57 protein-coding genes and 4 tRNA genes (1 of these 61 running past the window's edge) are annotated in these 56,330 nt (G+C 40.7%); 37 read left to right on the top strand and 24 right to left on the bottom strand.

The window, feature by feature from the left end; all coding sequences use genetic code 11:
* From smc to ACVCDT_RS13345, 5 genes are all read left to right on the top strand, one after another.
* A protein-coding gene (gene smc / locus ACVCDT_RS13365; protein WP_447133286.1) for a chromosome segregation protein SMC crosses the window boundary here: on the top strand, positions 1-1,846 show its 3' portion. The gene continues 1,643 nt to the left of window position 1, outside the view; the window shows 1,846 of its 3,489 coding nt (coding positions 1,644-3,489); the start codon falls outside the window, past its left edge; its stop codon occupies positions 1,844-1,846.
* Between the two features lie 49 nt (positions 1,847-1,895).
* Positions 1,896-3,458 (top strand): cell division protein ZipA, encoded by a 1,563-nt coding sequence (zipA, locus tag ACVCDT_RS13360; RefSeq protein WP_447133285.1) that lies wholly within the window; start codon positions 1,896-1,898, stop codon positions 3,456-3,458.
* Between the two features lie 73 nt (positions 3,459-3,531).
* Complete coding sequence (gene ligA / locus ACVCDT_RS13355; RefSeq protein ID WP_447133284.1) at positions 3,532-5,568, top strand: NAD-dependent DNA ligase LigA; 2,037 nt, start codon at positions 3,532-3,534, stop codon at positions 5,566-5,568.
* A 9-nt stretch (positions 5,569-5,577) separates the two neighbouring features.
* On the top strand, positions 5,578-5,904 hold the full coding sequence (locus tag ACVCDT_RS13350) for a DUF3392 domain-containing protein (RefSeq protein ID WP_447133283.1): 327 nt from the start codon (positions 5,578-5,580) through the stop codon (positions 5,902-5,904).
* Positions 5,905-5,939: 35 nt separating this feature from the next.
* A complete protein-coding gene (locus tag ACVCDT_RS13345; protein WP_447133282.1) occupies positions 5,940-6,131 on the top strand; it encodes a hypothetical protein in 192 nt (63 codons plus the stop codon).
* A gap of 5 nt (positions 6,132-6,136) precedes the next feature.
* Here ACVCDT_RS13345 and ACVCDT_RS13340 read toward each other — a convergent pair whose 3' ends face one another.
* A complete protein-coding gene (locus ACVCDT_RS13340; protein ID WP_447133281.1) occupies positions 6,137-6,886 on the bottom strand; it encodes an RES family NAD+ phosphorylase in 750 nt (249 codons plus the stop codon).
* On the bottom strand, positions 6,883-7,248 hold the full coding sequence (locus ACVCDT_RS13335; protein ID WP_447133280.1) for an MbcA/ParS/Xre antitoxin family protein: 366 nt from the start codon (positions 7,246-7,248) through the stop codon (positions 6,883-6,885). Before ACVCDT_RS13335 ends, ACVCDT_RS13340 begins: the two co-directional genes overlap by 4 nt.
* Before the next feature lie 318 nt (positions 7,249-7,566).
* Here ACVCDT_RS13335 and ACVCDT_RS13330 point away from each other — a divergent pair, with 318 nt between their 5' ends.
* From ACVCDT_RS13330 to ACVCDT_RS13315, 4 genes are all read left to right on the top strand, one after another.
* Positions 7,567-7,998: a GntR family transcriptional regulator gene (locus ACVCDT_RS13330; RefSeq protein WP_447133279.1), complete on the top strand. Its 432-nt coding sequence runs from the start codon at positions 7,567-7,569 to the stop codon at positions 7,996-7,998.
* Positions 7,988-8,890: an ABC transporter ATP-binding protein gene (locus tag ACVCDT_RS13325; protein ID WP_447133278.1), complete on the top strand. Its 903-nt coding sequence runs from the start codon at positions 7,988-7,990 to the stop codon at positions 8,888-8,890. Before ACVCDT_RS13330 ends, ACVCDT_RS13325 begins: the two co-directional genes overlap by 11 nt.
* A 30-nt stretch (positions 8,891-8,920) precedes the next feature.
* Positions 8,921-10,792, top strand: a complete 1,872-nt coding sequence (locus ACVCDT_RS13320; protein WP_447133277.1) for a hypothetical protein — start codon at positions 8,921-8,923, stop codon at positions 10,790-10,792.
* A gap of 120 nt (positions 10,793-10,912) precedes the next feature.
* On the top strand, positions 10,913-12,931 hold the full coding sequence (locus ACVCDT_RS13315) for an alpha/beta hydrolase family protein (RefSeq protein WP_447133276.1): 2,019 nt from the start codon (positions 10,913-10,915) through the stop codon (positions 12,929-12,931).
* 8 nt (positions 12,932-12,939) lie between these two features.
* Here the strand turns inward: ACVCDT_RS13315 and glpT are convergent, their stop codons facing one another.
* Together glpT and ACVCDT_RS13305 are read right to left on the bottom strand one after the other, a co-directional pair.
* Positions 12,940-14,289: a glycerol-3-phosphate transporter gene (gene glpT, locus ACVCDT_RS13310; protein WP_447133275.1), complete on the bottom strand. Its 1,350-nt coding sequence runs from the start codon at positions 14,287-14,289 to the stop codon at positions 12,940-12,942.
* Positions 14,290-14,416: 127 nt separating this feature from the next.
* The gene (locus tag ACVCDT_RS13305; RefSeq protein WP_447133274.1) at positions 14,417-15,988 is read right to left on the bottom strand and encodes a sugar porter family MFS transporter; all 1,572 of its coding nucleotides are present in this window, start codon (positions 15,986-15,988) and stop codon (positions 14,417-14,419) included.
* Positions 15,989-16,228: 240 nt separating this feature from the next.
* Here ACVCDT_RS13305 and ACVCDT_RS13300 point away from each other — a divergent pair, with 240 nt between their 5' ends.
* Both ACVCDT_RS13300 and ACVCDT_RS13295 read left to right on the top strand, forming a co-directional pair.
* On the top strand, positions 16,229-17,407 hold the full coding sequence (locus ACVCDT_RS13300) for a sensor histidine kinase (protein WP_447133273.1): 1,179 nt from the start codon (positions 16,229-16,231) through the stop codon (positions 17,405-17,407).
* Positions 17,408-17,417: 10 nt separating this feature from the next.
* Positions 17,418-18,218, top strand: a complete 801-nt coding sequence (locus tag ACVCDT_RS13295) for a LytR/AlgR family response regulator transcription factor (protein WP_447133272.1) — start codon at positions 17,418-17,420, stop codon at positions 18,216-18,218.
* A gap of 27 nt (positions 18,219-18,245) precedes the next feature.
* On the opposite strand, the gene ACVCDT_RS13290 is transcribed toward ACVCDT_RS13295, so the two are convergent.
* Positions 18,246-19,064 (bottom strand): HAD family hydrolase, encoded by an 819-nt coding sequence (locus ACVCDT_RS13290; RefSeq protein WP_447133271.1) that lies wholly within the window; start codon positions 19,062-19,064, stop codon positions 18,246-18,248.
* Positions 19,065-19,182: 118 nt separating this feature from the next.
* On the bottom strand, positions 19,183-20,469 hold the full coding sequence (locus ACVCDT_RS13285) for a DEAD/DEAH box helicase (RefSeq protein ID WP_447133270.1): 1,287 nt from the start codon (positions 20,467-20,469) through the stop codon (positions 19,183-19,185).
* A 278-nt stretch (positions 20,470-20,747) separates the two neighbouring features.
* Between ACVCDT_RS13285 and ACVCDT_RS13280 the strand changes: the two genes are divergently transcribed.
* The 5 genes from ACVCDT_RS13280 to modC all read left to right on the top strand — a co-directional run bounded on the left by ACVCDT_RS13280 (position 20,748) and on the right by modC (position 24,378).
* On the top strand, positions 20,748-21,218 hold the full coding sequence (locus ACVCDT_RS13280) for a CreA family protein (protein ID WP_447133269.1): 471 nt from the start codon (positions 20,748-20,750) through the stop codon (positions 21,216-21,218).
* Between the two features lie 57 nt (positions 21,219-21,275).
* On the top strand, positions 21,276-21,650 hold the full coding sequence (locus tag ACVCDT_RS13275) for a DUF6768 family protein (RefSeq protein WP_447133268.1): 375 nt from the start codon (positions 21,276-21,278) through the stop codon (positions 21,648-21,650).
* 163 nt (positions 21,651-21,813) lie between these two features.
* Entirely contained in the window at positions 21,814-22,578 is a 765-nt protein-coding gene (gene modA, locus ACVCDT_RS13270; protein WP_447133267.1) for a molybdate ABC transporter substrate-binding protein, read from the top strand.
* Entirely contained in the window at positions 22,575-23,270 is a 696-nt protein-coding gene (gene modB, locus ACVCDT_RS13265) for a molybdate ABC transporter permease subunit (protein ID WP_447133266.1), read from the top strand. The genes modA and modB overlap by 4 nt, the downstream gene beginning before the upstream one ends.
* Positions 23,260-24,378: a molybdenum ABC transporter ATP-binding protein gene (modC, locus tag ACVCDT_RS13260; protein WP_447133265.1), complete on the top strand. Its 1,119-nt coding sequence runs from the start codon at positions 23,260-23,262 to the stop codon at positions 24,376-24,378. The genes modB and modC overlap by 11 nt, the downstream gene beginning before the upstream one ends.
* A gap of 16 nt (positions 24,379-24,394) precedes the next feature.
* Here the strand turns inward: modC and ACVCDT_RS13255 are convergent, their stop codons facing one another.
* From ACVCDT_RS13255 to ACVCDT_RS13235, 5 genes are all read right to left on the bottom strand, one after another.
* Positions 24,395-24,550, bottom strand: a complete 156-nt coding sequence (locus tag ACVCDT_RS13255; protein WP_447133264.1) for a DUF2897 family protein — start codon at positions 24,548-24,550, stop codon at positions 24,395-24,397.
* Entirely contained in the window at positions 24,547-25,242 is a 696-nt protein-coding gene (locus ACVCDT_RS13250) for a M15 family metallopeptidase (protein ID WP_447133263.1), read from the bottom strand. Before ACVCDT_RS13250 ends, ACVCDT_RS13255 begins: the two co-directional genes overlap by 4 nt.
* Positions 25,239-26,369: a succinyl-diaminopimelate desuccinylase gene (dapE, locus tag ACVCDT_RS13245; RefSeq protein WP_447133262.1), complete on the bottom strand. Its 1,131-nt coding sequence runs from the start codon at positions 26,367-26,369 to the stop codon at positions 25,239-25,241. Before dapE ends, ACVCDT_RS13250 begins: the two co-directional genes overlap by 4 nt.
* Complete coding sequence (locus tag ACVCDT_RS13240) at positions 26,366-26,710, bottom strand: ArsC family reductase (protein ID WP_447133261.1); 345 nt, start codon at positions 26,708-26,710, stop codon at positions 26,366-26,368. Before ACVCDT_RS13240 ends, dapE begins: the two co-directional genes overlap by 4 nt.
* Positions 26,711-26,805: 95 nt before the next feature.
* Complete coding sequence (locus ACVCDT_RS13235; RefSeq protein WP_447133260.1) at positions 26,806-27,306, bottom strand: PTS sugar transporter subunit IIA; 501 nt, start codon at positions 27,304-27,306, stop codon at positions 26,806-26,808.
* 300 nt (positions 27,307-27,606) lie between these two features.
* Between ACVCDT_RS13235 and ACVCDT_RS13230 the strand changes: the two genes are divergently transcribed.
* Both ACVCDT_RS13230 and ACVCDT_RS13225 read left to right on the top strand, forming a co-directional pair.
* Complete coding sequence (locus tag ACVCDT_RS13230; RefSeq protein WP_447133259.1) at positions 27,607-27,990, top strand: VOC family protein; 384 nt, start codon at positions 27,607-27,609, stop codon at positions 27,988-27,990.
* Between the two features lie 39 nt (positions 27,991-28,029).
* A complete protein-coding gene (locus ACVCDT_RS13225; RefSeq protein ID WP_447133258.1) occupies positions 28,030-29,094 on the top strand; it encodes a patatin-like phospholipase family protein in 1,065 nt (354 codons plus the stop codon).
* 32 nt (positions 29,095-29,126) lie between these two features.
* On the opposite strand, the gene ACVCDT_RS13220 is transcribed toward ACVCDT_RS13225, so the two are convergent.
* Together ACVCDT_RS13220 and ACVCDT_RS13215 are read right to left on the bottom strand one after the other, a co-directional pair.
* Complete coding sequence (locus ACVCDT_RS13220; RefSeq protein WP_447133257.1) at positions 29,127-30,215, bottom strand: hypothetical protein; 1,089 nt, start codon at positions 30,213-30,215, stop codon at positions 29,127-29,129.
* Position 30,216: 1 nt separating this feature from the next.
* Positions 30,217-31,086, bottom strand: a complete 870-nt coding sequence (locus tag ACVCDT_RS13215; RefSeq protein ID WP_447133256.1) for a WYL domain-containing protein — start codon at positions 31,084-31,086, stop codon at positions 30,217-30,219.
* 280 nt (positions 31,087-31,366) lie between these two features.
* Between ACVCDT_RS13215 and ACVCDT_RS13210 the strand changes: the two genes are divergently transcribed.
* A complete protein-coding gene (locus ACVCDT_RS13210) occupies positions 31,367-31,528 on the top strand; it encodes a hypothetical protein (protein WP_447133255.1) in 162 nt (53 codons plus the stop codon).
* A gap of 154 nt (positions 31,529-31,682) precedes the next feature.
* Here the strand turns inward: ACVCDT_RS13210 and ACVCDT_RS13205 are convergent.
* Positions 31,683-31,759 (bottom strand) — tRNA-Val (locus ACVCDT_RS13205).
* A 299-nt stretch (positions 31,760-32,058) separates the two neighbouring features.
* Between ACVCDT_RS13205 and ACVCDT_RS13200 the strand changes: the two genes are divergently transcribed.
* From ACVCDT_RS13200 to ACVCDT_RS13185, 4 genes are read left to right on the top strand one after another with little or no spacing between them, the layout of a single operon-like run.
* On the top strand, positions 32,059-33,135 hold the full coding sequence (locus ACVCDT_RS13200; RefSeq protein WP_447133254.1) for an alpha/beta hydrolase family protein: 1,077 nt from the start codon (positions 32,059-32,061) through the stop codon (positions 33,133-33,135).
* Positions 33,132-34,004 (top strand): acetoacetate decarboxylase family protein, encoded by an 873-nt coding sequence (locus tag ACVCDT_RS13195; protein ID WP_447133253.1) that lies wholly within the window; start codon positions 33,132-33,134, stop codon positions 34,002-34,004. Before ACVCDT_RS13200 ends, ACVCDT_RS13195 begins: the two co-directional genes overlap by 4 nt.
* Positions 33,997-35,547, top strand: a complete 1,551-nt coding sequence (locus ACVCDT_RS13190; RefSeq protein WP_447133252.1) for a patatin-like phospholipase family protein — start codon at positions 33,997-33,999, stop codon at positions 35,545-35,547. The genes ACVCDT_RS13195 and ACVCDT_RS13190 overlap by 8 nt, the downstream gene beginning before the upstream one ends.
* 21 nt (positions 35,548-35,568) lie before the next feature.
* A complete protein-coding gene (locus tag ACVCDT_RS13185; RefSeq protein WP_447133251.1) occupies positions 35,569-37,287 on the top strand; it encodes a GMC oxidoreductase in 1,719 nt (572 codons plus the stop codon).
* On the opposite strand, the gene ACVCDT_RS13180 is transcribed toward ACVCDT_RS13185, so the two are convergent.
* The 4 genes from ACVCDT_RS13180 to ACVCDT_RS13165 form a co-directional block, all read right to left on the bottom strand.
* Positions 37,282-38,271 (bottom strand): DUF3080 family protein, encoded by a 990-nt coding sequence (locus ACVCDT_RS13180; protein WP_447133250.1) that lies wholly within the window; start codon positions 38,269-38,271, stop codon positions 37,282-37,284. The two genes, ACVCDT_RS13185 and ACVCDT_RS13180, sit on opposite strands and share 6 nt — an antisense overlap.
* A 14-nt stretch (positions 38,272-38,285) precedes the next feature.
* Complete coding sequence (locus tag ACVCDT_RS13175; protein ID WP_447133249.1) at positions 38,286-39,029, bottom strand: pteridine reductase; 744 nt, start codon at positions 39,027-39,029, stop codon at positions 38,286-38,288.
* A gap of 82 nt (positions 39,030-39,111) precedes the next feature.
* A complete protein-coding gene (locus ACVCDT_RS13170) occupies positions 39,112-39,972 on the bottom strand; it encodes a fructosamine kinase family protein (RefSeq protein WP_447133248.1) in 861 nt (286 codons plus the stop codon).
* A 91-nt stretch (positions 39,973-40,063) separates the two neighbouring features.
* Complete coding sequence (locus ACVCDT_RS13165; RefSeq protein ID WP_447133247.1) at positions 40,064-40,705, bottom strand: START domain-containing protein; 642 nt, start codon at positions 40,703-40,705, stop codon at positions 40,064-40,066.
* Between the two features lie 183 nt (positions 40,706-40,888).
* On the opposite strand from ACVCDT_RS13165, the gene thrS reads away from it, so the two are divergent.
* The 5 genes from thrS to ACVCDT_RS13140 all read left to right on the top strand — a co-directional run bounded on the left by thrS (position 40,889) and on the right by ACVCDT_RS13140 (position 44,641).
* On the top strand, positions 40,889-42,802 hold the full coding sequence (thrS, locus tag ACVCDT_RS13160; RefSeq protein ID WP_447133246.1) for a threonine--tRNA ligase: 1,914 nt from the start codon (positions 40,889-40,891) through the stop codon (positions 42,800-42,802).
* Positions 42,803-42,840: 38 nt separating this feature from the next.
* On the top strand, positions 42,841-43,368 hold the full coding sequence (gene infC, locus ACVCDT_RS13155; protein WP_447133354.1) for a translation initiation factor IF-3: 528 nt from the start codon (positions 42,841-42,843) through the stop codon (positions 43,366-43,368).
* Positions 43,369-43,484: 116 nt separating this feature from the next.
* On the top strand, positions 43,485-43,682 hold the full coding sequence (gene rpmI / locus ACVCDT_RS13150) for a 50S ribosomal protein L35 (RefSeq protein WP_133470421.1): 198 nt from the start codon (positions 43,485-43,487) through the stop codon (positions 43,680-43,682).
* A gap of 16 nt (positions 43,683-43,698) precedes the next feature.
* Positions 43,699-44,055 carry a 50S ribosomal protein L20 gene (gene rplT / locus ACVCDT_RS13145; RefSeq protein WP_447133245.1) on the top strand — a complete coding sequence of 119 codons (357 nt, stop codon included), beginning with the start codon at positions 43,699-43,701 and terminating at the stop codon, positions 44,053-44,055.
* A 232-nt stretch (positions 44,056-44,287) separates the two neighbouring features.
* Positions 44,288-44,641, top strand: a complete 354-nt coding sequence (locus ACVCDT_RS13140) for a VOC family protein (RefSeq protein ID WP_447133244.1) — start codon at positions 44,288-44,290, stop codon at positions 44,639-44,641.
* Between the two features lie 31 nt (positions 44,642-44,672).
* Here ACVCDT_RS13140 and rnhA read toward each other — a convergent pair whose 3' ends face one another.
* Positions 44,673-45,134 carry a ribonuclease HI gene (gene rnhA / locus ACVCDT_RS13135; protein WP_447133243.1) on the bottom strand — a complete coding sequence of 154 codons (462 nt, stop codon included), beginning with the start codon at positions 45,132-45,134 and terminating at the stop codon, positions 44,673-44,675.
* 94 nt (positions 45,135-45,228) lie between these two features.
* On the opposite strand from rnhA, the gene dnaQ reads away from it, so the two are divergent.
* The 8 genes from dnaQ to ACVCDT_RS13095 all read left to right on the top strand — a co-directional run bounded on the left by dnaQ (position 45,229) and on the right by ACVCDT_RS13095 (position 51,079).
* Positions 45,229-45,936, top strand: coding sequence for a DNA polymerase III subunit epsilon (gene dnaQ / locus ACVCDT_RS13130; protein WP_447133242.1), 708 nt, complete (start codon positions 45,229-45,231; stop codon positions 45,934-45,936).
* Between the two features lie 25 nt (positions 45,937-45,961).
* Positions 45,962-47,461, top strand: a complete 1,500-nt coding sequence (locus ACVCDT_RS13125) for a TIGR03503 family protein (protein ID WP_447133241.1) — start codon at positions 45,962-45,964, stop codon at positions 47,459-47,461.
* A gap of 175 nt (positions 47,462-47,636) precedes the next feature.
* Positions 47,637-47,713 (top strand) — tRNA-Asp (locus tag ACVCDT_RS13120).
* Positions 47,714-47,742: 29 nt separating this feature from the next.
* A tRNA-Asp gene (locus ACVCDT_RS13115) sits at positions 47,743-47,819 on the top strand.
* A 29-nt stretch (positions 47,820-47,848) separates the two neighbouring features.
* Positions 47,849-47,925 (top strand) — tRNA-Asp (locus ACVCDT_RS13110).
* A gap of 146 nt (positions 47,926-48,071) precedes the next feature.
* Positions 48,072-49,136 (top strand): CNNM domain-containing protein, encoded by a 1,065-nt coding sequence (locus tag ACVCDT_RS13105; RefSeq protein ID WP_447133240.1) that lies wholly within the window; start codon positions 48,072-48,074, stop codon positions 49,134-49,136.
* Positions 49,137-49,157: 21 nt separating this feature from the next.
* The gene (gene lolD / locus ACVCDT_RS13100; protein ID WP_447133239.1) at positions 49,158-49,844 is read left to right on the top strand and encodes a lipoprotein-releasing ABC transporter ATP-binding protein LolD; all 687 of its coding nucleotides are present in this window, start codon (positions 49,158-49,160) and stop codon (positions 49,842-49,844) included.
* Entirely contained in the window at positions 49,844-51,079 is a 1,236-nt protein-coding gene (locus tag ACVCDT_RS13095) for a lipoprotein-releasing ABC transporter permease subunit (RefSeq protein WP_447133238.1), read from the top strand. Before lolD ends, ACVCDT_RS13095 begins: the two co-directional genes overlap by 1 nt.
* Before the next feature lie 55 nt (positions 51,080-51,134).
* On the opposite strand, the gene ACVCDT_RS13090 is transcribed toward ACVCDT_RS13095, so the two are convergent.
* From ACVCDT_RS13090 to ACVCDT_RS13080, 3 genes are all read right to left on the bottom strand, one after another.
* Complete coding sequence (locus tag ACVCDT_RS13090) at positions 51,135-52,469, bottom strand: DEAD/DEAH box helicase (protein WP_447133237.1); 1,335 nt, start codon at positions 52,467-52,469, stop codon at positions 51,135-51,137.
* A gap of 67 nt (positions 52,470-52,536) precedes the next feature.
* Complete coding sequence (locus ACVCDT_RS13085) at positions 52,537-53,193, bottom strand: 3-oxoacid CoA-transferase subunit B (protein WP_447133236.1); 657 nt, start codon at positions 53,191-53,193, stop codon at positions 52,537-52,539.
* A gap of 9 nt (positions 53,194-53,202) precedes the next feature.
* Complete coding sequence (locus ACVCDT_RS13080) at positions 53,203-53,913, bottom strand: CoA transferase subunit A (protein WP_447133235.1); 711 nt, start codon at positions 53,911-53,913, stop codon at positions 53,203-53,205.
* 124 nt (positions 53,914-54,037) lie between these two features.
* On the opposite strand from ACVCDT_RS13080, the gene ACVCDT_RS13075 reads away from it, so the two are divergent.
* Complete coding sequence (locus tag ACVCDT_RS13075; protein WP_447133234.1) at positions 54,038-54,940, top strand: LysR family transcriptional regulator; 903 nt, start codon at positions 54,038-54,040, stop codon at positions 54,938-54,940.
* 31 nt (positions 54,941-54,971) lie between these two features.
* Here ACVCDT_RS13075 and ACVCDT_RS13070 read toward each other — a convergent pair whose 3' ends face one another.
* Positions 54,972-55,217, bottom strand: coding sequence for a hypothetical protein (locus tag ACVCDT_RS13070; RefSeq protein ID WP_447133233.1), 246 nt, complete (start codon positions 55,215-55,217; stop codon positions 54,972-54,974).
* A gap of 323 nt (positions 55,218-55,540) precedes the next feature.
* Entirely contained in the window at positions 55,541-55,990 is a 450-nt protein-coding gene (locus ACVCDT_RS13065; RefSeq protein ID WP_447133232.1) for an acyltransferase, read from the bottom strand.
* Between the last annotated feature and the right edge of the window lie 340 nt (positions 55,991-56,330).

Below are 56,330 nucleotides of genomic sequence, written 5' to 3'. Positions count from 1 at the left end.
AGTGTTAATTGATGAGCCAAATAGGCCATCAGAATTAGCCTCTATGCCGGGCAATAAATGGTTATTTTTGTCTGATTTTAGCCAAACTGCAGTAGCGGGCAGCATTGCCAGTAAGTTAAATAATCAGCAGGTACCAAGTTGGTTAAACACTATTTTTGTGGCCGACAATCTTAGCCAAGGTTTAGAGTTATTGGGGAAACTAACCGATTCTCAGAGCGTTATTTGTCAAGACGGACTGTGGTTAGGTAAAGACTGGATGGTAGTGGGTAGCGCATCAGATCAAAACAGTCAACAAAGCGGGCGTCTAATCCGCGCCAAACAAATTAACACTTTAACGGAACAAAAAGCTCAAATTGAAGAGCGAGTCTCAGTGTTAACTCAAGAAGTGGCCCAAGCAAAAACTGCGCTAGACATTGCCCAGCAAAATGCCGAACAGTGTCAAAATCAGTTAGACGCTACAAACCAAGCACTACAACAACAGCAGCATCAATTACATTTGTTAAATCAGCAGAAAGAGCAAGGACTGCAGCGCCATCAAAAACTGCTAAACGAACGTGAAAAACAACAAGATACAGCCAGCCAAGAAAATCTACAGCTAGAAGAATTGGCGCTCAAAGTAGAAGAATTAGAGCAAACACTAGAAGAGACACAAAGCCAGCAATTGCAATCAGAAACGCAAAGAGAGCAGCAGCAAAATCAGCTAAGCCATGCCAGAACTCAACTTGATGCTAAAAAGAATGGGCTTCATCAATTAGCCTTAACTTTGCATAGTGTACAAAGCCAATATCAAGTCATTATTGAAAGTCAGACGCGTGATCAAGATTTGTTAACCAATATGCAAGAAAAACATAGCATACTCGAGGCTGAATTTGCCGAATTAGCCTTACCACTAGAAGAACAACAAGAAAACTTACAAGTGTTACTTGAGCAAAAAGCCGAATTGTCCTTGTTACAACAAGATGTGCAAGAGCAACTTACAGTAGTAGAAGAAAAACTTTTAACTGCTGAAAAAGGTCAGCAAGGGGTGACCGATAAAATCCAAAGCATGTTAACTGAATTGCAAAGCATCAAAATTGAATGTGAAGGTGTGCGGGTGAGAGCAAAAGGCTTACTTGAGCAGCTGCAAGAGATGCAACAAAATATCGACAGCTTAGTACAAAGTTTGCCACAAGAGGCCACAGAAGCAGGTTGGCAAACGCTATTAGATAAAACCACAAGTGCAGTATCGCGTTTAGGTGCGGTTAACTTAGCCGCGGTTGAAGAATACGAATCTCAAGCTGAGCGCAAAAAACATTTAGATGAGCAAAATACCGATTTAGTCTCGGCCTTAGAGATTTTAGAACAAGCCATTCGTAAAATTGATAAAGAAACCCGCTCTCGCTTTAAAGAGACCTTTGACCAAGTGAACGATGACTTAAAAACCTTGTTTCCAAAGGTGTTTGGTGGCGGTTCGGCTTATTTAGAATTAACTGACGATGACTTGTTAGAAACTGGAGTAACTATAATGGCAAGACCTCCAGGAAAGAAAAACAGCACAATTCACTTACTTTCGGGTGGTGAAAAGGCGCTGACCGCTTTATCATTAGTGTTTGCTATTTTTAGACTGAATCCAGCGCCATTTTGCTTACTCGATGAAGTTGATGCGCCTTTGGATGATGCTAACGTAGGACGTTTTTGTAAACTAGTTTCAGAAATGTCAAAAACTGTACAGTTTATCTACATTACGCACAATAAAATTGCCATGGAAATGGCGACGCATTTAACCGGTGTGACTATGGCTGAGCCTGGCGTATCACGCATGGTGGCAGTGGATGTAGATGAAGCAGTGGCCATCGCACAGGCCTAGTAAAAAATGATTCAAAAGTATTCACGAATAATAAAAAACGGGTAGTTAAATGGAAGCAGAGGGTTTACGTTGGTCTTTATTAGTTATTGGCAGTGTGGTGATTGCCGGTTTAGCGGTGCATGGTATTTGGGTATCGCGCAAAAATAACGAAAAAAGAGCCAGAGCAGCAAAACCAAGTCAATTATCTGAGCAAGATTACGCTATGGATAATGAGGCAACAGACAGGTTTTCCTCAGAATCTGCATATTCAGACCAAGGGCTTGAGCAAGATTGGTCAATGGATAGCTTTACTGCTAAGCAAGATCCTGTGATCGATGAACAAGATTTATCTTTAGACTCAGCAACAACAAAGTTCGAAAAAGAGAAACCCGCCAACCAAGCCACAGATTTAGACCATAGCCACAATGACTTTGATGACTTAGGGTTAGGCGCGGTAAGAGTTGTGAGCAATTCTTCTAGTGCACAGCCTCAGGATAAGTCGACTGAAGAAAACAACCCAGTCACAGCTAGTTCGAGCCAACCAGCAAGCCAAGCTAAGCCTGATTCAGAGGTTACAGGCCAAAGCCCGGTTAAGCCTTCGTCTGGTAAAGTTTATGCATCTGTTGTTACTCAGCCTAAACCAGAATTTGCTGCCAAATATCAATCCTTAGCCGCAGAAACTGTGGCCATTTCTCAGCAAGAAAGAGGGGCTGCAGCCAACCATAAGATAAAAGCTAAAGTATCTAGCTCAGATGACAATGCTGCGGCACTTGCCGGTGTAAGCAATCTAGACAATCACCAAGCGCCAGAGCCACCGCCATTTTTGTTAAAGAAAGATCCCGAAATAGAAGCGGCGGCGCTTAAGTCACAAGACAAACCCAAATATATAAGCCATGAAACTCCAGTAGAAGAGCCAACAGTTGTTAGCAGTGCGCCTAGTCCAGAGCTAGCTACAGAAGACAGTAATTTAGCTGAAAAGTTAACCTTGGCAGAACAAGCCAGAAATTTAGTTAAACGCAAAAAAGTCGAAACCGTTAAAAAACGCCGTGAGCCTAAACTAGCCGAAGATCAATTGGCCATTAACTTTGATGATATACCAGAGCCAGATACTCAGCTTCAAGCTGAGGCACAGCCAGAAAAAAGTCCTCAAACTAGTCAAACTCAAGCTAGCAGTGAAGCTGCGCAAGAGCAAACTCAAGAACAGCCCCAAGAAGTTTTAGTGCTGAATGTTAAAGTGGCAGAAGGGCAGAGCATAGCTGGTGCGGCCTTGTTACCTATGTTGTTAACTTTAGGGTTTAAATTTGGTGACCAAGATATTTTTCATCGTCATGTAAATTCTAATGGGAAAGGCCCAGTGTTATTTAGTTTGGCCAATATGTTTAAGCCCGGTAATTTTGATATAGATAATTTAGAAAACTTTACTACCCAAGGTATTTCATTATTTATGCTCTTGCCTATCGAAGGTGAGCCGCATCAAGTATTTAACATGATGCATAATGCCGCACGTAAAATTGCTGATGAGTTTAATGGGCAAATTTACGATGCTAAAAGAGTGTTATTGACCAAACAAAGCTTACAACAGTACGTAGAAAAAATTCGCGAGTTTGAACGAAAACGCATGTTAAAACGTTAAGTTTTATTCCTCATTTTAGCCCTCAAATACACTTTGAGGGTTCGCTTAACCTTATTTTATGGAATGCTTTTTTATGGCAGCCCCCGAACAAATTATTAGCCAGTTAGCCCAACTTAAAGCCACTATTGCCGAATACAACTATCAATATTATGTGCTCGACAATCCAAGCGTGCCAGATGCCGAATATGATCGTCAGATGCAAGCTCTGATAGCCATAGAGCAGCAATATCCTGAATTATTAACGCAAGATTCGCCCAGTCAAAAAGTAGGCGACATGCCCCTGCCAGAATTTGAGCAGGTTGAACACGAACAACCTATGTTGTCTTTAGATAATGCCTTTGATGAAGCGTCATTTTTAGCCTTTGAAAAACGTATGCAAGATAGGCTAAAAGACCACTCTGAAATTCGCTACAGTTGTGAGCCAAAATTAGATGGTCTAGCTGTAAGTTTGTTGTACGAAAATGGCAAATTAGTACGAGGCGCGACCCGTGGAGATGGCCGAATTGGCGAAAACATAACCGCAAACGTGCGCACCATTCGTAATATTCCTTTAACCCTAAGAGGCAATGATTACCCAGCACGGTTAGAAGTACGTGGTGAAGTTATTATGACTCGCGATGGCTTTGCTAAATTAAATCAAGAGCAAGCTAAACAGGGTAAAAAGGTTTTTGCTAACCCTAGAAATGCCGCGGCCGGCAGTTTAAGGCAGTTAGACTCACGTATCACCGCAACCCGACCCCTACTATTTTTTAGTTACTCATTAGGTTTAGTGGAACAGTTACAGCAACCTTTGGCCATTAGTCATAGCGCAAGGTTAACTCAACTAAGTGAATGGGGATTGCCATTAAGCAAAGAGTTGCAAGTAGCGCAAGGGGCTAAAGCCTGTTTAGACTATTATCAACACTTAGGCCAGATCCGCGATAGTTTAAATTACGATATAGACGGGGTGGTCTTTAAAGTTGACGACATTGACATTCAACAAAGCTTAGGTTTTGTTGCCCGAGCACCGCGGTGGGCCATAGCCCATAAATTTCCTGCACAAGAAGAAATGACTCAAGTGTTAGACGTTGAGTTTCAGGTGGGACGAACCGGTGCCATTACCCCAGTGGCTAGGTTAGAGCCTGTCTTTGTAGGGGGAGTTACCGTATCTAATGCCACTTTGCATAACCAAGACGAAATCCAACGTTTAGGCTTAAAAGTTAAAGATAGCGTTATTATCAGGCGCGCAGGAGACGTGATCCCGCAAGTGGTGTCTGTGATTTCTGATAAACGTCCTGACGATGCCTACGATATAGAATTTCCTGAGGCTTGTCCTATCTGTCAATCGGCAGTAGAAAAGCTAGAAGACGAAGCCGTTGCTAGGTGTACAGGCGGTTTGTATTGCCCGGCCCAGCGCAAAGAAGCCATGAAACATTTTGCTTCGCGCAAAGCTTTTGACATAGATGGCCTAGGCGACAAAATCATCGAACAGTTAGTAGATGCTGAATTAGTTAAAACCCCAGCCGATTTTTTCAAACTTGAACTAGTACAGTTAGCCAATTTAGAACGTTTAGGTGAAAAGTCTGCGGCAAACCTGCTTAGTGCAATAGAAAAAAGTAAAAGCACTAGCTTAGCCAAGTTTTTGTATGCGCTAGGCATTCGCGAAGTAGGGGAAGCGACAGCAGCGAACCTAGCCTCGCATTTTTGTGAATTAGAAAAGATCCAACAAGCCAGTTTAGAAAGTTTGCAAGAGGTAAGTGATGTAGGAGCAATAGTGGCTCAACATCTAGTCAACTTTTTCGCCGAAGAGCACAATCAGCAAGTGATACAAGACTTATTGGCGGTAGGGATAAACTGGCCTAAAGTCGAAAAAGTGGCGTTAGACAACTTACCTTTAGCAGGTAAAACCTATGTGTTAACCGGTACCTTACAAGAAATGGATAGAGCCCAAGCTAAAACTAAACTGCAGGCCCTCGGGGCCAAAGTCTCGGGAAGTGTATCCGCTAAAACCAGTTGTTTAATTGCAGGTGAAAAAGCGGGCTCAAAATTGACCAAGGCCGAATCTTTGGGCATAGAAATTATGAATGAAAGCCAAATGTTAGCGCTTTTTGCTGAACTAGAGCTTAAATAAAAGATGAGCATGTGGCAAAGTGTACTAAATCAAATAAGCCAATGGATGACACCTTACTTTAGTGAAATTTCATTAACCATTATGGCCACTATTATGGTGGTGTATGGCGATGTGTTAAATAAACACATAAAGTTATGGCTGAAACCTTACCATTTTATCATTCGCACTTTGTTATTTGTGTTGGTATGTGCTTTTGGTTACGGCTTGCTACTGGTGTTGACCACGCCTTTAATTAAACAGCTAATTTTGGCATTTCCTTACCTTTATCGCGGGGTGGCAGTAATAGCTATATTTTTAGTTTTGGGTTATTTGGCAGACCATAGACGTTACATATGATTAGAATAAGAGTTTAAGCAACAAAGGGGTAATTTATGTATACATTATTTGTTCTGCTGCTAGTGCTTTTTCTTTGGTTGTTACCGATTATTTTGGTGGCCAGCTCTGAGCGTACCCAAGGTAAAGAAAAGCTTGCCTGGTTGTTGTTAATTATTTTTGTCTCTTGGCTGGCATGGGTCTTTTATGCCTTACTTGCACCGCTCAAATCTAAGGATGAATTGCACTAAGTACCTTAGCCCATTTGTGGGAAGTGCTCACCTTGCATAAATTGTTGTTTTTCAAAGGTTACAGGAAAGGTTCGGGGTTTGGAAAAGCGTAAAATTCCAGCCTTGGGATCTAACTGACAAATATATTCGGTTTTGTTTTCTGGTACTTGTGAAACAATCACACCCTGATTGTCTATGGCAACGTTAAATGACTTTTCTTGAGATCTTGCAGAGATATAGCGGATCAACTCTACACCTTGTTTTCGAGCCGCTTTACCTACAGCTTGGCTGGTTGCATAACTCTGCGGATCGGCCAATTGTTGTTGCAGTTGTGCATGCTTAATTTTGCCTAAATCTAAGGCTTTGGGAGTGGCAACCTCAACAAAAAACAATGAGTGTTGGGATTGGATCACGCCAGGAAAAGGGGCTTGTGTACCTTCAATAAGATAAAATCGATAAAACGCCGCTTCGCTTAAACAAGTGTGAATATCTTCACTGGCATAAAAATAACTAGGCTCATGCACAGTGCCAAAACGTGAACCATAAGCCAAAGGTGGATAGCGAAAAGGCGTAGCAATTAAATAGTGAAGATCTTCGGTTGCTGGTGCGTAACTGGGTTTATATTCATCAAGTAATTGTTCGAGTATTGCTTGTTCTTCTAAATCATCAACTAAAGAAGTGGTGGCCGCGTATTCTTGAGTTTCTACCATTCTACACACAGATTTAGCGTAAGGGCTATAGCCTCCTGCTGCGCTAAATACTTCTTCTATGTTCAAGCTTTACCTCTAATAGCATCTAAATAAGCATTAATATTGACTAAGCCGGTTACACTAAATGTTAAGTCTTTAGGCACACCTTTTAGATGAGTGTTATGGTTTTCGAACCAATGCATCATGCTAGTTAAATCACCGCCAAATAAAGCAAATAAAGAGCGATACAAACGAATAAACAAAATTTGTAATTCACTTTGTTTAGAGCTTTTTTCAAAGGCTTCTTTACGCAGCAAAGTAGAGCGACCCACACCTATAACTTTTGCACCTAGGCTGTCTGACATACCTAAGGCTTTATAGGCATTGGTATAGGCCTTCATGACTATCTGTTGCTCTGCTTTAGGCCTAGTAATTTGTATGTCTTGCATGAATACCTCTGCAATTTATTAAACACTTTTCCATAGCATAGCACAGCAATCCAATATGAGACAATTTTTGGCTTAATGTCTCAAATGGTTAGTTTGGTGTTTTTTGTGATTTTTCCAAAATTCTTAAATGAAGTGTTAACCAGCCTAATTGCTAAGAATTATATTGGTTTAAAATTTATTAATTATCAATAGCTTACCCTGATAGTTGAAATAGTTTAACGATTTAATCTTGACTGACATTTAAACTGTGCTTACTGTATTACTACAGCTGGTACAGTTATTGATGGTTAACTTATATGTGGATTAAAAAAGGTCATTATGTCTGACGTTAAAGCAGTCAATATTCATATTGCACCCGGGGATACTCGGCCAATTTTTAAACAGATAGTGGATGGTATTCGCATGCAAATTGCCTGTGGAAATTTACCTGTAGGGTGCAAGTTGCCAAGTGTGCGAGGTTTAGCAATGCAACTGACAATTAACGCCAATACAGTGGCCAAAGCCTATAACGAACTCACAACGCAGGGATTAGTGGAAGCCAGACAAGGATTAGGTTTGTTTGTGAGTCAACCTCGACAACAGCTAAGCCAAGCAGAACAACAAAAACGTTTAGACAGCGCTATACAGATCTTTGTTAATGAAGTGGCCTATTTGGACTATCAGCCACAACAAATATTAGACAAGTTATCTGGCGCGCTAAGCAAGTTAGCAACGAGCAGTAAAGATGAGACAGGAAATCATGAGTCATAATTGCATTGAAACTTTTCAGTTAACCAAACAGTTTGGTAACAAAACCGCAGTCAATCATTTGGATCTAACTATCAAAATAGGTGGCATTCACGCTTTTGTTGGTAGTAATGGCGCAGGTAAATCTACCTTGTTTAGATTATTACTTGGGGTGGCCAGTCCTTCCTTTGGTTCGGCAAAAGTGTTGGGCCAAGACTGCCAAAACTTAAGCACTGAACTACGTGGCAAAGTAGGTTATGTGAACGAAGAACATACTTTACCTAATTGGATGACCGCCGAAAAAGTCGTCGCCATGCAAAAACATTTTTACCCAAAATGGAATGACAGAATTTACCAAAGAGTGATTGGCTATTTTGATGTGGATCCCAAGCAAAAAGTTTCAGGTCTTTCCCGTGGTGAAAGAGCAGGGTTTAATCTTTCCATGGCCTTAGCGCAAAGCCCTGAGCTTCTTATTTTAGATGAACCAACCTTAGGCCTTGATGTGGTTGCTAAGCAGTCTTTTCTAGAAGCAATGATGTTCACCGAAACCGAAAATGACGCCACTATTATTTATTGTTCCCACCAAATGGAAGAAATAGAGCGGGTAGCAGATAACTTAATTATTTTAGAAAAAGGCCAATTAAAAAATAACAGTGCGCCGGATGAATTTGTTGAAAGGATCTCAAGCTGGATAGTCGACTTTGATACTAAACCAGTAGATAAACAGGCCATTGATGGTTTGCTTAGTTCAAAATTTATCGACGGCCAACATCACTTGGTGACTGTTGATCAATCAGCGGAGCAATTTAGGCAACACCTAAAAGCCTTAGGTGCTTCACAAGTGCATCAAGTGGGTGTCACCTTAAGTAGCGCTGTGAACGCATTTTTATCTAAAAATCACCATGTGCCAGTGTAAGCATTAAATCAAATTATTTAGGAAGTTATCATGTTTGAATTAGCTAAAAGTGAGTTTGTTCGTTATCAAAAGTGGGCATTATTGATTGTAATCATGTTGCTTGCGCTGCTTGGTTTTATCAGCAAAATTAAACCATTGTTAGAGGCCAACGGCGCCCAGACGGCGTTAGTAAATATGGCATTTTTAACTGGCAGTTTATTCTTCGGAATATTTCAAATGGCCTTATACAAACGCGCCAACCAATGGACTTATTTGATTCATAGGCCAATTAGTCCCGCAAAAATCTTTTGTGCGCTTAGTGGCGCGGGGATCTTACTACTTGTGTGTGCCCTAGGTTTACCCTGGTTAATTAGCATGTCTGGCTTAGATATGTTGACTAATACTGTGGTTGAGAGTCGCCATTACCTGCACCTGGTATTTTTACTACTCACTTGTATTATGTGTTATCTGATAGGGACTCTAATTGTACTCAATGCTAGTTATGGTGTTGCCGGTTTGTTGATCATGTTGGTTATTGTGATGGCGCCTATTGCTAAAAATACCTTAGTACAATTTTTACCTGTGCTGACTATCATTGCGGGCCTATTTTATTTAAATCTAAAAAGCTTTAAACCTGACCTCAGCCAATATTTAACCCAGCCTTTTAGTTTAGTGTTACTGGCAGTGCCCTTGAGTTTTGCCATGTTATTTTGTTTAACCATGGCCGGCACTATGGCCTTTTATCATATCCCCAAATTTATTGCCGGTACCCACCCTGATAGTAATAGGGTAGAGGGCACCTATCGTTATTTGTGGAACTATGATGAGGCAGATACCCCAGAATATATTTTGCAGAATACCGATACTGCTTTAGCGCAAAATATGATCCAACAGGCTAAATTAGCCGAGGTAAATTGGGTTGATATTGAGCCTTGGACCTTTCCGCGCAAAGGTCAATTGTACGTTGATGACTATCAATATGCTTTGAGCCATAAACAAACCAATTCTATTTGGCAATTTTCACATTCTGAAATGGTTTTGCAAGGGATCAGCAGCGCCACAGGTAAACCAGTTGGCATATTGGGGCAAAATGGTTTTGTGGATAATTTATCTTTAGTCACTGATAAGGATAGATTTAGCGAAGTGCCGTTTTTATTGGGTGAAAAGCACCTAATGACTCGCACTGTTATTTATCAGGTTAACTTTAAAGAGAAGTTATTAAGTGAAAAATTTAGGTTAACTGATAATGAAAGGTTTATTGGTATCCCAAGAATAAACAAAAACTTTATTTCTATTGCCACCAATAAACATCTATTACTGTTTGATCCTCGCGCATATCAAGATGAATATCAACAAACTGCACCAGACTACACAGTGCCACATCCTGTGCCAGTTAAAAACCTCACTTCTTTGCGGGTATTTCAATTAGCCGATGGATATTTATTTACATATTTTGGCCCAGACCATTTTGGCTTTGACCGACCTGGTGCCCAAGCGTTTTACGCAAGACTATCCGGTGAAATAGACTATGTTGGTGGCAGAGAGTTTACTGAGTTTGCTCATCCAGCTTGGATTAGAAGTGCTTTGTATGTGGTTTCACCCGTTTTGTGGGGAGCACAAAATGTGATGTTTAATATAATTGAACCATCCAAAATACAAATATATTCATTGTCCGAAATTCGTCAAATGCAGTTTCCTAAACAAGTGATTAGCCTAGCGGTTTTATTGCATGTAATTAGTTTGTTGGGAGCAATAATCATTTGTCGTAGACACAGGTTACCTCCGGCTCAAGTAGCAACTTGGGTATCTTTATGTGGCTTTTTAAGTTTGCCTGCTTTGGCTGCCTGTTTACTGCTTAATCCTTGGCGCCCAGTTGAAAAATTGTCACTTGCTGGCACAAAGATACAAACCAATCCTGCTTAAACCTAACGTGCTGCTTGTTATCAGGCAGCACTTTATCCTTATTACTTAATAGAGTTTTCGCCTATGTCTAATAGATACGAATTGCTTCCTTGCGCGAACTTTTTGGCAGGTTGGTTAACTTTGATAACTAGTCTATTTTTGGCAAGTACTAGCCATGCAGACTTGTTAAGTCAAGCGATAGAAACAAGCCAAGCCAGTAAAGTTGCTCCGCTAATACCGCGCAGTCAGCTTACCCAAACCCAATATGTGACTAATCAAAATCTATCACCAGATGGGCTCTATTTAACGTATATTTTGAATAAGCCTAAACACAGCGAGCTATGGTTGCTGGATATCAATCAAAACCAGCATCGAATGTTGTTTAGTAGTAAAAGCATGGATCAGGCTTTTTGGTCAAAGGATAGTCAGTTTTTATTTGTTGAAAACAAACAAGGTGTGAAAGGAATTAGCATTCAAGCAAATGCCTTTGCCTTGCTAATTACTCAAATAGATGAAAGCAAAGATCAATATTTTTATGGGGTAGATAACAGTCATCCGCAAGCCATAATTATCTCGGAAAAAGACTTTAAAACTAATCAACATCAGCTTATCCGAATATCGTCACAGGGCGTTAAACAGGTTTTACATAACAGTTCAAAGCGGGTTTTAGATTTTATTTTAGATGATGCTGGAAAGGTTACTTTTATTAAACAGCAGGTAACTCAAGCCGCTGCTTTATTTGATATTCGAACTGGTAAAGCAAATTTGATAAAACACTGTGATTGGTTTGATAAATGCGCTTTACAAGCGTTTGATAAGCAAAAAAACACCTTATTAGTCAAAGCCAGATTTGAGCAAGATTTAACGGCCTTGTGGGCCATACATATTCCCAGTTTAACTACCAATCTACTGCATCAAGATCCCAAAGGTAAATTTGATTTAACTAAAGTATATTATGATCAGTTAGGTAATCCGCGACTCGCTCTGTATCAAGATCAGTTTTATTCGCAATATGCCTTAGATACCGCAAGCCAGAGACAATTGTTACTTTTGCAATCTCAGTTGGCTAGTTACTCGCAGCCACACACAGTTTGGTTATTTAAAGCCAGTGCAAACTTTAAAGTTTGGATGGCCTTAGATGTAAGCTCGAATAAGCCAGAACACGCTCTTTACTTGTTTGATATGCAATCTAAAAAACTAACTCAACCTTTAGCGCCTATTTATACAAATGATAAAAATGCACTTCAGCAGATAGCTGCAAAACTTTTATTGCCCAAAGTGGCGATAGAATATCAAGTCAGTGACGGTATGTGGCAGTTTGGCTATGTAACTTTGCCGCTAGGTAAAAAAATCAATCAAGTGCCAATAGTAGTGAAACCCCACGGTGGGCCATGGTCTAGGGTTACGGGGGATTTTGATCAGCTTACTCAATTGTTAGCCAACCGAGGGTACGCCGTATTTGAACCAAATTTTCGAGCCTCAACAGGCATGGGTAAAAACTATGTCTTATCGGCAAATAAAGATTTTGGTAATGGTCGGGTGCAACAAGATATTATCGATGGTCTGGATTACTTGTTATCTAAAGGAGTAGGGGACAGAGATAGCTTAGCCATTTATGGCCATTCATTTGGCGGATTTTCGACTTTGGCGGCTTTAGCCTTTACGCCTGATTTATTTAAAGTCGGTATTGCCGGTGCGCCGCCTGCTGATATTGCTCAATCAGTCAAATTGTTAAGGCAACAAGCCAAAAGTGATGATCAGTTATTTGGTCAATTAACAGTGAATAATTTAGCCCTAGATCCAGATGACGAACTGGCAATGCAGCGGTTTTACGCCAAATCTCCTGATGATCATTGGCAAAATATCAAAAAGCCTATTTATATTCTGGCTGGAGGCAAAGATCACAAAGTTTCCATTGCTAAAGTAAAAGATTTTAGCCTTAGGCTAAATCAAGCGAATAAGCCCATTAGTTTATTGGTGGATGATTTAGAAGGGCATAGCCCAAAACGTGAGATTGCCCGTGAAGGCTATTTTTACGTGCTGGAAAAGGCTTTGGCCACTCACCTTAAAAGCGATTATCAGCAAAGCCTTAGCCCACAACTTAACCTCTATTTAAAACGCCATATTGTGCTAGACAATAATGCCTTGTTGCCAAAGTAGCCAAACACCTAAACCGGTGCTTGGCTGCTCTCATGGGCCACTTCGTGTTTTAAGGTTAGGCCAATCAATATAATTGCCCCTATACAGCCGCCAACCAGTAACACAAATCCACCGTCCCAACCAAAATGATCCACTGTATAGCCTAAGGCAATGTTGGCCACCACAGCGCCACCTAAATAACCAAATAGCCCAGTTAAGCCTGCGGCTGTGCCTGCGGCTTTTTTGGGTACTAATTCTAAGGCAAATAAACCAATTAGCATGACTGGTCCATAAATCAAAAAGCCAATAGCCATTAATGCCGCAATGTCGATATCAGGATTACCAGCAGGATTAAACCAATACACTAAGACCGCCAGCAACACTAATACCATATACAATATGGCCGCAGGGGCACGGCGTCCTTTAAACCAAGCATCACTGATATAGCCACAAAGTAGGGTACCAGGTATGCCCGCCCACTCGTATAAAAAATATGCCCAAGAACTTTTGTTAAATGAAAAGTCTTTAACTTCGTATAAATAAGTGGGTGCCCAATCTAGCACGCCATATCGAATGAGGTAGACAAAAGCGTTGGCAACGGCAATAAACCACAGCAATTTATTGTTTAGTACATAAGTTAAAAAAATCTCTTTAGCACTAAACTCGTTTTCGTGAGTATGTTGATAATCCCTTGGGTAGTCATTGCGATGGGCTTCAATGGGGGGCAACCCGCAAGATTGAGGGGTATCGCGCAAGGTTAAATAAATAAACCCTGCAATAAAGGTTGCTACTATAGCAGGCACATAAAATATGCTGTGCCAATCATTAAACCAGGCCATACCTAAAATGGCTAATGGCCCAATCAAGCCGCCACCTACGTTGTGTGCTATATTCCACACAGATACCACTTTTCCACGTTCGTTACCCGAATACCAATGCACCATAGTTCGCCCACAGGCTGGCCAACCCATGCCTTGTACCCAACCATTCAGGAACAACAAGATAAAAATAGAGGTAACACTGGCTGTGGCCCAAGAGGTAAAGCCAAATAAAAACATTACCCCAGCAGACACTAACAGACCAGTGGTTAAAAAAGTTCGGGGGTTACTGCGATCAGAAACGTTACCCATTAAAAATTTACTTAGTCCGTAGGCAATAGATACCGCAGACAGGGCTAAACCTAATTGACCTTTAGTAAAGCCTTGTTCTTCAATTAAAAAAGGCATGGCCAATGAAAAGTTTTTTCTAACTAAATAATAACCCGCATAGCCAACAAAAATGCCCATAAATACCTGCCATCTTAGGCGTTTGTAATCTTCATCTACTTGTTCTTTAGGCAGGGCAGGAATATGAGCATCGGGTTTAAAAATACCAAACATAAGTGATTGACCTAATTAAGTTTTGTCTATTTAACCAGATTAGGCCTTAGGGTGACAAGGAGGATTTAGCTCAGTTAGTTTGCACCTTATTTGTTCTAAAACTTAGAAAACGGTCGCACATGCTAAGTTATTTGATCAATATACTTTCTAATTCTTCTAATGACTTGCCTTTAGTTTCAGGTAAAAATATCAGAATAATCATCAGGCCAACGCAGGCAAACCCGCCATAAATAGCAAAAGTAACTGACGCCCCTAAATTAGATAACTCCCATGGAAAAACCAATTGCACTAAAAAGCTAATGGCTGAATTAATTAGACCCACAAAAGAAATGGCGATACCCCTGATTCGATTAGGGAATAACTCTGAAAAGAGCACCCACATAACCGGCCCTAAAGACATGGCAAAACAGGCCACAAAACCTAATATGCTAATTAAAATAGCCGTGCCATTCATGTGAATAGCAGCGGCCACTAATTCAGCTTCAAATTGTAGCGCTTGGGCAGCGGGTAAGGCTTCGGCAATGGCGGCTTTAAACGCCAAATCACTGTGGTAAGTGTTTCCAACTAAAGCTTGCAGTGCTTGATTATCTAGTTGTGATGAAAGGCGGGTTAACGAATCAGTGCTTAGCTGATAGGTGGCCGCATGAAACTGATAGGCCAAACTAAACATACAAATAATAATGCCACTCACCCCCATTATTAATAAAGACTTACGCCCAATTTTATCGATTAGGGCTATGGCCAATAGGGTAAAGACTACATTAGTGATACCTACTAAAATAGCCTGCATAAAAGATGCATCTGTACCTAAGCCAGTTTGTTCAAAAATCATAGGGGCATAAAAGAAAACCGCGTTGATGCCTGTGATTTGCTGCAAGATGGCAATGGATATGCCCACTATCATCACTAATCGCATAGAAGGTGTTAATAGGTCTAAAAATGAGCCTTTAGTTTTGCTTTTATCTTGGGCAATACTTTGGTTAATTTGTTGTATTTCTTGGGTTGCGCTGGTGTCTCCTAAAGCGCACTTTAAAATCTCGGTTGCTTCTACAACACGGCCTTTCATCATTAACCAGCGGGGACTTTCTGGCACTATCGCCAAACAGATAAAATACAAGAGCGCGGGGATCGCCTCTATACCTAACATCCAACGCCAGTTCCATTGCTCTAAGCCCAAAGATTGCACCCAAGCACTGTCTGAGTTGGCAGCTTGTAATATGAGGTAGTTAGTAAAAAATGCGACAGAAATGCCTAATACAATATTGAGTTGATTTAGCGATACCATGCGCCCACGGTATTTTGCTGGACCAATTTCGGCAATGTACATAGGCGCAATAATGAGTGCCGCCCCTACACCTAAACCGCCCACCATTCTGGCAATGACTAATATTATAAAGCTTGGGGCTAAGGCTGATGCTATGGCCGAAACAAAAAATAATAGGGCCGCGACTTTTAATATGGTTTTTCGACCAAACTTATCACTTAAGGGCCCTGCAGTAACCATAGCTAAGGTAGCGGTAAGGGATAAAGACGCTACCGCCCAGCCTAATTGAATTTTGCTTAAATTAAATTCTGGCTCAATAAACTTAACCACGCCAGATATCACAGAAGCATCAAAGCCCATAAGAAATCCACCTAATGCAACTATGATAGATACATAGAATACGTAAAAAATATTATGTGGCTGAGGTGTGGTCATTTTGAAGCCTTTATTTTTAGTTAAAATATTGTAAACATGCCAAGTTAGATCAAATCAGGTTGAAATAACCCCAGTTTTCGTTCAAAAGGTCTGGGCTTGCGTTAGAGCGGATTTGTCTGCTAGCCGTGCCCTAGTTGTCTGTGTAAACTGGCTCAAGCAAAAATGCTTTTAATATAAAAACCTTTACCTAAATCAAGTGCTTGCGTTAGGGTAAAAGGAATAAGCTTAGGTAGGGGAACAATGAAAAACGGGTTAGTTAATCGAGCTGTTATTTTTCTACATAGGTTTGCTATTTATCGCTTTGGTTTATTGCATGTCAGTTTTTGGATCTTTGTTAGTGTCATCAGTTTTTTCTCATTAACCCTGTGGTACGGCCCTTATAATATGGGGCATATGATGCACATACTTGTGCAGGCGCTTATGGGTTTAGGCTGTTCTATACTCTTGTATTGGTTTTTTATGGCGATTTGGAATAAACCTTTTATTCCCCGAGCCAGTTTAGGCCTAGTGATGGTGTTGTTAGGTGCCTTTATTTTTACCGTAGCACGAATAGAAGCCTTTGTTTTTTTAACCCAAGACAGTGGCACTTGGAGTGAATTTGGTGGCTGGCACTTTGGCAGTGTGTTTATATTATTATGTTGGACTGGCCTGTTTCATGGACTGCGCTACAACGATTTATTACAAACCGAACATCGCATTATGCTTAGGGCCGAAGCTGAAGCCCGCGAAGAGCAAGTAAAACGGATCCGCGCCCAATCTATCGCTCGCGATGCGCAAATTAAAATGCTTAGATACCAACTTAATCCACATTTTTTATGTAATACCTTAAATGCGATTAATTCTTTGGTTGAAGTGAATGAAACCCAAAAAGCGCAAAATATGACAGTGCAACTGAGCCGATTTTTACGGCATTCTTTAGATAACAACCCCGATACCAAAATTACCTTAGAAAACGAAGTTAAAGCCCTTAACCTGTATTTAGAAATTGAAAAGACCCGCTTTGGGGATAGATTAAAATTAGACTTTAATATAGAGCCTGAAGCTAAATTGGCCTTAGTACCAAGTTTACTGTTGCAACCTATAATCGAAAATTCAATGAAACACGCCATTGCAGAAAACGAAGCAGGCGGAACCATATCCTTGTATGCCAAAGTTCAAAATAGTCAATTGGTGATGCAGCTTAGTGATACCGGAAATGGACAAAAACCAAGCGAAACTCACTTAGACAACTCAAGCTCAGGTGGCGTAGGATTACGTAATACCAATGAAAGATTAAAAGCCTTATACGATAATTTATATGCCGTGGAGTTAACAACCCTGTCTACAGGTGGCTTAAAAACCAGCATAAGCATTCCTTGTGAATACCAAGAATCTTGCCGTATTAGCGTGTCGCCAACTAAAGTTAGCGACAGCAAATAAGAGAATTAAAATGGAAAAATTACGTACTTTAATTGTTGATGATGAGCCTTTAGCTTTAAAACTGTTGCGGGCAAAATTAAGTAAATTGGCGCAAGTAGAGATAATAGGTGAATGTCGTAATGGTAGAGAAGCCAAAGCCGCTATTTTAGAGCTCGCCCCAGATCTAGTATTTTTAGATATACAAATGCCGGGCCTAAATGGTTTTGATGTAGTGAAAGGCCTACAAAATGACGTTTTACCCTTAATTGTATTTACCACCGCCTACGAACAATATGCACTCGATGCCTTTGAAGTGCATGCGGTGGATTATATTTTAAAGCCTATAGACGATGAGCGAATAGCACGGGCCGTAGAAAGAGCCATAGCAAGGCAAGGTCAAACTAATGATGTTGGTAATAAAACCCCTATTATCGGCGCCATTAACAGCATTAATGCGCACGAAGCTAAACCTAAGCATGACAAGCCAGATCATGATTTTATTGATAAAAAAGTGGTGATAAAAGATCGCGACGAAATCACTATATTAAAACAAGCAGATATTGAATGGGTAGATGCAGCAGGCGACTATGTTTGTTTACATGCAAAAGGCCAAACCCACATCAAACGTAGCACCCTTAAAGAGTTATTAATTGAATTGGATGATATGGTGTTTAAAAGGGTGCATAGATCAACCATAGTAAATCTAAACTTTATTGATAAAGTCATCCCCCATACCAAAGGCGAGTTTTTTTTATTGCTTGGTGAATTTGAAAAAATTAAAGTTAGCCGCAATTACAAAGGGGCGATTAAGCACTTTTTAACCGGTGAATAAGCCAGCCCAAACAAGTGTAAACTGGGGCTAAAGCGAAAAACGTTCACGTAAAAAATGTGCAATACCATCGTTATGATTGTCACCAATGACAGCGCTGGCCGAGCGTTTTACTTCATCTGTGGCATTTTGTGGTGCATAACTTTCGTCGGCTAAAGCAAACATACTTAAATCGTTATCACCATCACCAAAACACATAACCTTGGTTGCCCCTAACTGATTTTTTAATTGGGTTACGGCCGTGCCTTTGTTTGCATGGCTGTGATGCACATCCATCCAACGCATGTTGTCGCCTTGAATGGCTTTACCAGAATAGGCAATGAGTGCCTGGTTGAGGTTTAGTTCGCGCCACATATTTTGAATGGTTTGGTTGCTGCCTATCATACTAATGTTAGTGACTTGTGCCTGAGAGGGTAAGGCTTCAAGAGGCAGTAGTTTTGCACTACTGACAGAGAAGTAATCTTCAACTAACTCTTGTTCAATTGCGCTTTTAATTTCGCTGTGAAAAATAAAATGTTGATGACCTTCTACTGAATTGACAAAGGGGGTAACGCCATAGAATTTGGCAACCGAAATGATATTCGCCACTTCTGTTGGGCTTAACAGATTTTCTAGGGTGAGGGTTTGAAGATTAGGATCCCAAACCGTTACACCATTATTATAGATTTGCGGAAGTTCAAAAACTTGATTTTGCAATATGCGCTGAGCAGAGAGCATGGTTCGCCCAGTGGCAACTGTATAGGCAATGTCTTTTTCGGCTAAAAGCGCCAAGGTTTGTTGGGTAAAAGGGGAGATTTGAGAGGCATTGTTTAACAATGTGCCATCTAAATCAAAAAATATCAGTTGCATAAAATCACTACCACCACAAAGCTAAAGAAAGGCCCAATGCATAGACTGCACTTTACCATTAAATAGTTACGTACCCATAGCCAATTTAGTTTACTTGTAAGCTAAATTAAGGCGGCTTTTATTTTTTGCCGCCTTTAGATTTTCCTGCTTTGGCCTTAGGCTTTTTGTTTTGATGAGCAGATTTTTCGCGACTAATATGGGTGGCGCTGGCTTTATTACTGCGACTTTTATGAGCTTTTTTGGCCACACTTTTTAACAAGCTCACTCTGTTACTCACTTCAAAACCAGGCTTATTGATACGTTTAATTTTACTGCCAATCAATTTTTCAATGCGCGCTACAGTGTTTTCTTCTTCGCGACTGACCAAAGAAATGGCATGTCCGTTTTTACCAGCACGGCCGGTTCGTCCAATACGATGTACATAGTCTTCTGGCAAATAAGGTAAGTTGTAATTCACCACATAGTCTAAGCCGTCAATGTCTAACCCTCTGGCCGCCACTTCTGTGGCAATCAACACTTGCAACTTAGCTGACTTAAAATCGGCTATGGCGCGGCGTCTGGCGCCTTGGCTTTTGTCAGAATGGCATACTGCAGCGTCGATTTTAGCTAGCTTAAGTGCAGCCATTAGCCGATCGGCTTGCTCTTTAGTGCTGGTAAAAACCAATACTTGAAACCAATTTTGTTCTTTTAATAATAATTTGAACAGGTCAATTTTTCGCGCTTCTTCTACCGGGTACATGACGTGTGAAACCGTATCTGCTGTGGCATTAAGTTTGGTTACGCGTATCACTTGGTGATTATTCAATAGCTTATGTGATAACTCGTTTAGGGCTGGAGATGAGGTCGCGCTGAATAACAAGGTTTGACGTTGTTTAGCAGTATACTGCAGTAGGTTTTGCACATCACTAATAAAGCCCATGTCTAACATACGGTCGGCTTCGTCTAGTACCACAAATTCAGTGTTGGCTAAATTTACCTGACTCAATTCTAAATGCTCTAACAATCGCCCTGGAGTAGAAATAAGAATATCTACGCCATCTTTTAACTTGCTTGCTTGTCCACCTAATTTAACCCCGCCAAATATGGCTAATACCTTGGTGGGCAAAAATTGTGCATAAGTACTTATGGTTTGGCCTAACTGCTCGGCTAGTTCTCGGGTAGGGGTTAAGATCAAGGCTCTTGGACTACCAGGCTGAGTGGCTTTGGGTTTGTCTAACATTTGCTGCAATATTGGCAAGGCAAAAGCGGCGGTTTTACCCGTTCCTGTTTGAGCATTAACTAATAAATCTTTGCCTCTTCTAGCTGGCACTATGGCTTGTGCTTGCACAGGTGTCATCTGGGTGTAACCACAAGCATCTAGGGCTTGTTGGATTTCTTGGGCTAAACCTAAATTTGAGAATTTCATAGTGTTCCTGTGCATGCTAAATTTTGAGGGCGAAATATACAGTATTTACTGAGAAATTGCATAAATTAGTCGCGAGCAAAGGTAAAGGATGGGTTTTAGGCTAACCAGCAACAGGGGCGATTAGGATAATTAAAGTCTGAGAGTTTTACTGTTACAAAAAGAAAAAAGCCGTTAGCATGAAAATTCATCCAAACGGCCCAGGGAGTTGCAGTTCACTACGCTGCCTTAATAAGTCGTTCAATTGTTAACAAAAGTTCAAATTTTTTTTAGGATAACTCATGAAGCGATTAAAAAGCTTGGCATTCATCAGTACATTTTTGCTGTTTGGTTGTGATAAAAACGAAGTAGGGGATATCTCATTAGGCGTATTTACCACTCAAGATATTAAACTCAATACCTTGGTTGATCCTATAGTGACTGGTGTTACCTGCCATGTAGCTAGCATAGAGGCAGATTTAAGTTTGTCTGACCCTTCTGATAGCTCTATTGCTTGTCGGCAAACCGGTGAAATTACTGCTGCCATGATAGCTGCCATTGATAAGTCTAAATCAGGGGAGGTGGTGTTTAAAAAGTCTAAAAGTGTATTTTTTAAAAGTATGAAGATCCGCCGAGTTTTTGATGAACAAAGTCAAACCTTAATGTATGTGTCTTATTCAACCAAAGAAACTTCTGGTAGCTTTAAGCATAGTTTATCAACTGTGCCACTTTGGGGAACGGCAGCCTACAAACCAGCCACAGTAAGCAACTAACCCTCTAAATGTGAGTGGTTGGTTAGAAGCTAGAAACAAAATTTATCGGAAAATCCAATGCACGATTTAAATAAAAAGATACTTGATGATTTAAAAAACGATCAAGCGGCCAATCATTTTTCTGAAGAACAGGCCAATGCGTTGCAACTAATAGGGCAAAGCTTTAAAGGCACCTTTAGATTAACCTTTTTGGTGGTGTTAGCCTTGCAACTCGTGTTTGCTGGCTTAGCCATTTATTGCGCTTATGAGTTGGTGAATGAATCAGATTTAGGCATGAAAATAAACTGGTTAGCCGGTACCTTGGCTAGCACTATTGGCTTTGCCATTGCACGGCTATGGTTTTTTATGGAATTAAACCGATTGTCGGTCATTCGTGAAATCAAGCGAGTAGAATTGCAAGTGTCCTTGTTAGCAGAAAAACTCAGCGACTAACCAAATAAAAAGCCGGTTATACTGAGAAAAATATTTTAGCGCCTGTCTTTTGGGCGAAGGGTGTTAATGCTTAACTAGTCAAACTTATATGCCTAGTTGTGGTAAATTAACGCATATAAATCAACTGCATATATCTTGTTCTAGCATAAATGGATCAGTATGAATGAAAGCGTTTAAACGCTTATTAGGGCTTATTTTAGTATTAGTTTCACCTTTGGTCTTGGCTGAAAAAGCCTTGGTCGCAGTTGCCTCTAATTTTAGTCAGAGCATGCAAGTATTAAAGCAAGCTTTTGAAGCTAAGAGTGAGCATCAAGTGGTGCTCAGCTATGGTTCATCGGGCAAGTTTTATGCACAAATTAAACAAGGTGCTCCATACGACTTATTCTTTTCTGCCGATCAAGCCAAGGGCATAGCCTTAGAGCAAGACAAGCTAATAGTTGCGGGCAGCCGTTTTACCTATGCCATAGGTAAGTTGGTGTTATGGTCGGCTAAAGGTGAATTTGCTCAGCAGCTGCTTACCAAGTTTAAGCAAAATGCATTTAACAAATTAGCCATGGCCAACCCTAAATTAGCGCCATATGGGCAAGCCGCTATCCATGTATTAACTCATATGCAAATGCTTGATCTTACTCAGGCAAAATGGATACAAGCAGAAAATGTGGCACAGGTATATCAGTTTGTGCACTCTAAAAATGCCGATTTAGGCTTTGTGGCATTGTCTCAGCTGGTGAATAAACCTGCAGCTGTAGGGCATTATTGGCTGATCCCAGAGGCATATTATCCTGCCATTAAACAAGATGCAGTGTGGCTTAACCGGGCGCAAACTAATCTGGCGGCTAAAGCGTTTTTAGATTTTGTAGCTAGCCCACTAGGACAAAGTATTATCAGCCAACAAGGCTATAGCACAATACATAAGGAGCCATTATGAGTTTGTCTGAGGCAGATATGGCAGCGATTTGGTTAACCCTGCGACTTGCCACTACTGTCACTATATTGTTGTTGATTATAGGTACGCCTATTGCTTGGTGGTTGGCCAGAACGCAATCTTGGTTAAAAGGCCCAATTAGTGCCATTGTGGCTCTACCTTTAGTGCTACCCCCCACTGTTTTAGGTTTTTACTTGTTGTTGGCTATGGGCCCAAATGGCGCTATTGGTCAATTTACTCAGGCCATAGGCTGGGGCAGTTTGGCTTTTACTTTTTGGGGCTTGGTATTGGCCTCAATGTTGTATTCGTTACCCTTTGTAGTGCAACCCATTCAAAATGCAATGCAAGCCATAGGCGAACGCCCATTAGAAGCAGCAGCAACCCTTGGAGCTGGGCCTCTAGATAGATTTTTTAATGTGGTTTTACCTTTGGCTAAACCCGGTATTATTACTGCTAGTGTGTTGGGGTTTGCCCATACAGTGGGCGAATTTGGCATAGTGTTAATGATAGGTGGCAGCATACCTGATAAAACCCGAGTGGTATCGGTACAAATTTATGATCACGTTGAAGCCTTAGAATATGCTCAAGCTCATGCTTTGTCTGGGGTGATGGTGATTTTTGCGTTTAGCGTATTGGTGATTTTGTATGCCATGCAAGGTAAAGGTAAATCCTTAGGGTTAACCTATGGTCGTTAAAAATGTAGCAACAGAGCCTAACTCGGCCAAGCGTATTCAAGCTGCATTTAGCTTGGTTTATTGCAAGGCAACCCGCGACGTTTTTAGCTTAGATGTAAATATTGACCTACCTGGGCAGGGGGTAACCGCTATTTTTGGTGAGTCTGGCTCAGGTAAAACTAGTTTACTTAGGTGTATTGCTGGTTTACAAAGTGCTGCAATGGGGCAGTTATCTGTAAATGGTGAAGTATGGCAAAGTGATACTATTTTTGTTCCTACTCATAAACGTAGTCTGGGCTATGTATTTCAAGAAGCCAGTTTGTTTGAGCATTTGTCGGTGTTGGCGAACCTTAGTTTTGCCATAAAACGCAGTCGAGTGGCTGTACAGCCAGAGTTATTTGCGCAAGTGACTCAGATAATGGATATAGAAAAGCTTTTACAGCACATGCCAGCGCAACTCTCAGGAGGAGAAAAACAACGGGTGGCCATGGCTAGAGCTTTGCTTAGCCAACCTAAATTGTTACTTATGGATGAACCTTTAGCGTCTTTAGATACAGCACGTAAATGCGAAATATTGCCTTATTTAGACAACATACGCAGGCACTTTAAGCTGCCCATTTTATATGTGTCTCATTCGTTAGACGAAATAGCTCAGCTTGCTGATTACGCTGTGGTTATGCAGCAGGGAAAGGTTTTGGCTCAGGGCCAAGCCACAGACTTATTTTCGCAAGTTGAATTACCTTTAGGTATAGACAATGAGTTAGGGGCTTTGGTGGATTGCAAGCTGATAAACACGGATCAGCAGTGGCAATTAATGCAACTTGGTTTTGATGGGGGGCATTTATGGTTACCCAAAGTCGAAAATAAAACCATTAGACGACTTAGAATTTTAGCCAGTGATGTGAGTGTAACTTTAACTCAACCAACAGACACTAGCATAGTCAATGTATTAGCTGGCAAAGTGCTTAAGATCCATGAACAACACCAACAACCAACCTGTGTGGTAACTGTGTTAGTAGGCAATACAACTTTATTAGCACAGATCACTAAAAAATCTGCGCATAAGCTTGCCTTAAAGGCCAATCAGAAAGTGTGGTTGCAAATAAAATCTGCGGCCATAGTTAGATAAAAAGTGTAACTTGAGCTCAATCGTCTTTATCTTCAAAGCGATCATAAGAGGCATTATTGTCTTTATTCACTTTAGGTAAGTCGTGTTTAGAGGTCTGCTTTAACAATAAAATATTGCCAATAATCAAGCCCAAGACTAAGGCAATAATCAGTACTACTAACCAAATATTCATATTATCTCACCGCCCATAGAGGTTGTTCCTTGGTTTAAAACAAAACGTTGATAGATAGTTGGCATATTTTCAAGAATGCTGGGCAAACCTAATATATCGGTTTGTTTTAAGCAATCAATTAGGTTTTGCTGAGTTAATTGATTTTGCATGAATTGGGCACTGGCTTTAAAACTTAAATGCCACGGCTCTCTGGCAATGCCACCAGTGTACTTAGCGTAGGGGCGAAAAAAGCCAAACTCCTCGGCGTATTTATCTAACCAAAGGTTAAGTTTTTTGCAGGGGCCATAATCGTATTCACTGCAAACCAATTGAAAATCGTGCTTAGCCTGTTCAACACTTTGTTTGTCATACACATCTAAATCTGTACCCCAATGATGGCGGCTAGCCCCAGGCAAAGCCGACCAAGTCAATATGGCTTCTATCTTTTGGCTATTGGTTAATGTGCTGGCATCTAAGGGTTGCTCATTTACATCTAGAATTTTAGTTTTGCCCGCCCACTTGTTTTGCCATATTTGTAATTGCCTAGCAAAACTACGGTAACTGCTGACGATTTGTAGATCTATGCCTTGTTGACTGGCGGCGTTTTGCATCTGTTTAAACGCTTTGCAGACTTCGGGCAATAACTTAAAGCCTTGCTGGCATTCAACCAACAAGGCTTCGTTTTGACCTAATACGTGCGCTGGGTTTATCACGCTAACAATCGCTGTAAAATAGTTTGATAAATACCTGTTAGGCTAGTTAAATCAGACATTTTTACGCACTCATCTATTTTATGAATGGTGGCGTTGACTGGACCGAGTTCAATCACCTGTGCCCCTGTAGGTGCAATAAAACGTCCGTCTGAGGTACCGCCAGCGGTAGACAATTGAGTATCTCGTCCTGTGCACTCTTTAATGGCTGCTTGAGTGGCCGCCACTAAAGCCCCCGAATCTGTTAAAAAGGGTTGACCGTTAAAGGTCCAGTGAATGTCATAATCGAGTTTGTGTGCGTCTAAAATTTGAGTGACACGGCTGATTAGTTGCTGATCTGTGACTTGGGTTGAAAAACGAAAATTAAAACTAACGTTTAATTCCCCTGGGATCACATTTCCCGCACCTGTACCACCGTGAATATTAGAAATTTGAAAGCTAGTAGGAGGGAAATGTTCATTGCCATTATCCCATTGAGTATTGGCTAGCTCAGCTAACGCTAATGAAGAATCATGAATAGGGTTTTTAGCAAGGTGTGGATAAGCAACATGCCCCTGAATGCCTTTAACTAACATTTCACCTGTTAATGAGCCACGTCGCCCATTTTTAACCACATCGCCCACTTGATCGGTACTAGATGGTTCACCCACTAAGCACCAAGTTATTTTTTCATTACGGGCTTCTAAGGTATCTATTACTTTAGTGGTACCGTTAATAAAGGGGCCTTCTTCATCACTAGTAATTAAAAATGCAATTGACCCTTGATGGTCTGGATGCTGTTTAACAAAATTTTCGGTTGCCACTAACATGGCAGCTAAACTGCCTTTCATGTCGGCCGCCCCGCGCCCATGCAAATAGCCATCTATTTCGGTAGCCTCGAAAGGTGGGGTTTTCCATTGTTCTTCTGGGCCAGAAGGCACTACATCTGTGTGCCCAGCAAAACAAAATACTGGATCTTCTGTGCCTTTGCGGGCCCAAATGTTTTTAGTGTCGGCAAAGTCTAAGTGTTCTATTTTAAAGCCTAATGGTTGTAGAATTTCAGCCATTAAGGTTTGGCAGCCAGCATCTTCAGGTGTCACAGATTTTTTATTGATCAGTGCCTTGGTTAATCCAATCACATCACGGCTCATAAAAATATCTCACTGTATTGCGCTGCTTTAAAGCCTAAATAATAGTGTTCATTGTGGATAAGAATAGGGCGCTTAATCATAGCGGGTTGCTCAAGTAACAGAGCCAAGGCTATCTCTTTGTTGAGATTGTTTTTTTGCTCATCACTTAATTGCCTGTAGGTTGTGCCTCTTTTATTCAGGATTTGCTCCCAACCTAAGGCTTGTTCGGCTTGCGCTAACCAGCTTTTATCTAAGCCATCTTGTCGATAGTCGTGAAATTGATAGTCGATATTATTTTCGCTCAGCCAAGCTTTGGCTTTTTTTATGGTGTCGCAGTTTTTAATGCCGTAAAGAGTGGTCATGTTGCCCTTATTAAAAATTGAATTGCTAGATCATCAAACTATAACGAGAAACCGGTTCTAAGGTAAAGTACAGACAGCGCTCTGTTATGCCAAAATTAAAGGTAGACTGTGAATAACCTATCTTCGGTGGCACGAACTTGCATGTAATAGGCCTGTAATCCTTTAATTTTCTCACTGTTAATTATAGTCACTGGGCATAAAGTGCTTTTTAGTTGTTGTTTCATTTTGGCTAATGAAAACTCCATCAGCACTTGGCCAGACTCAACCTTATCTCCTACTTTTACCAATGATTTAAACCCCTCTGCCATCATAATATGCGAGTCTATGCCTAATTGAATTTGTAACATCATACCTTGAGCGGTTTTTAAACGTATTTGATTGGCTAGTTCGGGTAAGCTCACTATGGTAGCTGAGCAGGGCGCAAACACTTGATATCCAGAAGGTTGAATGGCCACTCCTTCACCCATTAAACGGGCAGTAAAGAGTGCATGGGGCACAGTATCTAAAGCTAACACCTTGCCAGAAAGCGGGCTTTGTATATCAATCGCATGCTTAAAGGCGGGCAGGGAATTAGGGTCAATCAGTTTTTTAAACAAAAGTTTTGACTCTTTAGGTAAAGTTTGCAGCTAAGTGTTGTAATTGGTTGTTGCTTAGGCAGCCAAGTTAGCTTGGCTGAATTCTTCACTGTTTATCTATTAGGGTTTGGGTATCATATCAGACCTATGCGGCTTTAGGCGAGTTATCCATTTTTATCCAAAGAATCTGTGGATAACTCTGTTGAGTAATCTTTATATGTACACTAAGGTATTGTTTTATAAAGATTTTAAGCTGCTGGTTGCATATCGATCAATCCGCCAAAAGTGGTGATATTTTTGTCTGTTTAAGGAGAAAGAACAATGAGTAAAGCTGAAGTAGGCAGTGTGTCTTGGTTTGATTTAACAGTAGAAAATGCCCCACAGGTGAGAGACTTTTATCAACAGGTGGTAGGTTGGCAATCTGAAGCAGTGAACATGGGAGACTATGACGATTACGTGATGCAAAGCCCAGATTCTAAAGCCGCAGTTGCTGGTGTGTGCCATAAAAAAACTGTGAACCAATCTTTACCTTCACAGTGGTTAATGTACATCAAAGTGGCAGACTTAACCCAATCTATAGAACAAGTGGTAAAAGGTGGGGGCAGTGTATTAACCGAAATAAAACACTTTAGTAAAACAAGCCGCTATGTGGTGATTAAAGATCCTGCCGGAGCGGTGTGCGCCATATATGACGAAGCAGAATAAAGCGAATTGAACCTTAAAGGTGAATGAACAAGGATAACCATGCAGGGCTTAGATATTTATGCCGGAAGTAAGGCATTAGCAAAGATACAAGAACAAGGCTTTAGTGCCGATTTATTTGATTACATGTTGGGCGCATCGGGCGGCCCTAAATGGTTTGTGTTAGCCGGGCTAGACCGTTATATATTTTCTGAGTTTTTTGCCCAAAGAGCTCGGCCTCTAAATATTATTGGCTCTTCGGCTGGAGCGTTTAGATTTGCCTGTTTTGCCCAAAAAGATCCACTGGCCGCCATTAATCGATTAGCCGACAGGTATTCACATACAGTTTACTCAGACAAACCCACAGCCAGAGAAATCACCCAAAAAGGCACAGCTTTACTGGATTATGTGTTAGGCGAAAATGGCAGTAGTGAAATTATTAACAACCCAATTATTAAAGCGCATTTTATAGTGGCAAGATGTAAAGGCTTAACCCAATTTGAAGCCAAACCACTGCAAATGACAGGCTTAATTGCCAGCGCTGGAGCCAACGCTTTTAAGCGAAAATGGTTAGAAAGATTTTACCAAAGGTATGTGTTTTCTAGCCCCAATGCTGATCTACAAATTCAGGATCCTAACAGCATGCCCTCTTATAGTGTGGCGTTGACAGAAGACAATTTACCTCAAGCGCTTATGGCTTCAGGCTCCATTCCGCTAATCATAGAAGGAGTAGAAAATATATCGGGCGCACCTAAAGGTATGTACCGAGATGGTGGCATCATTGACTATCATTTTGATCTAACTTTTGGCCCACAAAAAGGCTTAGTGTTGTACCCACACTTTTATCCTAAGCCTATTCCTGGATGGTTCGATAAATCTTTAAAAAGCCGCTTACCTCATGCCAGTAGCTACGAAAACGTGGTGATGTTAGTACCCTCTAAAGAATTTGTGGCTAGCTTACCTTATGGCAAGATCCCAGATAGAAAAGACTTTGAAACCATGCCAGCTGAACAACGTATTGAGTATTGGCAGGCTGTGATTAAACAGAGTGATCAATTGGCAGATTCACTAAAAACCATGTACCAAAATCAACAAATAGTGCAGCACATTAAACCCTTACCTTTTTAATGGTAGGGGGCAATGTTGCTGTTTTGTTAGGATTAATACAGAACAAAATTATCTGTGCACTTTAGCTTAATGGCTTGATCTTTAATCACCTCTTGCCAATTTGCAAAACCAGCAGGTGGGGCATAACGGTAAGAGTTAGCTATATATTGGCCTTTTTGCCCGGTCATGGCCAACATGGTTGAGGTAGCTGCAGCTTTTACCCCGTCGTCTGTGGCGCGGCTACCCAAATAAAAATCATTGCCAGGCCAAGAGACCTGATCCCAAGCTACTAAACTGGTTAAGCTACAAGTGCTAAATTCGCCTTTAATCTCTTCGTATTCAACTGGGTGGCAAAGCTGGCCCTTAGTATGATTACCTTTAAGTAATGGCCTAACCATAAAAGTAAGGTGTTCGATTTGCTGGCGTTTATTTTCGCATTCATCAAAAGGGTCGTAATAAATGGCTTTAATCGCGGGCAAATCTTTAAGGTGTTTAGTGATAAGTTGAATTAAAACTTGCTCTAAGGCAGCACCTAACTGGCCTTTAAATTTTCCCGCAAATTGACCACAACCTATTCCAGGTATGGTAACTAAAGTGTGTTGCCCCTGTGCTACAGCCATGTCGTTGGCATAGCGCAAACAAGGTAGTAGCCGATTTTCGTATAAATTGTACAAGGCTGTTAACGACAACTGATTTTGACTGACTACTTGATTCCAATCTGCGGGAATAAACCCCATATCGTTACGCAAGAGTGCCCCTGGGGTATAAATTAATAACGCTTGAAAGGGCCGTGCATGAAGCTTAGGCGTGCTGTGTAAACCGTTATCATACACAGCAACTTGCGTGGCCATTGAAATATTACCCAGAATAGACAATTCGATGGGCTGCCAATCTGACCCATCACCTTTTACGCTACTTTCAGCAAATATTTGTGGTTTTTTGCTGTTAAGTAAAGCTTCTACAAAACCTATGGGGCTTAGCGTACTTAGATCAATTTGATTTAATCTTTGCTGCAATCGAACACCGGCCTGCAACTTGCCAGTTTTTAGTGCAGTTAAATAGCTTTGTACAGCAGCAAAACTGCCCTGACTCATAAGGTTGATGTAAGCCTGTTTTGTTTGAATTAAGGTACTATTTGTCATCTTAGTTAAACAACCATTTTTTAAGGCCTTGCATGTTCTGTATCACCACTTGTTGAGCGCGGGGATCTGCGGCTATCACATTTGTATCAATTCGCATCATTTGTAATAAATAGTGCACCAAGGCGCCGCGCACTTGAATTAACAAGCGGTTATCCGTCATACCATAATCGTTTGCCACCACCTGTTGCTGTTGTGGGGATAGTCTTTGATCAGGAATAAAACACAAATTCACTAAGGTATCCCAAGCTTCATCTTTAGGCAGGTCAGTTTCTACTGCACCGAGGGATTCAGGCGTATTGTAAAATCGAGTGAGCACAAAATCTCGATAGTCATGATTTTTTTCGCAATAGGCACGAACATGCCAACGCATGCCCGAATGCACTATGGCATGAGGCACAATAATTCGTCCTTCTGTATCTGGAGCATTTACCGAGCGGTAATCAACTTCTAATCTGAGTTTATTACGACAAGCATTGACTATTTGACGTAAAACTTGTGGACGAATTTGATAAGTGGGTAAAGGCACCTTATGGGTATAGTCAAAGCCCAAAGTCATGTTTTCAAAGGTGTTAACTAAGTCATTATTACGATGAATTAAATGTAAATATTCATCTGCATGGCCAGACGTAACCTTTGGCGTAAAACTATTAGCAGGCTCATAACCTTTAAGCGAGGAGTTATAGATTAAATTGCCTGGGCCAACCTCTTGATTATACAGGTTGATATCTTTAGAGGCTTGCTGCCTTCCAATGCCAAAATACTCAATTAAATGACTGGCGTTTAGTTTGCCTTCCCACAAGGCAACTATCTCTATTAAACGATAACGTTGTAATAAGTCGTATCTAAAAGGCCAAAGTGTTTTTTTATGCATAAGTGTCGCCAGTAGCTACATGTTAATAATAATATCAACATAAAAAGCTTAAACTTTCAAAACATTGTTAACTTGTACTGTTTGTTTTATATACAGATTGGTTGCAGTTAATTTAGTCTAACTTGGCATTCAACCACTGTTTTATGCCATCTCCTTCAATTTAAGCCCCTTAATTGATTATAACCTGCTTGAAAACTAATCATGTGTATTTACACAGGGGTTTATATGTCGTCAGTAGCGACATAAGCTGTAGGTGAATATTAACAAGGGGGCAATAATCATGACATTTTCACAGCATGCTCAAAAGCGATGCCAACAACGTGGGATTTCGCCAGACCTGATTATATTGTTGAACGCTTTAGGGGTAGAGACTCAACAAAAAGGCAATACCTACCTGCTTGAGTTAGACAAACACACGCAAAAACACTCACTAAAAAGCTAAAGACCCTGCTAAACCAAATTCAAAGGCAAGTATTTGTGGTTATCTCAGAAAATGACGATGTGATCACTGCCGCACACAAAGATTAGCCAACAATGCTAATAGGACTGAACGTGAACATTTTTAACGACAAGTGAAATTCATAAGGTTTTAGATTTGGTACAACCGAGTGGACTCGAACCACCGACCCCCACCATGTCAAGGTGGTGCTCTAACCAGCTGAGCTACGGTTGTATATAGATTGGCTTGCTTTGCTGATGAGCAACAAAGCGGCGCGTATAATAACGATGAGCCTCAGTATTCGCAAGCCATTTTTTTATTTTATGTAATTGACTGCACAGCAATTGTGCAATTCCTTGGTTTTTAGTGGCTCTAGCGGATTTATTGGTTTTTATTTGAATGAATTTTATGCATTTTTTAATGCTTAGCACTATGCTTGGTTTAGGCCATTAATCTTATTTTAGAATCTGAATTACCATTCATTTGTTGCGTTTTTAAGCTGTAGACTGGGTAGATATTTTCAGGAGTGAAAATTGACTCAAAGGTTTAAACATTTACAAGAAAGGTTAGTGCCTTTTACAGCTGGTGATGGACTGTCGCTGAATCTGATTAATATTTGCGATCCCAATAACATGTCTAAAGGTCCTGTGTTAGTTGTGCATGGGGCAGGGGTTCGAGCTAACATTTTTTGTGCTCCAGTAAAGACTACTATTGTCGATGCTTTAGTGGAAGAGGGTTATGATGTTTGGTTAGAAAACTGGCGTGCTAGCATTGATTTTGCGCCTAATGAATGGACCTTAGATCAAGCCGCTTTGTACGATCATCCTTGTGCGGTTGTTAAAGTGCTAGAACAAACCGGTAAAACAAAGCTTAAGGCTTTGGTGCATTGCCAAGGCTCTACCAGCTTTTTTATGTCTTTGATGGCAGGCTTATTACCACAAGTATGCACAGTGGTGAGTAATGCAGTGTCCTTACATCCAGTTGTACCTAAATGGTCTAAATTCAAATTGTATTTTATGTTGCCTTGGGTGAAGTTAATGACCGATTACCTTAATCCACAATGGGGTATAGCGGCGCCAACTTTTGCAGCCAAGTTGATTAATACCTTAGTAAAGCTCAGCCATCACGAATGTAATAATCAAGTGTGTAAACAAGTTAGTTTTACTTATGGTTCGGGCTGTCCTGCGTTATGGCGCCATGAAAACCTTAACTCTGATACTCACCATTGGTTAAGCCAAGAATTTGCTGAAGTACCTATGAGTTTTTTTTCGCAGATTACCCAGTGTGTAAAAGTGGGCAATCTTATAAGCGTAGAGGGCTTGCCTAAACTGCCCAGTGATTTTGGCCAGACTATGCCTAAAACTCATGCGCGTATTGCCTTTTGTGCGGGGGCAAAAAACCGATGTTTTTTACCACTCAGTCAAAAATTAAGTTATGAGTATTTTTCTGGGTTAAAAGCCAATTTTCATGCGTTAGAGATATTCCCAGAATATGGCCATCTTGATGTGTTTATGGGTAAAAATGCGGCGCAAGATACCTTTCCTTTTATTATTAACGAGCTTAACAAAGGCAACCCCGATTATTTTAACTTCGAAGGGGAAAACATATGAGTGGCGTTCCTAAAAGAATCAAAGATTATGCTGGACAAAAAGCCTTAGTTGATGGCATTCCATTTACTTTACCCGTTGAAGCCATAGATTCACCTGCATTTATGGCAATTTTTCCCTGTGATTATGCACAGGCAAAGCGTTTTTTGCCTGCCAATATTCATCCATTACGTTTGTGGAAAAGCGCACTTTTAGTGGTAACTGTGATTGATTACCGCGAGACCACTATAGGTAAGTATATTGAATACAGTATTGCTATCGCCTGCACTCATGGCGATAAACCCGCGCCGCGCTTGTTGCCGGGCATTTTCCCCAATTGGTTTAAAGCTGGCCAATATGTGATTGATTTACCTGTGTCATCTGAGATTTCGGTAAAAGGTGGCAAAGGTATTTGGGGGATGCCTAAACATCAAGCCGCGTTAGATTTTAAGGTTTCAGATAGCACTGCTAGTAGTCAGTACGATCTAGATGGGCAATTAGTCACATATTTAGAAATAAGCTTGCCTAAAAAAGTGTGGTTTCCGGTCAAAGTAAAAGCCTCAAACTTTTGTTCGTTTAGAGGTATGTTGATGCGTTCTGATATTTATTTAAACAATAAAGCAGGCTTTAGTTTATTTAAAAAGGCTAAAGCTCGATTTGTAATTGGCGACCACCCAAGGTTGCAAGGCTTAAAAAACTTAAACATTAAACCCGCTATCGCTACCGCTTATTTGCCAGCCATTCATGGGGTGCTAGACGACCACATAGAAAGCTGGTTTTTAACCCACAAGCACTTACCTGAACTTGCTCCAGAAGGATTCGAGTCTGTGGTTGACTTGGGATTAAGTGAAGATTGGTTAAGCCCACCAATGGCTGAGATCCCCAATGACTAATGCCACTCATGTGCCTGATGGCGTGGGGCCAATTAACGAAGATGGAATTAAACGAGCATTAATAATTCCAGGTGGTGGCTTGCGTTTATCTTATGCCGCTGGGGTTATAAAAGTTTTGTTTGACTCTGGTTTACGCTATCAACATATAGATGGTACTTCTGGCGGTGCGTTAAACTTAGCTATGTTGTTGTCTGGCCTAAGCGCCGAGCAAATATGCCAACGTTGGGCCAACCTAAAAATGCGAGATACTCTAGCTTTTGTGCCTTTTGAGCAGGCCATTAAGTGCCATGACTTTGTGGCTATGGGCAGTGCTCAGGGATTTCGCAATAAAGTGTTTGCACACTTGGGTATAGATATTCAAAAAATTAAACAAGCTACGGGGCTCGAAGCAACCTTTAATGTGGGCAATTTTACTCAAAAGTTAAATCAAGTGATTGAGTATCAGAATATTTCTGAAGATCTGTTAATTGCTGGTATGTCTTTACCTGGGGTTTTTCCACCAGTTTTAATAGATGAGCAAGTGTATTTAGACGCAGGCTTTGTGCAAGACGCCAATTTACTTGAATCGGTACAACGTGGCGCCTCTGAAATTTGGCTGATTTGGATTTTGGCAAATCTGCCAAGTTATCGCACTGGAGTACTAAATTGGTATGTGCAAATGTTAGAAATGAGTGCCAATGCTGCACTACACAAAGAATTGGCACAAATTGCAGAAATCAATCAGCGTATTAACCAGGGTGAAGCAGTTTATGGCCATACTAAGCCTATTTGTGTACACCTAATAAAACCCAATACGCCATTGCCATTAGATCCCGATTTATACACTGGCCAAACTAGCCACAAACAACTCATAGAAATGGGCAAGCAAGACACGCTCAATTATTTAAGGGTAAAAACACAGGAGGGGGTTTCACTCGAACCCAAAGTAACCGTTATGACTGAATCAAGATTAGGCATTCAATTTAAGGAAACTATGGCTGGCGGATTTTGCTTAGGAACCGACGAACCCAAACGTGGTAATAGTTTAGGTAAGCAAAAAGGTTTTGAGTTGGCCATGCATGCGCAAGTGGATATTGACGATATGGATGGTTTTATCAACGACCTTCACCATGCGGGGCATTTATCTGGCAGCATTGATTTTACCCCCTTCGGTCGAGGGATAGAGGCGCACTCTGGGGTGTTTAATTTATTTTTTCCCGAAGAAGAACCCAATTTAAAACTAATGGTGTACGAATTAGCTTTTGTGCATGACGGACAAGATTATTACTTAGCTGGAAAAAAAGAGGTGCGCGATGATCCTGGTTTTGACCTATGGTCAGACACTACCACTCTGTATACCCAGTTATATCAAGGTAAAAATAAAAATGCGCCTATAGTGGGGGCGGGGATTTTAAGTTTAGGGGTAACAGACTTATTAAAATTAGTCTCAACAGTAAAAGTCACTAATGCCAGCTCGCACACAGATAAAATAGCCACAGTGGCTAAATTTGGTCGATTTTTTATGGGCGAGCTGTGGGATAGCTACGTAAAACACAAAAAATAAACACCTAAGCAGGAGACAAAAATGCAATTGGATTATGAAGCAATAGTTATTGGTAGTGGTTTTGGTGGCGCCATTAACGCTTGTCGATTAGCCAAAAAGTGGCCGGGTAAAGTTTTAGTATTAGAGCGTGGTAAAAGGTATCCAATGGGCAGTTTTCCACGCTCGCCACATGCTATGTCGACTAATTTTTGGAACCTTAGCCAGCCAGATGACCCCGATATTCAAGGCCAACGAGATATGTTTGGACTCTTTGATATTCGCCGCTTTGAACATATGGATGCTGTTGTAGGGGCGGGCTTAGGGGGAGGTTCATTGATTTATGCTAATGTTTTTATGCCACCGCCCGAGCATGTTTTTGATCATAGATGGCCCGAAACCTGTAAAAAAGATGCCTTAGAGCCGTATTTTCAAACAGCAAAGTCGGTATTAGGCGCCAGGCCCATTCCCGACCAAAGCTTAGCTAAGCGTAAAATTATTCGTACCGAACTGTTTCAAGATTTTGCTAAAAGCGATGGGCGTCAATCTGAATTAGTGGATATTAACGTATTTTTTGGTAACGACTTCGACAACCCTACAGACATAGGTGTACAGCAAACCAACAGATATGGTGCTATTCAAACCTCTTGTGTGTATTGCGCTGAATGTGATGTTGGTTGTAATACCCACTCAAAAAACACCACAGATCTAAATTATTTATTTGTGGCCGAAAACCAATATAAAGCACAAATAGAAACCTTAGCCATAGTGAATAAAATTACCCCTTTAAATGAGCAAGGAGAAGCCGACTCGCAAGCAAAAGGAGAGTTTGGCTATTTAGTTACATGGCTAGACTTGGCAAATAATAAAGTCGAAAAATCGGCAAAATGCCAACGTGTAGTGGTATCTGCCGGTACTTTAGGTACTAACGAATTATTATTGCAATGCAGAGATATACATAAAAGCTTACCTCATATTAATCAGTACTTGGGGCAATATTATTCAGGCAACGGCGATTATTTATCTTTTGTGATAGATGGAAAAAAGCCTGCTGATCCCAACTATGGGCCAGTGATCACGCAAAAAATTGACTACAACTTGTTTAAAGACTTTGATCCTAAACAAGCCTTTATTTTAGAAGATGCTAGCTTTCCGGCTTTTGCTTCTTGGTATACAGAGGGCATAAAGCCTGGCGTGTTTCATTTTTATGCCGGCTGGCAAACCCTTAAGTTATTGATTAAGCGCTTTTTAGCTGGGGCTAAAACTGGCCGTATAGGTTTTGCCTTTAAGCAATTGTTAAAAAATAATGCGGCTTATACTACTGCCGTATTGTTATGCATGGGCATAGACAATAGCGCCGGAAAAATGCATTTAGACACAAGAGGTAAGCTTAATGTTGATTGGCCTTATAAAGATAATCAGAGCTTGTATAACGCCATTTTAGCTATTGGCAAAAGATTTAAACAATGGGCTAAGGCAAAAGTGTTTTTACCTATGCCAAATGCCTTGTGGCCGTTAAAAAGTAACGTTACTGTGCACTCGCTGGGGGGATGTCGGTTAGCTGATTCACCAGAACAAGGGGTAACCAGTGCAAAACTTGAGAGCTTTGGCCAAGTGTTTGGTTATAAAGGCTTGTACGTGGCCGATGGCTCTTTGTTGCCTAGTGCAGTTGGTGCCAACCCTGTGGCTACTATTTCTGCTTTGTCTGAACGTGTTGCCGAAGGCATTACAGGTATAAAACCAGACCCAAATGGTGAGCTATAGGTTGCCAGGAGCTATGCCGCAGTCTTTAAACAATCCTTGCCAAAACTTAATGTGCTCTGTCATGGCCTGTTGATACTGCTCAAACCCATCTAGGTGATAAAGCTGTAACCTTTGTTTGAATGCTTGGCTTAAATAAGGGGCCTCGATTAAAGCAGTAAATAGTGGATCAATCTGATAGTGATAATGATTGAGGATACTGGCTAAAGGTTGAATTTTTTCGATAAAAAATAACTTAAACACATTGGTTAAATACTCAATTTGGGTTTTGTCATTCGGTTTAGCGCAAGAGAGATTTTGGGTATGAGTAATTAACCAAGGGGTAAGTGCTTGTAAGTTTTGGCTGATCAGCAGCTGACTAAACCACACACGTCGAGTTAAAGGTGCTTGCTGTAATTGTTTTAGCTGAGCTTCTAATTCACTTATGTCTATGGGCTGTTGTGCTAGCTTGAGTAAGTACTGCCATGCTTGGGTGGTTGCCACTAAACCATCACTTTGCCCGTCTATATAGCCTGAAAATCCTTGTAGATGATGTTTGCTTTCGTTACTGAGTTGAATGAGATCGGCCCAAACATAAGGCAGCATATTTTGCTTGTGGGTTTTCCACTGAGCTAATTTAGTTTTTAAATCTGTTGCTTGAGTTTGAGCTAGGCAGTCGTCTATAGCTAATAGCAACTTACGCTCGTAAACATAACGTGTTGAGGGTAATTGTACTTTTCCTAAGGCGGTATTGCGCTCTGCCACTAAAGTAAATAACTCACAGCCTTTTAATTGGTAAAATTCAAATAGTTTTATATAGGCTTGGTTTTGCTGATGTTGAAGTTGTTGCAGCTTAGGGTAGGGCAACAAATAAGGTTCTTCGACAACTATTGCCTCGGCATCTAACACTTTGGCTAAGCGGCTCTGATAGCTATCTAAATGTTTTTGTAAACTAAGATGACTATCGCAACTAAACAACAAAATACATAAAAGACTAAAACCTAGCATAATCTTCACCTAAATTATCCTTTGGTAAGTGACGAAATACTACGCCCTCCATCCACCGCTATGATTTGCCCTGATACGTAGGGGGCATCAATTAAAAACTTAATGCAATGGGCAATGTCTTGCATACTGCCTAACTTGGCGGCGGGTACCTGCTGTAATATCTCGGCTTTGTCTTGTTCACTCATAGGCGAATCTGGCCATAAAATCGCCCCTGGCGCGACCCCATTTACTCTAATTTCAGGTGCTAGTTCTAACGCCAATGATTGAGTCATAGTGACCAATGCGGCTTTAGCCATGCAATATAAAGTATGATTTTTGAGTGGCTTGCTGGCGTGTATATCCACCATATTCACTATACAGCCTTGAGTTTGTTTTAACGCAAAAGCACATTGTTGTGACAAAAATAGGGGGCCTTGCATGTTACTGCCAACTAGGCTTTGCCAGTCGTCTTCGGTAATGCTGCCGATTGGAGTTGGGTAAAAAGTAGAGGCATTATTAATTAATACATCTAACTGACCAAAAGAATCTATGGCCTGTTGAGCTATGGGTTTAATGTTTTTAAGCTCTGCCAGATCCCCTTGCACTAACATGGCTGACTTTGGCCTAATAGCATTTAATTCTGCACAAAGTTGTTCAGCGGCTAAACGTGACTGATGGCAATGTATGACTATTTTCGAGCCTTGAGAATGTAGATATCTGGCAGTATGCGCACCAATTCTTTTGGCACTTCCAGTAATAAAACTAACTTTATTTTGCATCGCGTTTTTTATATTGGGTCAAAGGACTCAGAATATCGTTGAAACTCCTTAATGGCTAGGGTAATTCTTGCTAAGTAGGCGATTAAGCATCTAAGTTTTTCAGCGTGATTTTCGCACTTTCTAGATATTGACCACCAAACATTAAGGCATGATTCAAAATGTGATAGAGCTGGTATATGGGCTTGCGATACTCGTAATCTGGGTCAACTGGCCACACATCTTGATAGCCTCGATAAAAACTTTCTGGAAATCGCCCAAATAATTCGGTCATAGCTAAATCTGTTTCTCGGTCACCAAAATAAAAGGCGGGGTCAAACAAGACTAATTGATGGTGATTAAAGCCTAAGTTGCCTTGCCATAAGTCGCCATGCAACATTGAGGCTTGTGGATTGTATCCTGCAAATAAGCTTTTAACCGCCTCTACTACTTTATCTATGTCGGCCAAAGCAAACCCTTTTTCGTACAATAATTGCAACATAAAGCCAATGCGTTGTTCGGCATAAAACTGATTCCATTTTTTAGCCCAGCGATTACATTGTTGGGTTAAACCAATATAATTGTCATCTTGCCATCCATACATTTGTTGGTTGTTGTTTTTGTGAAACTCAGCCAGTGCACGTCCAGCGCCATACCAATCACTAGGCTCGCCTTCTGTCATAGTTAGATGCTCTAAAACCAAAAAGCTATGGTCTGACACTATGCCGCTGCATATTACTTTAGGCACTCTAAATAGCTGGGTCTGACGCAAGTGTTCTAGGCCTTCTGCTTCGGCTTCAAAGTTGCTCAAATATATTTTTTGGTTAGTTTTTACAAAAAAGCGTTTTTTATCACCTGCTATGCGATAGGTATGATGGCTTTCGCCTGCGTGAATTTCTCGAATGTCGTTGCAAATAAAGTCTTGTTGAATAGATTGACTTATTTGCTCGCTAATAAAGTGCCACATTATTCTAATCCAATTGGTTTGTATTGGGCTAATTATGGTTGAAGACAGGATATATGAAGGTTGATTACGCTATTAACATTTAGTTTTTATATCAATTTGTAATTTCTGTTGGCTGGTACTTAGCCGCCAGTATGATCTGAGTTAAATTGATAAAGGTATGGTAAAAGGACGTAATAACTTCTTTGTTAGCTAAAAAGGTGGGCAAATTGCCTCCAGGATTGCCTCCTCCTTGGTAAGTGATCTCGGTTAAACCTTGGGCATTTACTTGAGCTTGCCAGACTCCCATGACACTGTGCATGCGAACGTACTTTTTGTGTGGTTCTATATGGGTGCTTTTGTCTGTAATGGTTATCTGAATTTTATCGTCTAAATATTGAGTATGAGACAATGTCACCATGTCACGATTTTTAACCGGCCATGGAGCAGAGAAAAATGTTTGCATAAGTTTCTCTGATGTTGAAAGCTGTTCAATTAGTTTTATGCCCAAACAGTTGTGGATCCAATCTGGACCTGCGCTAATGTCGTCTAATAAAGCCACCAAAGCTTTAGCAGGGGCCTTAACTGTGGTTTTTGCTAATACATTTTTATATCCAGATTCAGTTTGTTGACTATAAATCTGTACTTGGCCCTTTTGTTTTTCGAGTTTCCACTCTTGTGCATCCACTTGGTTTAAACATAGTGAGCCTAATAGAATCGTTAGGTAAATCAGGGTTTTTAGTTTACAGCATTGCATCAGCAATCCTTATCTCGTTATAATGCCGCCATTGCTCTGATAGTAGCAGAGCTCGTCTTTTTTTAAGCACCCTTTTTTGGGTGTTTTTTATTTTTTCTTTATCGGTAGTAGCGTAAGCCAAGCCGAAACTAAACATTCGCATGTGGCGCTTGGTAGGTGTCACCACTGCATAAGGATTTTGATATGCCAGTAATAACTCTTCCCGATGGTAGCAAACGTCAATTCGACCAAGCTGTTTCTGTATTTGATGTGGCCAGTGATATCGGCCCAGGTTTAGCTAAAGCCACCATAGCTGGCAAAGTGGACGGAAAGCGTGTTGATGCCCATGACTTAATAGAGCACGACGCCCAGTTGCAAATTATTACCGCCAAAGACGAAGATGGACTTGAGATAATCCGCCATTCTTGTGCGCATTTAATTGGTCACGCCATTAAACAATTATACCCAGATGTAAAAATGGCCATTGGCCCCACAATCGATAATGGCTTCTATTACGATATCGACATGGAGCATTCGTTAAACGAAGACGACCTAGTTAAAATTGAAAAACGTATGTTGGAATTGGCTAAGACTAATTACGACGTAGTAAAAAAAGTGGTGAGCTGGCAAGAAGCCAGAGACACCTTCGAAGCACGTGGTGAAACTTACAAAGTCCAAATTTTGGATGAGAATATCGCCAAAGATGATCAGCCTGGTTTGTATCATCACCAAGAATACATTGATATGTGTCGTGGCCCGCATGTACCTAATATGCGTTTTTGTCAGCATTTTAAATTAATGAAAGTGGCAGGGGCGTATTGGCGTGGCGACAGTGACAACAAAATGTTGCAACGCATTTATGGCACAGCTTGGGCTGATAAAAAACAATTAAAAGCCTATTTAAACCGTTTAGAAGAAGCAGAAAAACGTGACCACCGTAAAATCGGTAAAGCCTTAGATTTATTTCATTGGCAAGAAGAAGCGCCAGGCATGGTGTTTTGGCATAACGATGGTTGGAGCATTTATACCGAATTAGAATCTTTTGTTCGTAGTAAGTTGCGTGAATACGACTATCAAGAAGTTAAAGCGCCGTTAATGATGGACAGAAGCTTATGGGAAAAATCAGGTCATTGGGATAAATATGCAGAAAACATGTTTACCACTGAATCTGAAAAGCGTGAATATGCCATTAAGCCAATGAACTGTCCTGGCCACGTACAGATATTTAACCAAGGCTTAAAGTCATATCGCGATTTGCCTTTGCGTATGGCTGAATTTGGATGTTGCCACAGAAACGAACCTTCTGGCGCGCTACATGGACTAATGCGCGTACGTGGTTTTACCCAAGACGATGCACACATCTTCTGTACCGAAGAGCAAATATTGTCTGAAGTGGGCGGCTGTATTGATTCTGTATACGAAATTTACAAAATTTTTGGTTTCGAAAACATTTCAGTCAAACTATCTACACGCCCAGAAAAACGCGTAGGCAGTGAAGAAATGTGGGATAAAGCCGAAAAAGAACTGGCTGAAGCATTAACTTCTAAAGGTATTGAGTTTCAATACTTGCCGGGTGAAGGGGCGTTTTATGGCCCTAAAATTGAATTTACCTTGCACGATTGTTTAGACCGCGCTTGGCAATGCGGTACAGTGCAATTAGATTTTTCTATGCCAGGCCGTTTAGGTTCAACTTATGTGGCTGAAGATGGCGAAAGAAAAGTACCAGTGATGATCCACAGAGCCATTTTAGGATCGCTAGAGCGTTTTATTGGTATTTTGATAGAAGAATATTCTGGACTGTTTCCACTTTGGTTGGCTCCAACTCAAGCCGTTGTGATGAATATTACCGACAAACAGGCCGATTATTCGCAAAAAGTAGTAGAAAAACTAAAAGAAAGTGGATTTAGAGCAAAGTCTGACTTGAGAAATGAGAAGATAGGCTTTAAAATCCGCGAGCACACGCTAAGGCGTGTCCCATATTTGCTTGTTGTTGGCGATAAAGAAATGGAAGCTGGGGAAATTGCTGTACGTTCGCGTAAAGGTGATGACCTTGGAAAAATGTCAGTTGACGAATTTATTCAATTGGCCCAATCAGAAGTCGACAGCAAACAACTTTGATTAATTTTTTGGAGGATTAACATATTAAAGGCGCTAACATTAAGGCTAAAGATTCGAATAAAGCTCGGATCAACGAAGAAATTACGGTAAATGAAGTACGTTTAGTAGGTAAAGACGGCGAACAGTTAGGAATAGTATCTTTAGCTGAAGCGATGAATACTGCTGAGCAAGCAAATTTAGATTTGGTTGAAATTAGCCCTAATGCTGAGCCGCCAGTATGTAAGGTAATGGATTACGGTAAGTTCTTGTTTGAAAAAAGCAAGACACTTAAAGAGCAAAAGAAAAAGCAAAAGCAAATTCAGGTCAAGGAGATTAAATTTCGCCCTGGCACTGATGAAGGCGATTACCAGGTAAAACTGCGCAACCTGCGTCGCTTTCTAGAAGCGGGTGACAAGGCCAAAGTAACGATCCGTTTCCGCGGACGTGAAATGGCACACCAAGAGATAGGCATTGAACAACTAAAACGTGTTCGCACAGATTTAGAAGACATTGCCAACTGCGAATCTTTCCCTAATAGGGTAGAGGGTCGTCAGATGATCATGGTACTTGCCCCAATTAAGAAGTAGTTAAGGTCTACAAGTAGTATGGATTCTGCCCCCATTCTCACCTTGCTGCTAAATATGTAACTTAGACTTTGAGTTTCTGCAAAACGATAAGTCATTAACAATGCGGAGTTTTAGCAATGCCTAAAATGAAATCCAACAGTGGAGCAGCCAAGCGTTTTAGAAAAACCGCTTCTGGTCGTTTCAAAAGTAAACAGTCTCACTTACGTCACATTTTGACTAAGAAGAGTTCTAAGCGTAAACGTCACTTACGTGGCAAAAAACTAGCCCATGTGGCTGACACTGCGTTAATCCAACGCATGTTACCTTACGTTTAAGACAGGAGACTAGAGAATGGCAAGAGTAAAACGTGGTGTTGTTGCACGTGCCCGTCACAAAAAGGTACTAAAGCAAGCCAAAGGTTATTATGGAGCTCGTAGTCGAGTTTATCGCGTTGCTGTACAAGCAGTAACTAAAGCTGGTCAATATGCATACCGTGACCGTCGTCAACGTAAGCGTCAATTCCGTCAATTGTGGATTGCACGTATTAACGCTGCCGCGCGTCAAAATGGCATGTCTTACAGCCGTTTCATCAATGGTTTGAAAAAAGCCTCTGTTGAAATCGATCGTAAGATTTTAGCCGATATTGCGGTACATGATAAAAACGCATTTAGCGCATTAGTAAATGCTGCTAAAGGTGCATTAGCTTAATTTTTTAACAATTAAGTTTAAGTTCTTTCAGGAAACGGCGAGCATGATGCTCGCCGTTTTTCTTTGTGGCAGATTTTCCTTAAGCCCAACCTCCAGATAATTTTACGCAAAACATTCCTTTGTCATTTACTTTGGTTATAAAAGCATCAAGCATAGCTAAGTTGTAGATATTTTTATGTCATTCATAGCTAACAACTTGTTAACATATGGCTTTAAGTTTTTGGAGTAGATGATGACTCAGCATCATAAAATTAACTATATTGAAATTCCGGTCAAAGCGTTGGCATCGAGTAAAGCGTTTTTTAACCGCGTGTTTGCATGGGATTTTGTCGATTATGGTGATGATTATGCCGGCATAGTAGGAGCAGGCATAGACGGTGGCTTATTTGTTTCAGAACACAATGTTAATGCAGACAATGGCAGTGTTTTGGTGGTGCTATACAGCGATAACTTAGCAGAAACTCAAGCTAAAATAGAAGAGGCTGGCGGTTACATTAAAACCCCAACGTTTGAATTTCCTGGCGGTAAAAGGTTTCATTTTTGTGACGGTAACGATAACGAATATGCCGTTTGGAGTGATAAGTAACTGCTAGTTACTTATCTCCAAAATAATTAGTTTAGCCATTAAACCCCGTATCTTCTAATAGGTTCTGGCCTTCTGCAGCTTGACGGGCAAGTTGATCACAAGCTTCGTTTTCGGGGTGGCCAGAATGCCCTTTGACCCAAAACCAACTGACATTGTGGCGGTTGACTTGCTCATCTAATCGTTTCCATAAATCCACATTTTTAACTGGTTTTTTATCTGAGGTGCGCCAGCCGTTTTTACGCCAATTTTTAATCCATTGGTTAATGCCATTTTTAACGTATTGACTATCTGTGGTTAGGTTAACCGCACAACTTTCGGTTAGGGTTGCCAGTGCTTCAATTGTGGCAAGTAATTCCATACGATTGTTAGTGGTATGCTTAAATCCTTGGCTTAATTCTTTACGGTGTTTATCAAACTTTAATACTGCACCATATCCACCTGGTCCTGGGTTTCCTAGACAAGAACCATCGGTAAAAATTTCTACTTGTTTCATATCAACCTTATTTAACGCATATTAGTCAGGATTTTATAATTCAGCGCAGTATAATATCCTGAAATAATATTACTAACATTATTAAGAGTGTGCGATGCGTCAAATAGTTTTAGATACAGAAACCACCGGCTTAGATCCCAAGCAGGGGCATAGGATCATTGAAATTGGCTGTGTAGAGCTGCTAAACCGCAAACTTACCGGCAACACTTACCATGTGTATATCAATCCGCAACGTTTAGTAGAGCAAGAAGCCATAGAAGTACACGGTATTACCAATGAGTACCTTGCCGATAAGCCTTATTTTAAAGACATTGCTCATGATTTTATCGATTTTATTCGTGGGGCCCAGTTAGTTATTCATAATGCGCCATTTGATATTGGCTTTATGGATAGTGAATTTGGCAAGTTGCCTGGTTTTCCTATTGCTAAAACCTCAGAAATTTGTAGCGTGCTTGATACCTTAGATCTAGCTAGGCAAATTCATCCTGGCCAAAAGAATAATCTAGATGCCTTATGTAAACGTTATGCCATAGATAACTCTCATCGCGAAAAGCACGGCGCGTTACTCGATTCAGAAATTCTCGCCGATGTTTATTTAATGATGACAGGTGGGCAAACTGATTTAAACCTAAGCGGTAAAGCGAGTGGTGAAGGCGGAGTGCAAAAAGAGGTGATTCGTCGTTTAAGTGCTGACCGAAAACCGTTAAAGGTTGTTAGGGCTACGGCCGATGAATTAACACAGCATGAAAGTCGTTTAGATTTAGTTGCTGAAAAAGGCGGCAGTTGTTTGTGGCGTCAGTAACTTAAGAGGGTGGTTTAAGTAAAATATGTCTAAATTATCTGGATCAGCGCTAGCTTACGCTTTTGCTTGGTTAATGTTGTGTTGCCACTTATCGGTGACGGCACAAACATCAAGCACCTCTAACTTGGCGATTCCAGATGCTAGCCAAGTCGATCCAGACTCTCCCATCAGGCAGTTAGGCTCTAAATACCATAACAGCATAGAACTATTACAAAATCGCTTTAGAATCGATTATGCAGTTGAAGAAATCACTATGGTGTTTTTTCGTGAGTTTGGTTCGGCGCCTATTGTGTTAGTACGACCAGATGGCTCCAAAATTTATCAAGATAGTGCCGATGGCGAAACTGTGTTTTGGTTTGACACCTCAACCTACGACATGGTTAGCATAAAAAATCCCACGCCAGGTCCTTGGCAAGCTGTGGGGCAAATCATTCCTAATAGCCGAGTGATGGTAATAAGCGAACTAGCGCTGCATGCAGACCCTTTGCCGAGCACCATTTTTTCTGGCGAAATACTTAAACTCACCGCTTATTTAACTAATGCAGGTAAACCTATTAATTATCGTGAGTTTAGGGATGTAGTAGAAGTTAATGTGACTTTATCGAGCACTAATAATCCAAACTATAACAATTTTGGTGCCAATGCTCAGGTTGTGGCAACCTTTGAAGACAATGGCAAAGGTATGGACGAAGTACCATTAGATGGTGTATTTACTGGGCAATTTAACTTAGCCATTGCCGATGGTGAATGGATCCCGACTTTTTCTGTGCATACCCCTATGTTTAGCCGTGAGCAAGTTGATCCCACTATTATGTTATTGCCTAATCCTATTTTAATTGATGTGGAGTTAGCAGATGACGGCGACGGCTATCACAAGCTTAAGGTAGATGCCGAGCGTAATCACGTTGATATGTCGACTTTGTTAATAGATGGCAAAGTACGTTTTCCAAATGGCGATATTCAAAATTTTTCAATTACAGACATGTCTACTGATGTACGCGAGTATTTAATAGTTAATTACGACTATGGCGTATACAGAGTGAAGTTAACCGCCTATGGCAATACTTTAGATGGCCGAGAATTTATTCTTGATGTGCCTGAATACAGCTTTTTAGCAGAAGAGCCCATAGCGCCCATACAAAACGTCAATAGCACTAAAGAAGGTTCAAACACATCAACCAATGATTTAACCTCTGGTGTAGATGCAGTTGCCCAAGTAGAAGAAGAAATAATGGCCACTTCTACCTTAATTGGCATAATAGTCAGCATTAATTTAATTATATTAATTGTTGGCGGCGGCCTTATTTGGTGGATGACTAAAGCAAATAAAGGCAGTGTGGCAAAACCAAAGCCATTAACTGCCTCTAATGACAGTAATAATCAATCGTCAGCCACTGAAAAAGCCCCTGGCTTTTTCGCTAAAATGTTTAAATCTAAAGCTAAACAAGTTGCAGAGCCCAAAGCACCGGATAACAAGCCAAAACCAGAAGCTGAATTCAAAGAGCTTAGTGTTCCAAAAGAGTAATGAATTGCTGTTATTACAGTCAATTTGTTTAATACATCGTCGATCGAGCAGAATTAGCTAAATTCCTACTAAAAAGCAGTTGACTACTAGTATGTGAAGCCGTATTATCTGCGCCGCAGTTGGGAGCGGGTATATCTACTTTGCAACCTAACTGTTTGATATTATTAAAGATTGTGGAGTGGTAGTTCAGTTGGTTAGAATACCGGCCTGTCACGCCGGGGGTCGCGGGTTCGAGTCCCGTCCACTCCGCCAACTTTAATATGTCAGTTTTGATTACGGCTGGAGTGGTAGTTCAGTTGGTTAGAATACCGGCCTGTCACGCCGGGGGTCGCGGGTTCGAGTCCCGTCCACTCCGCCAACATCAAAACAAAATAGCGATTTATATGCGGAGTGGTAGTTCAGTTGGTTAGAATACCGGCCTGTCACGCCGGGGGTCGCGGGTTCGAGTCCCGTCCACTCCGCCATTAAATTGCACAGTCTGTGGCATCCCATCTTTTTCATGCATTAATAAATCTCTTTTATTCTCTACGTTTCAGCCAAATGTTTTGTTAAGCTAAGTTAAATTCATAAGCTTCATATCAAAGATACTATTTTTCGAGTTCAAACCTGAATGATTTTGTTATTAATTTATATTTTTGTAGCGCTTGGTTTTTCGTTTATTTGTTCAATAGCCGAAGCGGTTATTTTGAGTGTGTCTTCTGCTTATATTTCGGTATTAGAGAGTAGCGGTAAACCTTCGGGTAAATTACTGCGAGAGCAAGTTTCTGATATTAACCAACCCTTAGCAGCAATCTTAAGCTTAAATACTATTGCCCATACTATGGGGGCGGCTGGGGCAGGTGCACAGGCAGCAGTGGTTTTTGGTGATGCTTATTTGGGTATAGCCTCTGCAATTTTAACTTTACTGATTTTAGTTTTTTCAGAAATCATTCCCAAAACACTAGGTGCAACTTACTGGCGTAAACTGGCTCCCGCTACTGCGTATTTTTTAAAGTACCTCATTATTATACTTTGGCCCTTAGTTAAAATGGCTCATAAAATTACCGTTAACATGCACGATGAATCGCCTCTTAAAGGCTTAAACCGTGATGAATTATCGGCCATGGCCACCTTATCTCTTGAAGAAGGGCATATTGTTAGTCAAGAAGCCACTGTGATGCAGAATTTGTTAAATCTACAGCAAATTCAGGTTAAACAAGCTATGACTCACAGAACTGTGGTGTTTTCGGTGCCAGATAGCATGACAGTCGCTGATTTTGTCACTAGCCATGCAGAAGTAACCTTTTCACGTATTCCTATTTACGAAGATCTGGATCCAGAAAAAATCAGTGGTTATGTATTAAAAACCGACATTTTAATCGCCCATGCCCGCGGCGCCGGAGAAAAGCAATTAAAAGAGTTTCATCGAGACATGGTGACAATTTTAAGCTCTATGCCTTTAGCCAAAGCGTTTAAGCCACTGCATTCACAACGAGGCAATATGTTATTGATTGTGGATGAGTATGGTGGCATAGAGGGCATATTGACGGTAGAAGACCTAGTAGAGAGCCTTTTTGGTATTGATATTATTGATGAAAGTGATCAAGTAGTGAGTATGCGTAAATTAGCTCATATTATGGCCAAAAGACGTGAGAAAAAGCGGCTTAAAAATCAAACTCCCAATATCACCGAGTAGTGACTAAGGCAAACACCTAGGATGAGTGAATTATTAAAATGCGTGAATTTATCAAAAACCTATAGTGACGGTAAAAATAGCGTAGAAGTTTTAAAAGACATTAGCTTTAGTATTAACAAAGCAGAGCAAGTGGCCATAGTGGGCAGTTCGGGCTCAGGCAAAAGTACTTTATTACATATATTAGGCGCCTTAGATCAGCCTAGCGCAGGCAAGGTATTGTTTGAGCAACAAGATATCTTTAGTTTTTCAAGCGATCAACAAGCGCAATTTCGTAACCAATCTTTAGGTTTTGTTTATCAATTTCATCATTTATTGCCTGAGTTTAGTGCCTTAGAAAATGTCGCTATGCCGCTAATGATTGCTAAGTTAGCGACTAAGCAAGCTAAAGCCTTAGCTTTAGAGATGTTAGATAAAGTTGGTTTGGCCCATAGGCAAGAGCATAAACCATCAGAGTTATCTGGAGGAGAAAGGCAAAGAGTGGCTATTGCCAGGGCTTTGGTCACTGAGCCTAAGTTAATTTTGGCTGACGAGCCAACCGGTAATTTAGATCAAAAAACCGGAGAAAGTATTTATCAATTATTAAGTGACTTAAGAGAACAGTTGCACACCAGTTTTGTGGTGGTCACCCATGATAGAGAATTAGCCAAACGCTTAGACAGATCATTAAATTTAGTTGATGGTCAGCTCATAGAAACAGGGCAAAGTTAATGTACCTAATGAGTCTACTGGCTTGGCGTTTTCGTTCAGATAAGCGTCAAAGTGGTTTTATCTCCTTTATCTCAGCTTCTTCTACTTTTGGCATAGGTTTAGGTTGCTTAGTATTAATTTTGTTGTTGTCAGTGATGAATGGCTTTGAACGTGAGCTAAAAGACAAACTATTAGCGGTTATTCCCCATGCTGAATTTAAGTCTGTGTATGCTAGCGGCATTGAAAACTGGCCAGCAGAAGTACAGCAACTCAAAAGCCATCCACAAGTTAGCTTTGTAGAGCCTTATGTACAAGGCACTGGCATGTTGCAAAAAGGCAATGTGATGAAAGCGGTGGAAATGACAGGTATTGATCTGAAATATGCCGAGCAGGGCATTTTACCCAGTTTGATTAGCCCAGCAGTGTGGCAGCAGTTTAAAGATAAACCTAATGGAGTGATCTTAGGCAAAGGGGTATTAACTAAGCTAGGCTTGACGCCAGGCGACAAAGTACAGCTATTGTTACCTCAACTCACCCAAGACCTAAGTTTGGCTGCTCCTGTCACTATTACAGTTGAGGTGGTGGCTGCCCTAGATTTAGCTGGTGAATTAAGTAATCATCTTGGCTATATGCATATGGCTTTAGCCGCTCAAGCGCAAAATATTGATTTTGGCGCCCAAGGTATAAGGCTACGTTTTAAGGATGCCTTTAGTGCACCTGAGCTAACCCGAGAAATAGGCTTTGCACTTACCCCCGAAGTTTTTATGTCAGATTGGACCCGTCAAAACGGCAACTTATATCAAGATATACAATTAGTCCGTGCTGTGGTGTATATCGCTTTAATTTTAGTGATTGGGGTAGCGTGTTTTAATATAGTTTCGACCTTAGTGATGGCGGTTAACGAAAAACAAAGCGAAATTGCTATGTTAAAAAGCATGGGTGCAACCAATGGATTAATTATTGGGGTGTTTATGCTACAAGGCACTTTTAATGGGTTAATAGGCACTTTAATTGGTGTCAGTTTAGGGGTGATTATGGCGCTTAATTTGGCCGATATTGCCTATTTCTTTGAGTCTTTGCTGAATGTGAAGTTTTTGTCGGGGGACGTTTATTTTATAGACTTTTTACCTTCGCAATTAAACTGGCACGAAGTGTATATTACTGGCCTAATTGCCATATGTTTAAGCGTATTGGCAACCCTTTATCCAGCGGTGAAAGCAGCGAGAGTAAACCCAGCTCAAGTGTTAGGTCATTAACCTAAAACAAAGCCATAGCGCTGATTAAACTGGCTATGGCTTGCTAGATAAATTTTTAGTCTTGTTGGTTGTCGTCTAGTGGCAGCTTGGCTCGTGGCTTACGTTTTAAAGGTAAATCTCCAACATCTTTACCCTGCATAGCATTTACCCGTTTTGGTGCACTTTGGGTTTTGTTGGCTTTAGTGACCTTTTTATTGTTGGTCTTTTTAGCTGTGATGTTTTTGGCTTTAGCAGGCTTTAGGCCAGTAAATTTAGCTGGCAGCTCTGCTATTTGACTAAATTCGATTTGCTGCTGCAAGAACGCCTTTATGGCCACAAAACTAAACCAATCTTTAGGTCCAACAAAAGACACCGCTTGGCCTTTGTTGCCAGCTCGACCTGTACGTCCTACTCTGTGTACGTATTCGTCGGCCAACTTGGGCAGATCAAAATTCACTACTAAAGATACATTTAATAAGTCTAAACCACGAGAAGCAATGTCTGTGGTAACCAGAATATGGTGTTGTCCACGACCAAACTCGCTCATAATGTTGTTACGTTGACCTTGGGTTAAATCACCACTTAAGGCTACAGCATGCTGACCTTGCTCACATAACAAACCAGTTAGCCTTTGGGTATCTACCCGAGTGGCAGTAAAAACAATGATTTGACGATATTCTTGGGCATTGATTATGTGGCTTAACAAAGCTTCTTTGTGACTCACATTGTCAGCAAGATAAAAGGTTTGTTGAATATCTTTATGTTCTTCACTGGACGAGCCAACACTGATACGTTGTGGGCTTTTTAACAGGGTTTGGGTTAACTGATGTAATTCTGCACTGTCTAAGGTAGCCGAAAACATCATAGATTGACGTTTACGATGATCAGCTGCCTGATTAATTAAACGCAACTGAGAAGCAAAACCCAAATCTAACATGCGGTCGGCTTCGTCTAAAATAAGCAACTCTAGACCATTTAAAAATAACGACTTTCCAGCTAAATGATCGGCAACTCGGCCGGCTGTTCCCACTATAAATTGCGGGTGATGTTTTAAGGTTTTTACTTGATCGTTAAAGTTTTCACCACCTAGGATTAAGGCCGCTTTAAGTGGTTGTTTGGCAATTAACCACTTAAGTTGCAAAAATACTTGTTTTGCCAATTCACGGGTTGGCGCCAAAATTAAAACGCGTGGATCACGCCGACTTAAAGGCTGTTTAGTTAATACTCTATGCACAGCAGGCAATAAAAAGGCTAAAGTTTTACCCGAGCCAGTTTTAGATGACGCGATCAAATCTTTACCTAGCAGGCCATAGGGAATGGCTTGACTTTGAATTTTGGTAGGAGAAGAAAGCCCTTTAACTTCAAGGGCTTTTAATAAATTGTGATGTAAGGGTAGTTCGTTAAATTGCAAAAACGGTATTCTCAAGTTAGGTATTGATGCAATTATACAAGGGCTAACCAAATTTTGTGGGTTTATTTCACACTAACATTTCAGGAACATTATCTGGCACTATTAATTTACCCGCGGTTTTGGCTTTAATTTCTTCAACCGATACCCCAGGGGCGCGCTCTACCAAATGAAATGCGCCGTCTTTTACTTCTAACACAGCCAAGTCAGTGATAATGCGGTTAATACAATTTACCCCGGTTAATGGTAAAGTACAGGCTTCTAATAATTTAGAATTACCGTGTTTATCTGCGTGAGTCATAGTCACAATAATATTTTGTGCGCCCGCCACTAAGTCCATGGCTCCGCCCATACCTTTAATTAGTTTGCCCGGGATCATCCAAGAGGCAATATTCCCCTGGCAATCTACTTCGAAAGCGCCTAAAACGGTTAGATCTACGTGTCCACCACGGATCATGGCAAAGCTTTCGGCCGAACTAAAAATCGATGCACCTGTTGCAGCGGTAACGGTTTCTTTACCCGCATTAATCATATCTGCATCAAGTTGATCTTCAGTGGGATAAGGCCCCATGCCTAACAAGCCGTTTTCAGATTGCAGCATAACTTCAATATCGTCAGCCACATAATTGGCCGCTAGGGTAGGGATGCCAATACCTAAATTAATATAGTGTCCATCACCAAATTCTTGTGCCACACGCATGGCAATTTGTTCTCTGCTTAATGACATATTTATGGCCTATTGATTGGTTGCGGTTGAAAGAATTTTACGTTCGATGCGTTTTTCAAAACTACCTACAATAACGCGATCGACATAAATGCCTGGAGTATGAATTTCACTTGGTGCTAATTCACCTGGCTCAACTAACTCTTCGACTTCAAGTACCGTAATTTTACCGGCAGTGGCGGCCATAGGATTAAAGTTTTGCGAAGTATGACGATATATACAGTTGCCGTACCTGTCTGCTTTATAGGCTTTAACTATGGCAAAATCACCGGTAATAGACTCTTCTAAGATGTAATTACGGCCATTAAATTCTCTTGATTCTTTGCCTTCACCGACTGGAGTACCGTAACCCGTTGCTGTGTAAAACGCTGGAATACCGGCACCGCCAGCACGCATTTTTTCGGCTAATGTACCTTGAGGCGTGAGTTCAACTTCAAGTTCACCATTTAACAGTTGTTGTTCAAAAAGTGCATTTTCGCCCACATAAGAAGACACCATTTTTTTAATTTGTTTGTCTTCTAGCAATAGACCTAAACCAAAACCATCTACGCCACAGTTATTTGACACAACAGTTAAGCCTTTAACCTGCATCTTTTTCATTTGTGCAATCAATCCTTCAGGAATGCCACACAAACCAAAACCACCGGCTATTACTGTCATATTATCTTCTAGCCCAGCCATTGCGGCTTCGTAGCTATCTACAACCTTATTAAACCCTGCCATATTTTGCTCTCATTTTTAATTAAACAACTTGAGTGTAAAAGATAGAGATAAATAGTAAAATTAATTTAATATCAACTTTAATAAGTTTAATTTATCAATTGATAATCTTAGCTTGAGCCCTTCTATGCCAAATATTACCTATAAACAGTTGCAGATATTTGTTTGTATTGCCCAGTCGCACACCTTTGCTCAGGCAGCCGATAAAATGTGCTTGTCGCAACCGGCTTTATCTTCAGCGCTAAAAAAGATGGAGATGCAATTGGGGGGGAGTTTGTTTTCGCGTACTACCCGTAAAGTGGAATTAAGCCCAGAAGGGCAACAGTTTTTGCCTGTTGCCGAGCGCTTAATTGCTGATTGGCAAGAAGCCTTTGCCGATTTACACAACTTGTTTTCTTTAGGCCGCGGAAAGCTGTCAATCGCGGCTATGCCATCATTCGCCTCTGGTGGGCTTCCTGGAATTTTACAGAGATATAAATCTGCTTATCCGAATATTAAATTATCGGTCAACGATGTAGTGATGGAGTCTGTAATCAAAGCCGTGCAAGCGGGTAGAGCGGAGATTGGATTTTCATTTGAAAACGAGCATCTTGAAGGGCTAGAGTTCTATCCGATTTTTACTGACAATTTTATTGCAGTGCTGCCACCTGAGCATCCTTTAAATAAAAACAGTCAGGTGAGTTGGGCTGAGTTGTCGAACTATCCCTTTGTGGCTATGAATAAAGGCTCGGGCATAAGGCATTGGATAGACAACTACACAGAACAAAATGCCTTGAACTTAGATGTAGTAGTAGAGGCCAGTCAATTGGCTACATTAGGACAATTTGTAAAGCACGGCTTAGGTGTGTCTGTGGTGCCCTTTTTGTGCCAAGAACAAATGCAGAATAAAGGCTTAGTATGTTTAGAAATACAGCACAGTGCTTTGTCTAAACGTGTAGGTATGATCAAACAAAAGGGCGAAAATTTATCTTCAGTGGCTAAGTCGTTTTGGGATTGGGCGGTAGACAATATTGCCACAAATCAGGTTTGATATAGGCTTTATGCCGAGTAACTTGTGTTGGTTATAGGTATGTAGCTTGTACCACTTGGTTATTTGTATCTAGTTCAATAACGCATTGAAAAAGATTAACATTAAATTTGCTACTAAAGGTAATAATGGAGCCGGTTTCTGTACTTTGCTGTGAATACTCAGCGAGATTGGCGGTATCTAATTGTTTGATTACCGAAGCCTGCTTGACTCCAGATGAGAAGTTTCCACAAAGGTAAAATACTTCCTTTCTGGCGCTTTCCCAAATAAATGCATACACAATTATTGCTAGCAAACAAAGGACGCTCAGAATAGTAAATAAAGCTAGACGATATGGATGGTTAGTTGTCATGGGTTATTTCTTTGGCGAGCATAAGGTAAATATAGTGCAATTCAGCTAAACCTAAGTCAATCTAAAAAGGCTAGCGCTACAACAGCTAAATGTTCTTTAGCAAAACAGTGTCTTATCAAACTCTCACTACCATGAATGGCTAGACTCTTAATTGCAACAAATAGCATTTAATGGCGTAACTAAATATAAAAGGCACTGGGTTTTTTAATAGGCTTTTTGGGCCAATAATTTTAATGCTATTGGCTTGATAACTAAGTGTACAAGTATTCTAAATAATAAGTGAAACCTAAAGTGCTCAAAATAAAAAAGCTATTAATTAACGCCCGTATTGGCCAAGTAAAACCTGGGTAAGATAGCCCAAATTTACTAGAAATAATCACTATTAAGCCCATTAATGCAAACCATGGGGTGAAAAATACTAGAAGCTCCCACTTAACTAGGGTTACAGCTAGATCGTGCAGCGCACCACTAACTACAAATGTCATAAAAATCGCAACAGGAAGCGGCAAAAAAGTACCTAGAGGACGCATGACATTTCGCGATAAATAATAGCTCCATATGGGGTTCCAATAATGCCAAAAAATTGGGAAAGACTTAGCCCCAAAAGCGCGTAAAAGCATATTTCTCATAGAATGGCTGGCACCTAAAGGTACCCCATTTCGCCTTTTTACGTATTGAGAAAGTGATAATGAATTTTGCATGAAAAATCTCTAAAACTAATGCATCTTGTTCATAGTGCCTTGGCTGAATGCTTTGTGTAAAGCTTGCATAAGCTAAAAGGTGTTTAAACTTGTAATACTTTGTGTAGTCATACGTTTAAATACTTTAATAGGGTAGAGGCATAGTATGCGAAGTCATAGTAGCGAAAGTTAAAGAATGCTTTTTGCATTTTTGAAGTACCTTTTGAATGGGGAGTAATAGCAGATAGCGGTCATTGGGCTTGGCTTAAATTTAAAAGCACGCTTCGCGCATCATCCTTGATGTTTTTCACACAGAATCCCTTCTGTGCGACTTACTTTTTGTCTACAGCCACAAAAACTA

The organism is Paraglaciecola aestuariivivens (assembly GCF_052983255.1).
Note: the sequence above shows the minus strand (reverse complement) of the source record. Positions and strands in the feature narration are given on the sequence as shown.

What these genes read in the sequence shown, in the direction of transcription:
- ACVCDT_RS13240 (WP_447133261.1), bottom strand. Translation starts at nt 26,710, where the DNA reads ATGACCACTCTTTACGGCATTAAAAACTGCGACACCATAAAAAAAGCC.
- ACVCDT_RS13305 (WP_447133274.1), bottom strand. Translation starts at nt 15,988, where the DNA reads ATGACCACACCTCAGCCACATAATATTTTTTACGTATTCTATGTATCT.
- ACVCDT_RS13325 (WP_447133278.1), top strand. Translation starts at nt 7,988, where the DNA reads ATGAGTCATAATTGCATTGAAACTTTTCAGTTAACCAAACAGTTTGGT.
- lolD (WP_447133239.1), top strand. Translation starts at nt 49,158, where the DNA reads ATGAGTGAATTATTAAAATGCGTGAATTTATCAAAAACCTATAGTGAC.
- ACVCDT_RS13185 (WP_447133251.1), top strand. Translation starts at nt 35,569, where the DNA reads ATGCAATTGGATTATGAAGCAATAGTTATTGGTAGTGGTTTTGGTGGC.
- ACVCDT_RS13295 (WP_447133272.1), top strand. Translation starts at nt 17,418, where the DNA reads ATGGAAAAATTACGTACTTTAATTGTTGATGATGAGCCTTTAGCTTTA.
- ACVCDT_RS13080 (WP_447133235.1), bottom strand. Translation starts at nt 53,913, where the DNA reads ATGGCAGGGTTTAATAAGGTTGTAGATAGCTACGAAGCCGCAATGGCT.
- ACVCDT_RS13180 (WP_447133250.1), bottom strand. Translation starts at nt 38,271, where the DNA reads ATGCTAGGTTTTAGTCTTTTATGTATTTTGTTGTTTAGTTGCGATAGT.
- ACVCDT_RS13320 (WP_447133277.1), top strand. Translation starts at nt 8,921, where the DNA reads ATGTTTGAATTAGCTAAAAGTGAGTTTGTTCGTTATCAAAAGTGGGCA.
- ACVCDT_RS13255 (WP_447133264.1), bottom strand. Translation starts at nt 24,550, where the DNA reads ATGAATATTTGGTTAGTAGTACTGATTATTGCCTTAGTCTTGGGCTTG.
- ACVCDT_RS13335 (WP_447133280.1), bottom strand. Translation starts at nt 7,248, where the DNA reads ATGCAAGACATACAAATTACTAGGCCTAAAGCAGAGCAACAGATAGTC.
- ACVCDT_RS13125 (WP_447133241.1), top strand. Translation starts at nt 45,962, where the DNA reads ATGTCTAAATTATCTGGATCAGCGCTAGCTTACGCTTTTGCTTGGTTA.
- ACVCDT_RS13165 (WP_447133247.1), bottom strand. Translation starts at nt 40,705, where the DNA reads ATGCAATGCTGTAAACTAAAAACCCTGATTTACCTAACGATTCTATTA.
- thrS (WP_447133246.1), top strand. Translation starts at nt 40,889, where the DNA reads ATGCCAGTAATAACTCTTCCCGATGGTAGCAAACGTCAATTCGACCAA.
- ACVCDT_RS13105 (WP_447133240.1), top strand. Translation starts at nt 48,072, where the DNA reads ATGATTTTGTTATTAATTTATATTTTTGTAGCGCTTGGTTTTTCGTTT.
- ACVCDT_RS13210 (WP_447133255.1), top strand. Translation starts at nt 31,367, where the DNA reads ATGACATTTTCACAGCATGCTCAAAAGCGATGCCAACAACGTGGGATT.
- glpT (WP_447133275.1), bottom strand. Translation starts at nt 14,289, where the DNA reads ATGTTTGGTATTTTTAAACCCGATGCTCATATTCCTGCCCTGCCTAAA.
- ACVCDT_RS13345 (WP_447133282.1), top strand. Translation starts at nt 5,940, where the DNA reads ATGTATACATTATTTGTTCTGCTGCTAGTGCTTTTTCTTTGGTTGTTA.
- dnaQ (WP_447133242.1), top strand. Translation starts at nt 45,229, where the DNA reads ATGCGTCAAATAGTTTTAGATACAGAAACCACCGGCTTAGATCCCAAG.
- ACVCDT_RS13215 (WP_447133256.1), bottom strand. Translation starts at nt 31,086, where the DNA reads ATGCATAAAAAAACACTTTGGCCTTTTAGATACGACTTATTACAACGT.
- rplT (WP_447133245.1), top strand. Translation starts at nt 43,699, where the DNA reads ATGGCAAGAGTAAAACGTGGTGTTGTTGCACGTGCCCGTCACAAAAAG.
- ACVCDT_RS13350 (WP_447133283.1), top strand. Translation starts at nt 5,578, where the DNA reads ATGTGGCAAAGTGTACTAAATCAAATAAGCCAATGGATGACACCTTAC.
- ACVCDT_RS13075 (WP_447133234.1), top strand. Translation starts at nt 54,038, where the DNA reads ATGCCAAATATTACCTATAAACAGTTGCAGATATTTGTTTGTATTGCC.
- ACVCDT_RS13285 (WP_447133270.1), bottom strand. Translation starts at nt 20,469, where the DNA reads ATGAAATTCTCAAATTTAGGTTTAGCCCAAGAAATCCAACAAGCCCTA.
- zipA (WP_447133285.1), top strand. Translation starts at nt 1,896, where the DNA reads ATGGAAGCAGAGGGTTTACGTTGGTCTTTATTAGTTATTGGCAGTGTG.
- ACVCDT_RS13220 (WP_447133257.1), bottom strand. Translation starts at nt 30,215, where the DNA reads ATGACAAATAGTACCTTAATTCAAACAAAACAGGCTTACATCAACCTT.
- ACVCDT_RS13095 (WP_447133238.1), top strand. Translation starts at nt 49,844, where the DNA reads ATGTACCTAATGAGTCTACTGGCTTGGCGTTTTCGTTCAGATAAGCGT.
- ACVCDT_RS13330 (WP_447133279.1), top strand. Translation starts at nt 7,567, where the DNA reads ATGTCTGACGTTAAAGCAGTCAATATTCATATTGCACCCGGGGATACT.
- ACVCDT_RS13170 (WP_447133248.1), bottom strand. Translation starts at nt 39,972, where the DNA reads ATGTGGCACTTTATTAGCGAGCAAATAAGTCAATCTATTCAACAAGAC.
- modA (WP_447133267.1), top strand. Translation starts at nt 21,814, where the DNA reads ATGAAAGCGTTTAAACGCTTATTAGGGCTTATTTTAGTATTAGTTTCA.
- ACVCDT_RS13140 (WP_447133244.1), top strand. Translation starts at nt 44,288, where the DNA reads ATGACTCAGCATCATAAAATTAACTATATTGAAATTCCGGTCAAAGCG.
- dapE (WP_447133262.1), bottom strand. Translation starts at nt 26,369, where the DNA reads ATGAGCCGTGATGTGATTGGATTAACCAAGGCACTGATCAATAAAAAA.
- ACVCDT_RS13280 (WP_447133269.1), top strand. Translation starts at nt 20,748, where the DNA reads ATGAAGCGATTAAAAAGCTTGGCATTCATCAGTACATTTTTGCTGTTT.
- ACVCDT_RS13190 (WP_447133252.1), top strand. Translation starts at nt 33,997, where the DNA reads ATGACTAATGCCACTCATGTGCCTGATGGCGTGGGGCCAATTAACGAA.
- rnhA (WP_447133243.1), bottom strand. Translation starts at nt 45,134, where the DNA reads ATGAAACAAGTAGAAATTTTTACCGATGGTTCTTGTCTAGGAAACCCA.
- rpmI (WP_133470421.1), top strand. Translation starts at nt 43,485, where the DNA reads ATGCCTAAAATGAAATCCAACAGTGGAGCAGCCAAGCGTTTTAGAAAA.
- modC (WP_447133265.1), top strand. Translation starts at nt 23,260, where the DNA reads ATGGTCGTTAAAAATGTAGCAACAGAGCCTAACTCGGCCAAGCGTATT.
- ACVCDT_RS13290 (WP_447133271.1), bottom strand. Translation starts at nt 19,064, where the DNA reads ATGCAACTGATATTTTTTGATTTAGATGGCACATTGTTAAACAATGCC.
- ACVCDT_RS13300 (WP_447133273.1), top strand. Translation starts at nt 16,229, where the DNA reads ATGAAAAACGGGTTAGTTAATCGAGCTGTTATTTTTCTACATAGGTTT.
- ACVCDT_RS13230 (WP_447133259.1), top strand. Translation starts at nt 27,607, where the DNA reads ATGAGTAAAGCTGAAGTAGGCAGTGTGTCTTGGTTTGATTTAACAGTA.
- ACVCDT_RS13225 (WP_447133258.1), top strand. Translation starts at nt 28,030, where the DNA reads ATGCAGGGCTTAGATATTTATGCCGGAAGTAAGGCATTAGCAAAGATA.
- ACVCDT_RS13195 (WP_447133253.1), top strand. Translation starts at nt 33,132, where the DNA reads ATGAGTGGCGTTCCTAAAAGAATCAAAGATTATGCTGGACAAAAAGCC.
- ligA (WP_447133284.1), top strand. Translation starts at nt 3,532, where the DNA reads ATGGCAGCCCCCGAACAAATTATTAGCCAGTTAGCCCAACTTAAAGCC.
- ACVCDT_RS13175 (WP_447133249.1), bottom strand. Translation starts at nt 39,029, where the DNA reads ATGCAAAATAAAGTTAGTTTTATTACTGGAAGTGCCAAAAGAATTGGT.
- ACVCDT_RS13275 (WP_447133268.1), top strand. Translation starts at nt 21,276, where the DNA reads ATGCACGATTTAAATAAAAAGATACTTGATGATTTAAAAAACGATCAA.
- ACVCDT_RS13085 (WP_447133236.1), bottom strand. Translation starts at nt 53,193, where the DNA reads ATGTCATTAAGCAGAGAACAAATTGCCATGCGTGTGGCACAAGAATTT.
- modB (WP_447133266.1), top strand. Translation starts at nt 22,575, where the DNA reads ATGAGTTTGTCTGAGGCAGATATGGCAGCGATTTGGTTAACCCTGCGA.
- ACVCDT_RS13065 (WP_447133232.1), bottom strand. Translation starts at nt 55,990, where the DNA reads ATGCAAAATTCATTATCACTTTCTCAATACGTAAAAAGGCGAAATGGG.